At 62.9% G+C, this 57,671-nt stretch carries 47 protein-coding genes and 2 pseudogenes (1 of these 49 running past the window's edge); 23 read left to right on the top strand and 26 right to left on the bottom strand.

Going from position 1 to position 57,671, the window contains the following annotated elements; translation table 11 throughout:
* Positions 1-102: the final stretch of a metallophosphoesterase gene (locus NKI35_RS24070; protein WP_352741621.1), read on the top strand. It extends 396 nt beyond the left edge of the window; 102 of the gene's 498 nt are visible here — the last part of the coding sequence; its start codon lies beyond the left edge, outside the window; it ends in the stop codon at positions 100-102.
* Between the two features lie 223 nt (positions 103-325).
* Here the strand turns inward: NKI35_RS24070 and NKI35_RS24065 are convergent, their stop codons facing one another.
* The 3 genes from NKI35_RS24065 to cphA are packed head-to-tail and all read right to left on the bottom strand — an operon-like array spanning position 326 to position 4,721.
* Positions 326-1,150, bottom strand: a complete 825-nt coding sequence (locus NKI35_RS24065; protein WP_023710470.1) for a cyanophycinase — start codon at positions 1,148-1,150, stop codon at positions 326-328.
* The gene (locus NKI35_RS24060) at positions 1,147-2,046 is read right to left on the bottom strand and encodes an isoaspartyl peptidase/L-asparaginase family protein (RefSeq protein ID WP_023825538.1); all 900 of its coding nucleotides are present in this window, start codon (positions 2,044-2,046) and stop codon (positions 1,147-1,149) included. The genes NKI35_RS24065 and NKI35_RS24060 overlap by 4 nt, the downstream gene beginning before the upstream one ends.
* Complete coding sequence (gene cphA, locus NKI35_RS24055; RefSeq protein WP_352741647.1) at positions 2,046-4,721, bottom strand: cyanophycin synthetase; 2,676 nt, start codon at positions 4,719-4,721, stop codon at positions 2,046-2,048. Before cphA ends, NKI35_RS24060 begins: the two co-directional genes overlap by 1 nt.
* 757 nt (positions 4,722-5,478) lie before the next feature.
* Between cphA and sdhD the strand changes: the two genes are divergently transcribed.
* A complete protein-coding gene (gene sdhD / locus NKI35_RS24050) occupies positions 5,479-5,868 on the top strand; it encodes a succinate dehydrogenase, hydrophobic membrane anchor protein (protein ID WP_027050929.1) in 390 nt (129 codons plus the stop codon).
* A 103-nt stretch (positions 5,869-5,971) separates the two neighbouring features.
* Here the strand turns inward: sdhD and ctaD are convergent, their stop codons facing one another.
* Positions 5,972-7,630, bottom strand: a complete 1,659-nt coding sequence (gene ctaD / locus NKI35_RS24045; RefSeq protein WP_023693467.1) for a cytochrome c oxidase subunit I — start codon at positions 7,628-7,630, stop codon at positions 5,972-5,974.
* Positions 7,631-7,942: 312 nt separating this feature from the next.
* Between ctaD and NKI35_RS24040 the strand changes: the two genes are divergently transcribed.
* The 5 genes from NKI35_RS24040 to NKI35_RS24020 all read left to right on the top strand — a co-directional run bounded on the left by NKI35_RS24040 (position 7,943) and on the right by NKI35_RS24020 (position 13,009).
* Positions 7,943-8,770 (top strand): DUF2243 domain-containing protein, encoded by an 828-nt coding sequence (locus NKI35_RS24040; protein WP_023738736.1) that lies wholly within the window; start codon positions 7,943-7,945, stop codon positions 8,768-8,770.
* A 30-nt stretch (positions 8,771-8,800) separates the two neighbouring features.
* Positions 8,801-10,177, top strand: a complete 1,377-nt coding sequence (locus tag NKI35_RS24035; protein ID WP_352741620.1) for an NAD(P)/FAD-dependent oxidoreductase — start codon at positions 8,801-8,803, stop codon at positions 10,175-10,177.
* A gap of 243 nt (positions 10,178-10,420) precedes the next feature.
* Positions 10,421-11,935 (top strand): protein adenylyltransferase SelO, encoded by a 1,515-nt coding sequence (locus tag NKI35_RS24030; RefSeq protein ID WP_352741619.1) that lies wholly within the window; start codon positions 10,421-10,423, stop codon positions 11,933-11,935.
* 685 nt (positions 11,936-12,620) lie between these two features.
* The gene (locus NKI35_RS24025) at positions 12,621-12,806 is read left to right on the top strand and encodes a hypothetical protein (RefSeq protein ID WP_023682450.1); all 186 of its coding nucleotides are present in this window, start codon (positions 12,621-12,623) and stop codon (positions 12,804-12,806) included.
* Between the two features lie 2 nt (positions 12,807-12,808).
* Positions 12,809-13,009: a hypothetical protein gene (locus tag NKI35_RS24020; protein ID WP_352741618.1), complete on the top strand. Its 201-nt coding sequence runs from the start codon at positions 12,809-12,811 to the stop codon at positions 13,007-13,009.
* A 601-nt stretch (positions 13,010-13,610) separates the two neighbouring features.
* Here NKI35_RS24020 and NKI35_RS24015 read toward each other — a convergent pair.
* Both NKI35_RS24015 and NKI35_RS31375 read right to left on the bottom strand, forming a co-directional pair.
* On the bottom strand, positions 13,611-13,769 hold the full coding sequence (locus NKI35_RS24015; protein WP_023672685.1) for a hypothetical protein: 159 nt from the start codon (positions 13,767-13,769) through the stop codon (positions 13,611-13,613).
* 185 nt (positions 13,770-13,954) lie between these two features.
* On the bottom strand, positions 13,955-14,461 hold the full coding sequence (locus NKI35_RS31375) for a DUF982 domain-containing protein (RefSeq protein ID WP_373432840.1): 507 nt from the start codon (positions 14,459-14,461) through the stop codon (positions 13,955-13,957).
* Between NKI35_RS31375 and NKI35_RS24005 the strand changes: the two genes are divergently transcribed.
* From NKI35_RS24005 to NKI35_RS23985, 5 genes are all read left to right on the top strand, one after another.
* Complete coding sequence (locus NKI35_RS24005) at positions 14,447-15,508, top strand: glycosyltransferase family 4 protein (protein WP_023738733.1); 1,062 nt, start codon at positions 14,447-14,449, stop codon at positions 15,506-15,508. The genes NKI35_RS31375 and NKI35_RS24005 overlap by 15 nt on opposite strands.
* A 43-nt stretch (positions 15,509-15,551) precedes the next feature.
* Positions 15,552-17,714 (top strand): amylo-alpha-1,6-glucosidase, encoded by a 2,163-nt coding sequence (locus NKI35_RS24000; protein WP_023688553.1) that lies wholly within the window; start codon positions 15,552-15,554, stop codon positions 17,712-17,714.
* A gap of 144 nt (positions 17,715-17,858) precedes the next feature.
* A complete protein-coding gene (locus tag NKI35_RS23995; RefSeq protein WP_352741617.1) occupies positions 17,859-19,640 on the top strand; it encodes an alpha,alpha-trehalose-phosphate synthase (UDP-forming) in 1,782 nt (593 codons plus the stop codon).
* Positions 19,637-20,425: a trehalose-phosphatase gene (gene otsB, locus NKI35_RS23990; protein ID WP_023748419.1), complete on the top strand. Its 789-nt coding sequence runs from the start codon at positions 19,637-19,639 to the stop codon at positions 20,423-20,425. The genes NKI35_RS23995 and otsB overlap by 4 nt, the downstream gene beginning before the upstream one ends.
* Positions 20,426-20,626: 201 nt before the next feature.
* A complete protein-coding gene (locus tag NKI35_RS23985) occupies positions 20,627-22,084 on the top strand; it encodes an NCS1 family nucleobase:cation symporter-1 (RefSeq protein ID WP_352741616.1) in 1,458 nt (485 codons plus the stop codon).
* A 104-nt stretch (positions 22,085-22,188) separates the two neighbouring features.
* Here NKI35_RS23985 and NKI35_RS23980 read toward each other — a convergent pair whose 3' ends face one another.
* The 5 genes from NKI35_RS23980 to tpiA all read right to left on the bottom strand — a co-directional run bounded on the left by NKI35_RS23980 (position 22,189) and on the right by tpiA (position 27,326).
* Positions 22,189-22,734: a DUF1697 domain-containing protein gene (locus NKI35_RS23980; RefSeq protein WP_352741615.1), complete on the bottom strand. Its 546-nt coding sequence runs from the start codon at positions 22,732-22,734 to the stop codon at positions 22,189-22,191.
* A gap of 24 nt (positions 22,735-22,758) precedes the next feature.
* Complete coding sequence (gene pyrG, locus NKI35_RS23975; protein ID WP_081725397.1) at positions 22,759-24,396, bottom strand: CTP synthase; 1,638 nt, start codon at positions 24,394-24,396, stop codon at positions 22,759-22,761.
* Positions 24,397-24,550: 154 nt separating this feature from the next.
* Positions 24,551-25,669 (bottom strand): L,D-transpeptidase, encoded by a 1,119-nt coding sequence (locus tag NKI35_RS23970; protein ID WP_352741614.1) that lies wholly within the window; start codon positions 25,667-25,669, stop codon positions 24,551-24,553.
* Positions 25,670-25,870: 201 nt separating this feature from the next.
* Positions 25,871-26,374, bottom strand: coding sequence for a preprotein translocase subunit SecG (gene secG / locus NKI35_RS23965; protein ID WP_023715810.1), 504 nt, complete (start codon positions 26,372-26,374; stop codon positions 25,871-25,873).
* 181 nt (positions 26,375-26,555) lie between these two features.
* Positions 26,556-27,326, bottom strand: coding sequence for a triose-phosphate isomerase (gene tpiA, locus NKI35_RS23960; protein ID WP_023671052.1), 771 nt, complete (start codon positions 27,324-27,326; stop codon positions 26,556-26,558).
* A 147-nt stretch (positions 27,327-27,473) separates the two neighbouring features.
* Here tpiA and NKI35_RS23955 point away from each other — a divergent pair, with 147 nt between their 5' ends.
* The 5 genes from NKI35_RS23955 to NKI35_RS23935 are packed head-to-tail and all read left to right on the top strand — an operon-like array spanning position 27,474 to position 32,917.
* Positions 27,474-29,369 carry a peptidyl-prolyl cis-trans isomerase gene (locus NKI35_RS23955; protein ID WP_352670557.1) on the top strand — a complete coding sequence of 632 codons (1,896 nt, stop codon included), beginning with the start codon at positions 27,474-27,476 and terminating at the stop codon, positions 29,367-29,369.
* A 31-nt stretch (positions 29,370-29,400) separates the two neighbouring features.
* On the top strand, positions 29,401-30,411 hold the full coding sequence (gene trpD / locus NKI35_RS23950) for an anthranilate phosphoribosyltransferase (RefSeq protein ID WP_352741613.1): 1,011 nt from the start codon (positions 29,401-29,403) through the stop codon (positions 30,409-30,411).
* A 3-nt stretch (positions 30,412-30,414) separates the two neighbouring features.
* Positions 30,415-31,227: an indole-3-glycerol phosphate synthase TrpC gene (gene trpC, locus NKI35_RS23945; protein ID WP_023750454.1), complete on the top strand. Its 813-nt coding sequence runs from the start codon at positions 30,415-30,417 to the stop codon at positions 31,225-31,227.
* A gap of 2 nt (positions 31,228-31,229) precedes the next feature.
* Positions 31,230-31,712: a cyclic pyranopterin monophosphate synthase MoaC gene (gene moaC, locus NKI35_RS23940; RefSeq protein ID WP_023726639.1), complete on the top strand. Its 483-nt coding sequence runs from the start codon at positions 31,230-31,232 to the stop codon at positions 31,710-31,712.
* A complete protein-coding gene (locus tag NKI35_RS23935) occupies positions 31,712-32,917 on the top strand; it encodes a molybdopterin molybdotransferase MoeA (RefSeq protein ID WP_023726640.1) in 1,206 nt (401 codons plus the stop codon). The genes moaC and NKI35_RS23935 overlap by 1 nt, the downstream gene beginning before the upstream one ends.
* 44 nt (positions 32,918-32,961) lie before the next feature.
* Here the strand turns inward: NKI35_RS23935 and NKI35_RS23930 are convergent, their stop codons facing one another.
* Complete coding sequence (locus NKI35_RS23930; protein WP_023736581.1) at positions 32,962-33,792, bottom strand: hormone-sensitive lipase; 831 nt, start codon at positions 33,790-33,792, stop codon at positions 32,962-32,964.
* 166 nt (positions 33,793-33,958) lie between these two features.
* Here NKI35_RS23930 and NKI35_RS23925 point away from each other — a divergent pair, with 166 nt between their 5' ends.
* Both NKI35_RS23925 and kynA read left to right on the top strand, forming a co-directional pair.
* A complete protein-coding gene (locus NKI35_RS23925) occupies positions 33,959-35,584 on the top strand; it encodes an AMP-binding protein (RefSeq protein WP_023671045.1) in 1,626 nt (541 codons plus the stop codon).
* Positions 35,581-36,417 (top strand): tryptophan 2,3-dioxygenase, encoded by an 837-nt coding sequence (gene kynA / locus NKI35_RS23920; protein WP_031196583.1) that lies wholly within the window; start codon positions 35,581-35,583, stop codon positions 36,415-36,417. Before NKI35_RS23925 ends, kynA begins: the two co-directional genes overlap by 4 nt.
* Positions 36,418-36,522: 105 nt before the next feature.
* Here the strand turns inward: kynA and kynU are convergent, their stop codons facing one another.
* Positions 36,523-37,770: a kynureninase gene (gene kynU, locus NKI35_RS23915; protein ID WP_023754862.1), complete on the bottom strand. Its 1,248-nt coding sequence runs from the start codon at positions 37,768-37,770 to the stop codon at positions 36,523-36,525.
* 168 nt (positions 37,771-37,938) lie between these two features.
* On the opposite strand from kynU, the pseudogene NKI35_RS23910 reads away from it, so the two are divergent.
* Both NKI35_RS23910 and lexA read left to right on the top strand, forming a co-directional pair.
* Positions 37,939-38,699, top strand: a pseudogene (locus tag NKI35_RS23910) (GntR family transcriptional regulator).
* A 202-nt stretch (positions 38,700-38,901) separates the two neighbouring features.
* Entirely contained in the window at positions 38,902-39,684 is a 783-nt protein-coding gene (gene lexA / locus NKI35_RS23905; protein ID WP_023724387.1) for a transcriptional repressor LexA, read from the top strand.
* On the opposite strand, the pseudogene NKI35_RS23900 reads toward lexA, so the two are convergent.
* A pseudogene (locus NKI35_RS23900) lies at positions 39,678-42,130 on the bottom strand (ComEC/Rec2 family competence protein). The gene lexA and the pseudogene NKI35_RS23900 overlap by 7 nt on opposite strands.
* Positions 42,131-42,236: 106 nt before the next feature.
* Positions 42,237-42,653, bottom strand: coding sequence for an NAD(+)--rifampin ADP-ribosyltransferase (gene arr / locus NKI35_RS23895; RefSeq protein WP_023696562.1), 417 nt, complete (start codon positions 42,651-42,653; stop codon positions 42,237-42,239).
* 463 nt (positions 42,654-43,116) lie between these two features.
* Here arr and gltX point away from each other — a divergent pair, with 463 nt between their 5' ends.
* On the top strand, positions 43,117-44,541 hold the full coding sequence (gene gltX, locus NKI35_RS23890) for a glutamate--tRNA ligase (RefSeq protein WP_352741612.1): 1,425 nt from the start codon (positions 43,117-43,119) through the stop codon (positions 44,539-44,541).
* Between the two features lie 181 nt (positions 44,542-44,722).
* The gene (gene gltA / locus NKI35_RS23885; protein ID WP_023671037.1) at positions 44,723-46,054 is read left to right on the top strand and encodes a citrate synthase; all 1,332 of its coding nucleotides are present in this window, start codon (positions 44,723-44,725) and stop codon (positions 46,052-46,054) included.
* Between the two features lie 126 nt (positions 46,055-46,180).
* On the opposite strand, the gene lpxB is transcribed toward gltA, so the two are convergent.
* The 11 genes from lpxB to pyrH all read right to left on the bottom strand — a co-directional run bounded on the left by lpxB (position 46,181) and on the right by pyrH (position 57,493).
* The gene (gene lpxB / locus NKI35_RS23880; RefSeq protein WP_352741611.1) at positions 46,181-47,359 is read right to left on the bottom strand and encodes a lipid-A-disaccharide synthase; all 1,179 of its coding nucleotides are present in this window, start codon (positions 47,357-47,359) and stop codon (positions 46,181-46,183) included.
* Complete coding sequence (locus tag NKI35_RS23875) at positions 47,349-48,251, bottom strand: LpxI family protein (protein WP_023700726.1); 903 nt, start codon at positions 48,249-48,251, stop codon at positions 47,349-47,351. Before NKI35_RS23875 ends, lpxB begins: the two co-directional genes overlap by 11 nt.
* Positions 48,238-49,071 carry an acyl-ACP--UDP-N-acetylglucosamine O-acyltransferase gene (gene lpxA, locus NKI35_RS23870; RefSeq protein ID WP_023706235.1) on the bottom strand — a complete coding sequence of 278 codons (834 nt, stop codon included), beginning with the start codon at positions 49,069-49,071 and terminating at the stop codon, positions 48,238-48,240. The genes NKI35_RS23875 and lpxA overlap by 14 nt, the downstream gene beginning before the upstream one ends.
* A 15-nt stretch (positions 49,072-49,086) precedes the next feature.
* Entirely contained in the window at positions 49,087-49,539 is a 453-nt protein-coding gene (gene fabZ, locus NKI35_RS23865) for a 3-hydroxyacyl-ACP dehydratase FabZ (RefSeq protein WP_023684696.1), read from the bottom strand.
* A gap of 1 nt (position 49,540) precedes the next feature.
* A complete protein-coding gene (gene lpxD / locus NKI35_RS23860) occupies positions 49,541-50,599 on the bottom strand; it encodes a UDP-3-O-(3-hydroxymyristoyl)glucosamine N-acyltransferase (protein ID WP_023671032.1) in 1,059 nt (352 codons plus the stop codon).
* Between the two features lie 77 nt (positions 50,600-50,676).
* Positions 50,677-53,070, bottom strand: a complete 2,394-nt coding sequence (gene bamA / locus NKI35_RS23855) for an outer membrane protein assembly factor BamA (protein WP_031243392.1) — start codon at positions 53,068-53,070, stop codon at positions 50,677-50,679.
* Between the two features lie 217 nt (positions 53,071-53,287).
* Positions 53,288-54,430 (bottom strand): RIP metalloprotease RseP, encoded by a 1,143-nt coding sequence (gene rseP / locus NKI35_RS23850; protein WP_023688578.1) that lies wholly within the window; start codon positions 54,428-54,430, stop codon positions 53,288-53,290.
* A gap of 103 nt (positions 54,431-54,533) precedes the next feature.
* On the bottom strand, positions 54,534-55,349 hold the full coding sequence (locus NKI35_RS23845; RefSeq protein WP_352741610.1) for a phosphatidate cytidylyltransferase: 816 nt from the start codon (positions 55,347-55,349) through the stop codon (positions 54,534-54,536).
* A gap of 11 nt (positions 55,350-55,360) precedes the next feature.
* A complete protein-coding gene (locus tag NKI35_RS23840) occupies positions 55,361-56,083 on the bottom strand; it encodes an isoprenyl transferase (RefSeq protein WP_023748403.1) in 723 nt (240 codons plus the stop codon).
* 31 nt (positions 56,084-56,114) lie between these two features.
* Positions 56,115-56,669 carry a ribosome recycling factor gene (frr, locus tag NKI35_RS23835; protein ID WP_023671027.1) on the bottom strand — a complete coding sequence of 185 codons (555 nt, stop codon included), beginning with the start codon at positions 56,667-56,669 and terminating at the stop codon, positions 56,115-56,117.
* A gap of 101 nt (positions 56,670-56,770) precedes the next feature.
* A complete protein-coding gene (gene pyrH, locus NKI35_RS23830; protein ID WP_023671026.1) occupies positions 56,771-57,493 on the bottom strand; it encodes a UMP kinase in 723 nt (240 codons plus the stop codon).
* Positions 57,494-57,671 lie beyond the last annotated feature (178 nt).

Raw genomic sequence — 57,671 nt, 5'->3', positions numbered from 1 at the left:
CGTCTGAAGCCGATGACGCGCCAGCATGATGTCGGCGTCGACGCATGGGGGTTTCGTCCGGTAACCTTTGCTGCCATTCAGGCAAGTCGCCGCCGGGGCTAGCTCGGCAGAACGCCGGGTGAGCGAAGGTCTTCAGCTTTGCGGGATTCGAGCCGACGAGAGGCCGTCTGTAATCCTGCCGTGTTCGCAACAATGCGACCATCCTGGTGGCGGCTTCAAATGGGAGAACAGCCTCACGGATAGCGGTTTTCGCGCGTGGATCGGCACTGCTCGAGGGCCCGGCACGCGGACCGCGCCACACCATCAACTTGAGTGCGGCGAAGTCTTACGGAAGCCCCACCGGCCGTCGCAGCGCGAGATCGAACGCATCGCCTGAGCTCAGCACGTGAACCCTCAGATCATGAATCGAAAGGGCGGCATCAGGCTCACCTTCCGCGATGTTGGAATGGGTCACGCCGGCTGCGTCGACCAGATAGACAGCGCCGCTGCCAATGACCTTGAACATCTCGCCCTTCACCACGATCGCGGTGTCTTCATCAATGCCGATGCCGAGGACGCGCGGGTTCTGCGACACCGCCCCGATGAGCCGCCCAATGCGGCCACGTTCCGCAAAGTGCTGGTCGATAATGACGTTCGGCAGCAGGCCCAGTCCCGGCGCCATGCGAATGTGGCCGATCCGAAAGGACGCTGCGTTCGGCCCCTTCACCATCATTGTGTCGCTCATGACCGACGCGCCCGCGGAGGTGCCGGCAATGACGCCTCCGGCTTCATAGATTTCGTGCACCCGCTCGTCGATGGGCGTGTCGCCGATCTGGCTGGTGATCCGGAGCTGGTCGCCCCCGGAGAAGAACACCGCACTCACGTCTGCGAGCGCACTTATTTTCTTTTCATGAGCTGCCTCGAGGCGGTCGTTGACGTAGAGCTCGATGACATCCTTGATGCCCAGCTCACCGAAGGACCTCTGATACTTCTCGAGATAGCCATCCGGCTCATGAGACGCGATGGTGGCAAGCACCAGGCGGCCGTTCGGAACCAGGCTCGCCACCTCCTTCAAGATGACACGATCGCCATCATGGTCCTCGTGGCCGCCGATGATGACGAGCGTTCCGGCTTTACCGTTCGAGGATCGTTTTTTCTTCTTGTCGGTCATTTGTCCACGTCTTTCTTGCGCAGGAAAACGTGTGGGTGGTTGTCCTCGCTGGTCATGAATGCGACTGCGAACTCCCTGCTGTTATGCGCCCATCCAGACACGCCGGTCGCGGTAAGCACGATGGCTCCGGCTTCGCCGCCGATCGCCTCGACTTCCTTGAGCGCGGGATACAGCACCTGCTCCAGGCCGCCTTCAGCCTGCCCCGAGGACAATGCCTGCCGCGCCGAGAGTGCCTGCATGACACGGGCCGCGAGAGCCTTTCGCGCAATATGCTCACCGTCTCCCGAGAAGGCGACGGCTCCCAATTGGTTGTCGGCATAGTAGCCGCAACCGGGTTGCGGAGAATCCCCCACACGACCCGGAGCACTGCCGTCCAGTCCGCCGGTCGAAGTGCCGACGGCGATGTCCCCGTACTGATCCAGGGCAACCACACCGATCGTATCCTTCGCCTCCGACTTGCTGGAGGCGTCGCGCTGCTGCGGCGTGATCAAATCCGCCGGATCGCAAAGCTCCAGCTGCTTGTCGGCGGCGAAACGCCGGGCCCCCTCCGACGCCAGCAGGATCGGCTCCTCATGCAGCATGGCCTTCGCGACACTGATTGGATGGCGCACGCCCTTGATCACTGCGACGGCACCTACATTGAAGTCCCTGCCCTCCATCAGGCCAGCGCACATCTCGACCTCGCCGTCCGAATTGAGGGCACTTCCATATCCCGCATTGAACGTCGGGTCCGCCTCGAGGATGCGACCGGCCGCTTCCACGGCATCGACCGCCGTTCCGCCGCCGGCCAGGACGGCCCGACCTGCCTCGAGTGCCTCGATGCATCCGTTGCGATGCGCCTCCTCCTCTTGCGGATCGATCTCCTTGGCGCCGCCGTGCAGGATCAGCGACCACATCAGCCAGCCCTCAGATGGCGAATATGGGTCTGATCGGGCCCTCCCCTCGAAGGCGTCGCGCCTCCGAAGCCGGTTACCTGCCGCCACACGACTTCAACGTCGTCGACGGTGAGCACGACAAGGTCGTTCTCCCGAGCAAGCCGGAGACACACGTCGACGGCCTCCTTCTCGGGACAGACGGCGTGTATGCGGCCTGGGGCGCAGCCGGCGTTCAAGGCACCTTCCCGCAGCAAGCCGGCGATCGCTCCGGGGGCTCGGCCGCGCAGCTCCTGCTCATCCTCCTTGAAGACGATGACGTCGAATATCCGCGAAGCGATCGCGCCCATCTCGCGGATGTCGCAATCGCGGCGGTCGCCCGGTATGGCGACCAGGCCGATCGTGCGCTGATAGCCGCGCCTCATGTGGGAAACGAGCTTTCCGAGCGCCTTCAGCCCCTCCGGATTGTGCGCATAGTCGACGATGGTGCGGAAACCATGCCCGTCGAAGACGTTGAGGCGACCGGGAGATTGCTCGAACGAGGTGCCAAACTCGGCCAGCGCCGCCCGGATCGTTGCCGCCGGAACGTCGTGGCAATGCGCCATGGCGACGGCTGCCAGGCTGTTGGCAACGTTGAATTCGGCAGAACCCTCGAAGGTCGCGGGAATTTCGTCGACGCTCATCAGGAACATCGATTCCCCATCCTCGTGGATGAAAATGTCCCAGCCGTCGCTGCTGGGCTCCCGCGTCACGGCGCGGCCGCCTTCCGCCAGGTGGCTGCGCAAGAAATCGGGCCACTCGCTCCTGCTCGCCAGCGAGAAGTAGCAGATCCTGCCGCCGGCATCTCGCGACATTGCGGACGTATGGACGTCGTCGGCATTGAGAATGCTCCATCCCCCGCGGCGGACGGACTCGACCACGACCGATTTCACCTCCGCCAGGTCCTCGATCGTGTCGATGCCCCTCAGCCCGAGATGATCGCCGTGGACGTTCAGAACCGCGCCAACATCGCATGCATCGAAGGCAAGCCCTTCGCGCAGGATGCCGCCGCGCGCACATTCCAGCACCGCGACATCGACACCCGGCTCGCGCAGCACGATCCTGGCGCTCTGCGGACCGGAGCAGTCCCCTGTCATGATCCGCTCGCCGTTCAAGTAGACGCCGGTGGTGGAGGTGAGCCCGACGGTTGCCCCATTCGCCTGCAGGATGTGCGCCAGCATCCGGGCAGTGGTCGACTTGCCGTTGGTTCCCGTGATCGCGAAGATCGGAATCCGGCCGTCCTTGCCGCCTTTGAAGAGAAGATCGAGCACGGGCCGTGCGACGTTGCGGGCGCGCCCCGACGAGGGTTCGAGATGCATGCGAAAGCCAGGACCGGCATTCACCTCTATGATGCCGCCGCCGGTTTCGCTCACCGGCCGTGAGATGTCGGGACAGACGAAGTCGATCCCGGCAATGTCGAGGCCGACGATCTGTGCCGCCCGCCTGGCGATCAGCGCGTTTTCGGGATGGATTTCTTCCGTTCGGTCGATCGCGGTCCCACCGGTGGAGAGATTGGCGGTGGGCCGCAAGAGCACCATTTGACCCGGCGCTGGAACGCTCGCCAGGGTGAGCTGCGATTTTGACAGGAAATGCTCGACACATTCGTCGATCTCGATGCGGGTCAATACCGAGGAATGGCCCTCTCCCCTTCGTGGGTCGCGGTTCGTCTCCTCGACGAGCTCGGCGACAGAACTCCGGCCATCGCCGACCACATGGGCCGGAACCCTCTCGGCGAGCGCCACCACCTTTCCGCCGATCACCAGGATCCTGTGGTCCGAGCCGACGAAATGCTGCTCGACTATAACGCTACGGCTGTGTTCTCGCGCCTGTTCGAAGCCCCAGCGGACCTCGTCTTCTGTTGCCAGACCGATGTTGACGCCGCTTCCATGATTGCCATCGAGTGGTTTGGTGACCACGGGGTAGCCCAGCCGTGCTGCCGCCGCGACTGCGTCCTGCGCCGATCGCACCAGCTCCCCGCGTGGCACCGGCAGGCCGGCCTGTTGCAGCAGGAATTTGGTCAGGTCCTTGTCCGAGGCGATCTCGGTCGCAATCTCGGAAGTGAGGTCGCTGCAACTGGCGCGGATCCGCTTCTGATGCTTTCCGTGACCAAACAGCACGAGGCTGCTGTCGTCGATCCGCGCGGCGGGTATGCCCCGCCTCTCGGCCTCGCGCACCAAGGAAGCAGTCGTAGGCCCCAAGGCACGCTCGGCGGCCAGACGCTTGAGCTGCTGCAGCCTGGCTGCGAACTCGAATGGCCCCTGCGTTTCCGCAATGTCGCCGAGCCCCTCGACACCATGCAGATTGGCCGGCAGCAGGCTGTCCACCAGTTCGAGCGCGACGCGTCCGGCGAGCAGCCCGACAAGCTCATCCTTGTAGGCGAACATGACGTTATAAGTGCCGGGACTGCCTTTGACCGACCGTGTCTTTCCTCGTGTCACCCGGTGACCGAGCATGCTCTGCAGTTCCAGGGCGACATGCTCGACGACGTGGCCGAGCCAGGTTCCTTCCTGCATGCGGCGGACGAAGCCGCCGGCGGCGCCATAGCTGCAGCCATGGCCCGCAAGGCCGGGCAACAGTCGGACGATTTGTTCGGAAAACCCGGGCAGTTTGTCTGTCGGGAACGCCTCAAGGGCTCCGAGGTCGATCCGAATCTGGACCATTGGCGTCATACTATAGAGGTGCGGCCCGCGAAACACGCGGGCGTCCACGACGCGGATAGGGCGAAAACGCGAGGCGCCCCGATGAATTTCTTTGTCCGACATAGTCCGTTTCTCCTGACTAACTCCGCAACATCCGGAGGATCGGTTAGTTCCCGGCCTTTAAGCCCAAATATTTTTGCAGGAGAGAGAAACAAAAGTGGCCGTTAACATATGTTGTCCCAAGCACACCCTATGGTTATCTCGGCCACGTGCGGTCACTGGTCTAAGGGCTACTTATCTCCTCGGGACGAGGCGGGCCAGGCATTCGCTCCTCTTCACATGCATTTGCCGGGCACGCCGCGGCCGTCCAGCTAGTGCGCTTTATCTCATGGCGACCCATTGTGCGGGTCCAGCACTGAGGCATTAATCTTCAGCACGCCTTCGGCACCCGGGAACATTTCCAGACGCGTCAGGTTTGGAACCATCCTTGCACCGGAACTACAGCCATGCAGAGTCGAAAATCGGTGAAGGCCGCGCTTGTCAAGGAGATCGACGCGGTCCGCCTTCGTATCTCGGCGCTTGAAAGCGAGTTATGCAGAGATGGCAGACCCAGGCAAATTGGATGGCGTTCAGGATACGAACTGAACGCCCACAAAGCCCGCCTTGCTCGACTGGAGACCGTGCTTGCCCACTATCCGTCGGCACCGGCGGCCCGGGCATCGAAACAGCAACAGCTTGAGTTGCGCGCAAGGCAACCAAGTAATTTTGGGGAAACGCCATGGCTGACAGACCCTCAATCAGAACTCCGCTAGCTCGAGTGCGGGGCCTTGGATCGGCGAAACACGGAACCGAAACGTTCATGCTGGAGCGGCTGACATCTGCTGCCCTGTTGATCCTTGTCATTTACATCGTCGCGGTCGTTATAATGCTGGTCGGTGAGCCTCGAGACGCCGTCCTCAGCGTCGTAGGATCGATCTATGTCGCGCCAGCCCTTATTGGCTTCATTCTCGTAAGCTGCGTTCACATGCGGCTTGGAATGCAATCGATCATCGAAGATTACTGCCATGCCACCGTGCTCAAATCGCTTCTTCTGATCGCCAATTGGTTATTCTGCTGGGCAGTCGCGCTCGCAAGCTTGTTCGCTGTGCTGTTAATCAGCTTCAGATAGCGATCCGGTTCTCAGCTGCAGCCAACGTCTGCCACCGGCAGGCTGAAGTTCGCCTCAGCGGCGAACCGGGCTGGCTTGCGCAAAGGAGTTCGACAACCCGGCCTCATCTGATTTGCGGCAGCCTGTCCCATTGATGGAAAGGGGGTGGAGAGGTCAACTCCCACTCCAATGTGGTAGCTCCTGGCCCCCATGGGTTCATGCCGGCGGCTCTTTGCCGGTAGAAAGCTTCCAAGATGCCGAAGAGGAAAATCACGACACTCGCGGCCGACAGGTACGATCCATACGAGGACACCATGTTCCAGCCGGCGAATGCGTCGGGATAGTCGACATAGCGACGCGGCATGCCCGCCAATCCAAGGAAGTGATGGGGGAAGAAGACGAGGTTCACGCCGACGAAGGTCGTCCAGAAATGGACCCCAGCCAGAAGCGGATTGTAGAGATATCCCGTCATTTTCGGAAACCAGTAATACCAGCCCGCGAAGATGCCGAAGATCGCTCCCAGTGAAAGTATGTAGTGGAAATGCGCGACGACGAAGTATGTGTCGTGCAGTTCACGGTCGAGGCCGGCATTTGCGAGTTGAACGCCCGTCACCCCGCCTACGGTGAACAGGAATATGAAGCCGAGGGCCCAGAGCATCGGCGTCCGCAGGCTGACCGAACCGCCCCACATGGTTGCAATCCAGGAGAACACTTTTATCCCGGTCGGCACTGCGATCACCATCGTGGCGAAGGTGAAGTAGCGCTGCGTGTCGAGGCCTATCCCGCTGGTGTACATATGGTGGGCCCAGACGACGAAGCCGATCACCCCGATCGCCACGATTGCGTAGACCATCCCGAGATACCCGAAGATCGGCTTTCGCGAGAAGGTCGAGATCACCTGGCTGACGATGCCGAACGCCGGCAGGATCATGATGTAGACTTCCGGGTGGCCGAAGAACCAGAAGAGATGCTGGTACAGCAGCGGGTCGCCTCCGCCGTCCGGCGCGAAGAACGTGGTTCCGAAATTGCGATCGGTCAGGAGCATGGTGATGGCGCCGGCCAGCACCGGCAGAGCCAGCAGCAGCAGGAAGGCGGTGATGAGGATCGACCACACAAACAGGGGCATCTTGTGCAGGGTCATCCCCGGCGCGCGCATGTTGAAGATGGTGGTAATGAAATTGATGGCACCCAGGATCGAGGAGGCGCCCGCGATGTGCAGAGACAGGATGACCAGATCCACGGCGGGACCGGGGTGGCCGGAGGTCGACAGGGGCGGGTACAGGAACCAGCCGGTCCCAGGGCCATAGCCGCCGGGGACGCTGGGCATGAAGATCGACAACAAAAGCAACATCAATGCCGGCGGCAGCAGCCAGAACGAGATGTTGTTCATGCGCGGGAAGGCCATGTCGGGGGCGCCGATCATGATCGGAACCATCCAGTTGGCGAAGCCGCCGATCAGGGCGGGCATCACAGTGTAGAAGATCATGATCAGCGCGTGGGCCGTGGTGAAGACGTTGTAAAGCTGCTTGCCGGCGTCGATCGCCGCGTCGCCCTGGTAACCGTAGATCATCGACGCCAGTCCGGGGAAAAACTGGATCCCGGGTTGCTGCAGCTCGATTCGCATGCTCACCGACAAGAGCATGCCGATCACCCCCGCGATGAAAGCGAAGACCAGATAGAGTGTGCCGATGTCCTTGTGGTTGGTCGAAAACAGCCATCGGGTGATGCCGGTCGGCTGGTGGCTGTCGAGACCGTCCGGATCTGCCGCCGTATATTCGTTCATGACCTTCTCCGCTTGAGCCGTCCGTCGCCAGCATCGAACCGTGCTGGAACTTGATTGTTCCCTCCACCGAACCGACAGCCAGGAACATTCCACGGAAGCCGCTGTTAGGTTCCGCGCGGCCGACCCTGCGCGGCTGAGGATCGACGTCCATGCTGGCGATAATTGCTGCGACCCTGGTTCTGACGACGGTGGTTGGTGGGCTGATATCCGCCTTCTGGCTCGAGGCGCGTCATGGTCTCCATGACCCCACGCCGCCGGACATGTCGGTGCCCAGGCAACTGAACGCCCCGGCCTGGAGCCGGTGGTCCTGACATGGACGCGATCACCGCAACACTCGACCCGAGGACGCGAGCCGGCTGGCTGCTGCTCGGCTTCGCGCTCGGCGGTTTCTTCGACGGCATCGTCCTGCATCAGATCCTGCAATGGCATCATCTTCTCTCGGGCGTCGCCGATCCGGCGGGTTCCGACCTGCGCTTCCAGATCATGGCCGACGGCCTCTTCCATCTTTTCATGTATGTGCTCGCCGTCGCCGGCACGGTGCTGCTGGTGGCCGCGAGGGCGGCCGGCGCGCGGCCCGGGACCACCACGGAGATCCTGCGGCTCGCCTTCGCAGGGTTCGGCGTCTGGCATGTCGTCGATGCTGTCGTGTTTCACTGGCTGCTGGGTCTGCACCGGATCAAGATGAATAGCGACTTGCCGCTCGCCTGGGATATCGCGTGGCTGGTCATCTTCGGCATCGTGCCGCTTGTGTTGGTGCTGGTGCTGCCCAACCGCGGCGGACCGGCACGCGGTGCTTCGGCAGCGCTGACCAGCATCGTCCTGCTCGCGGGATTGGCAGCCGGCGCCGGCCCGTTCTTCAACGGTGCCGCCAATTCCATCATCGTCTTTCGGGCCGGGATGGAACCGGCGGCGATGATGCGGGCCGTTGAAGTCGCCGACGCCCATCTCAAATGGGTCGACGCCAGCGGCACCATCTGGGCGGTCGACCGCGTCTCATGGCGCGGGTTGGTATCCCTTCACGCGCGCGGCGCCCTTGTGGTCAGCACGACGCCTGTCATTGCCGGATGCCTCGCCTGGACCGATGCCGCCGGAATGAGCAGTAGCTCCAGCCAGCAGCGAGGCACTCCTGCCAGGCTATGACTTCCGGACAGGGATAGGGGAGTATCAAGCATGCAGTTCGCCACCGAGAGCAGCCACGGCCGGAGCCTGACACCGCGCATCGTCGTGGCCGGCGGAGGCTTTGCCGGTCTGGAGGTTGCCAAGGCGCTCGGCAAGGCGGAAATCGGGGTGACGATCATCGACCGCCACAATCACCACTTGTTCCAGCCCTTGCTCTATCAGGTTGCAACCGCCGCCTTGTCGGCGCCTGACATCGCCGAGCCAATCCGCAAGATCCTGGGCCGCTATCCCTCGGTTCAGGTTCTCTTCGGCGATGTCACCGAGATCGTCACCGAAGCCAGGATACTGGTGCTGGCCGATGGGACCACGGTCCCCTACGACATCCTGGTCTTGGCCACCGGTTCGCAGCCATTCTATTTCGGCCAGGAGAGCTGGGCTCGGGTTTGTCCCGGCTTGAAGACCATCGAGGACGCGCGCACGATCCGGTCACGGCTGCTGCTATCGTTCGAGCACGCGGAACGGACCACCGATCCAGTCGAGCAATCCCGGCTGATGACGATCGCCATTATCGGCGGCGGCCCGACCGGTGTCGAACTGGCGGGCTCGATCGCCGAACTCAGCCGGCACACACTGGCGCGCGACTTCCGCAACATCCGGCCCGAGAAGACAAGGATCATACTGGTAGAAGCCGGCGAGCGTCTGCTCGCCGGATTCGCCCCGGAGCTTTCCAGATATGCACGTCTGCGCCTTGAAAGCCTGGGCGTCGAGGTCGCGCTCGGCAACCGGGTCGAGGCGATCGAAGCGCATCAGATCACCGTCGGCGGCCAGGTGATCCCGGTGGCCTTGACGCTCTGGGCCGCCGGGGTGGCGGCTTCTCCGCTGGTCGCCCAGCTTGGTGTCGGGCTCGACCGCGGCGGTCGGGTGAAGGTCGAATCCGACCTGCAGGTCGTCGGCCATCCCGATGTCTTCGCGCTTGGCGACGTCGCACTGGTCCTCGATGGGAACGGCCAGCCATTGCCGGGTCTTGCCCAGGTCGCCAAGCAGCAGGGCGAGCACCTCGGCAAGGCACTGGCACGCCGGATAGATGCTGGCGATACGCTGCCCGCTTTTGTCTTCAGCAATCGAGGCAACACGGCCATTGTCGGCCGCCACGCTGCCGTGTTCGAATCGGGTAGGCTGAAACTGAAAGGCTGGTTCGCCTGGTCTGCCTGGGCGCTCATCCATGTCTACCTGCTCGTCGGTTTTCAGCACCGCGTTCAGGTCTCGATCCAGTGGCTCTGGCGCTACCTGACCTATGAGCGTGGCGCCCGGCTCATCGCCGAGGAGCGAGTCGAACCGGGTTCGAAATCATCGCCGGGAGCGGCCCCGAGAGAGCCGCTGCCAACCAAGGCAGACGCCGCCCCGGCATTGCACGCCCGCACTGACTAGATTGCCGGGTGCTCAGTTCGGAGACAGTGGCGATGCGGGCGTCAGCTCTGGATTCCGCCACGGCCCGTCGTCCCACGGCAGCCCGAACCTCGATAGTTGAGGCGGGTGGTTCCCAGCTTGTATCCGGTGCCGGCCTGATGGATCCGGATGGCACCAACGACGTTGCGTCCCTATATGAACAAATGAACACAGGCTCCTCGAAACGGGATCTGTTGAACCCCTCCTCTTCAGAGACAGCTCGTCATGACGTCACCTGCGACTGCTGAACAACCCCCGGTCATTCAGACGGGGCTTCCCGCCCTGAGCAACAGCTATGCGCAATTGCCGGAGCGCTTCTTCGCGCAAACAGATCCGAAGCCGGTGTCCGAACCGCGGCTGATCCGGTTCAACCGGCACCTCGCGGAGGAACTCGGGCTCGATGCCGACCAGCTTACCAGCCCGGATGGAGTGGCGATGCTTGCCGGCAACAGATTTCCGGAAGGGTTGCAAGCAATCGCCCTGGCCTATGCGGGCCACCAGTTCGGAAACTTCGTGCCTCAGCTTGGCGACGGGCGCGCCCTGCTGCTTGGCGAAGTGGTGGACGTCAACGGCGTTCGCCGTGACATCCAGCTGAAAGGATCGGGACCAACGCGGTTCTCGCGCAACGGCGACGGCCGCGCCGCACTCGGCCCTGTCCTGCGCGAATATGTCGTCAGCGAAGCGATGGGGGCGCTCGGCATTCCGACGACGCGAAGCCTTGCGGCGGTGCTCACCGGCGACCCGGTCTATCGCGAGGTCCGGCTGCCCGGCGCCGTCCTGACACGGGTGGCGGCAAGCCATATCAGGATCGGCACGTTCCAATATTTCGCCGCGCGCCACGACACCGAGGCGCTCAAGATACTGGCCGACTATGCCATTCAGCGTCACTTCCCACAGCTGGCGGGGGAAGCACGGCCGTACCGGGCTTTGCTGGAGGCCGTTGTCGCCGCACAGGCGGACCTGGTGGCGCGCTGGATGCTGGACGGCTTCATCCATGGCGTCATGAACACCGACAACATGTCGATCTCGGGCGAGACGATCGACTATGGCCCATGCGCCTTCATGGACGCTTACGACCCCAGCGCGGTGTTCAGTTCGATAGACCGCGCCGGTCGCTATGCCTATGCCAACCAGCCTCGTGTCGCCACATGGAACCTTGCGCGCTTTGCCGAGACCCTGCTGCCGCTCATGAGCACGGACGAGAATGAAGCAGTGTCTGAAGCGGAAGAGGTGCTGAGGTCGTTCCAGGCCTCCTATGAGGCTGTGTTGCAGCGCGGCTTCCGCAGAAAACTCGGACTGCTGACCGAAGCGGAAGGCGACTTGCAGCTCGCTGCCGACTTTCTGGATGTGCTGGCTCGCGGCGAAGCGGATTTTACGCTCGGCTTCCGGCGCCTGGGCGATGACCTCGACGCTGCGGACGGCCAAGGCACGGCGCGGCAGTTGTTTAAGGATCCAGGCTCATTCGATGCCTGGTCGGCGCGGTGGCGCCAGCGCATTGCAAGCGAAGCAGCCGACACGGCCACGCGCCGGGCAGCCATGCAATCCGTCAATCCCAAATTCATCCCCCGCAATCATCGCATCGAGGCGATGATCCAGGCGGCGTTGGGCGGCGACTTCACACCGTTCGAGGAGATCTTGACGGTCGTCAGCCGTCCCTTCGATGAGCAGCCGGGAATGGAACGCTATGCTGAGCCGCCACGCCCGGATGAGCGCGTCCTGCAGACATTCTGCGGTACCTGAGACATTCGTGATGGTCGCTTAACATGTGCAAATGCGGAAGACCCATTTGCAAGCTATCGTCACGGGTACTCTCGTAAGGGCTGAGCTATGACGATCATAGAATTGGCATTCGAATTGCTGGCACGGAAGCTCGTAGACCGTACCGGAATATCAGACGAAGATGCTCGAGACCTTGTCGCAGCCATGGGAGCTGACTGGTCATCGCTCGTGCGAGCAGCGAGGGCGATCAAAGAGACTTAGGTCTTTTGACGTCGTTTTAGCTGCCATCAGCTGCAGGGAGAGCGGACCTGAGGCTGCTGCCGCGATCCAGGCGCGACACCATCACCGATCATGTCAGCAACGTGGTCAAGCACTGTATTTCGGTCGCTCGAAATCGACCGGATACAACACGCTGCTCTCCTGAAAGCCACTGAAGCCCGCTACGCAAGTCGCCGGAAGCTCGCAATAAACTGCGATAGCAGCCCAGTCTTGAGGTTTATATTGCAGGCCCGCATCACTGGCGGGGCGACGCGGGCCTGCCCAGAGATTGCCTGTCCTCGACAAGCAACGCAGGCCCTGCCGTTCGTTGAAATCCGCGTTGGGAGTCAGATTCCGTCGGCACCGAAATCACAGGTGCTGACGAAGCAGACGGAACTTCCCCCCACGATCACGGTTTGGAGTCACGAGACCAACCAAGGAGATGCAGATGTCGAGCAAAATGCCGCCCGTGCCGCCTGAGAACCAGAGCCAGAAGGGTCGAGGAGAAGGGCGACAGATTAGCCACGATGATGCCCAGCACGGCACTCACGGAGCGCCGGATCCGGAGCGCCAAGGGCAGCAAGCCAACACCAAGGTCAACACCACTCATCAGGGCCGTCAGCAGGATCGGTGATCATGTCCACATCGAAGAAACACCCGAACACGATCCGGCAGGGCGGGCCAGGCGCATCGCACGAGAACGCCAGAAAACCCTTACAGATCAACAAGCCCCCGGCGGATGAAGACCGTCGATCCAAAAACCGAGTTTCAGGGGGTGGCGGTGAAAAGGACAGTCATCATTCGCACAATCCAGCCAAGAAGGGTAGCAACAGTTGAACCCACGGCTTTGTGAATGATTGTGCTAAAGCGCGCCGCGTGTGCATGTCATTGTCTCACAACCGAGCCTTTTTTTGAGTGACATGCATTAGCCGGACCAGGGTGAGGATCAGCGAGTCGAGACGCCCGGAAAAACCGGAGGCCGTGGGCCCGCACCACTGGCGGAGCGATGCGGGCCCGGCCAAGGGTTACGGCCCTCGACCAGCAGCGAGGGGCTCGCTGCCGCATGCAGAACAAGCCCCGTAATTTCAGGTTCCGCTTATATACAAAAAAGCCGGCCACCTTTCGGCAGCCGGCCAGTTCCAACAGAACAAGGGAACGTGCACTGATGGGGCAGTGCAACGCCCGAAGTGTTTCGAGGCGACGATGTTCCACCGGAAATCCACAGATTCGCCGTTTCGATCTACATTGGCCGGATTGAAAGATCTTTGACGATCTCTCCCAAGTTCTCGCGGAGCCCGGTCCGACGTGTGGCGCCCTGTCTGCGCCTTGGCTCTCTATGCGGCCAGCAAGCTCATCCTTGAAGAATGCCCGCCGCGGCTGCCGCGCGCGTCAAACACCGGCGTGCAATTGGTCGAGCGCGCGGCAGACCGGGGACGCGTCAAGTCGAGCGTCGGTCGACGTAGGTGTAGACGCCGGCCCCAATGGCGACCGCGCCGACCGTGATCACGATCGATGGCGCGCCCATCAAACTGGCAAAGACCGCCCAGATGAGGGCGATGACGATAGCGCCGAGTGTTCCCAGGATCAGTCTCGGCATTGTCTACCCCTCCACGTTCGGGCCGCCTGTGGATGGTCGTCACCCACCGGTCATGCGAAACGCCGCATGAAAGCACAGTGTGGCCCATGAGGTGAAGGTCCGCGCCGGAATACTCCGGTGCGGAAAAGATGATGCCCGCGCCGCCAAAGCCCGGGTGTTCAATAGCCAAATGGCTGGACCGGCGCCTAGCGCCTCAGCGCGTGGACTTCCGCCATGCTTTCGCCGCCCATCGGCAGGGCCATGTCATCATCGAGCAGCCGGGTGATGCGGGCAAAGCCCGTAAACGCCTTCCTGGCTGCTTCGGCCGACATTCTGCCCGACAGGGCCGCGGAGCAGCAATTCACGGCGCACTGATACACAGGCCCACGCCGTCCCAATGGCCATTTCTGCAAAAAGACCATCGCTTCGGCAACGCTATCGACTTCCTCGACGGGGTGTCCCTGCCCGCGCGCAATGCGCACGGGCGTAAAGAAATGCAAGCGGTCCATTTTGTTCTCTCCCTGGTCGGCCGCAGCGCGAACCAACCCTACTAAATTCGCGGATGGCGCGTTTGTTCCGCTTATTGCAAAAAAATCTGCGCTGGTGGGCTTGGGTTGCCGACGCCCGCTTTTGTCCGGAACGTTAGGCCGGCTGATGCATTTCGCTCTCGTGATTGCCTTGAGGGACACGTTCAAACCATGCGCATAGCCCATGTCGCCCCTTTGCACGAATCGGTGCCACCCCTTCTCTATGGCGGCACCGAGCGCATCGTTTCCTATCTGACCGAAGGGCTGGTCGAACTCGGCCATGAGGTGACGCTGTTCGCCAGCGGCGACAGCCGGACGTCGGCCAGACTGATACCAGGTCGCGAACGCGCGCTACGCCTCGATCCGCGCCCGCTGAAATCGGACACGGCGGCGCATCTTGCGATGCTTGCCGATGTGAGGAACCGAGCCCACGACTTTGATATCATTCATTTTCACCTCAGCCATCTCCTGCATTTCTCGTTCTTCGAGACCATGCCGGACAAGACGGTGACGACGCCTCATGGCCGGCTCGATTATGTCGATCTGGCGCCAGCCTATGAGCGTTTTCCGCGCTTTCCGCTGATCTCGATCTCGCATAGCCAGAAGACCGGGCTTGCGAATGCCAATTGGCTGGCCACCATCCATCACGGGCTGCCGACGGGTCTCTATCAGCCGACCTTCGAGACGGCGGCAGGCGAACCATACCTCGCCTTTCTCGGCCGGCTTTCGCGCGACAAGCGGCCGGACCGGGCCATCGACATCGCCTTGCGCTCGGGCATGAAACTCAAGCTGGCGGCCAAGATCGGCGACGATGATCGCGCCTATTTCCATGAGACGATCGAGCCGTTGATCGATGGCGACCGCATCGACTATGTCGGCGAGATCGCCGAGAGTGAGAAGACTGAATTCCTCGGCAATGCCGCTGGTCTGCTGTTTCCGATAGACTGGCCCGAGCCGTTCGGCCTTGCCGCGATCGAGGCGATGGCGTGCGGTACGCCAACCATCGGCTGGAACTGCGGTGCGTTGCCGGAAGTCATCGACCATGGCGTTACCGGATTTGTCGTCGATTCTCTCGACGCCGCGGTCGCCGCGGTGCCGGCCTTGCTGCAACTCGACCGGCGAAAGGTGCGCGCCGTCTTCGAAAGTCGGTTCTCCGCCAACAGGATGGCGCGCGACTATCTCACTGCCTATGCGCGTCTCATCGGCGCCCCGGCTGAATCGAAAGCGTCGTGAACGACGGCGGACGTTCCGAGCCCGAAACAGAGATTTGTGACTGATGACCGAACTTGACGAGCGCAAGCTCGACCCTGCCGTGGCCCTTGCCTCCCTGGACGAAACCGCGCCGCGCGAGCCGCACCGGCTGTTTGCCCTAAAGCAAGGCGACTGTTTTGCCGTGGCCGATGCCTACGGCGATATCAGGGGTGCGGGCGACGGTTTCTTCCGTGACGACACCCGGGTGCTGTCGGAGTTCAGGCTCACCGTCGGCGGCCGGCAGACATCGCTGCTCGGCGCCTCCCTCAGCCAGGACAATGTGCTGTTCACCAGCAATATGACCAATTTGCCGATGCAAAGCGTCGGTGGCCGCGACATCCCGCAGGGCGCCATCCATATCGAGCGCGTCAGGCTGTTGTGGCAGGACCGGCTGTTCGAGCGCATCACCCTTTCCAACTACAGCCAGGAGCATTCGGCAATCCGCGTCTCGCTGCATTTTGCCGCCGATTTCCGGGACATGTTCGAGGTCCGCGGTTCGACCCGGCCGAAGCGCGGAATGGCGCATGCAGCGGAGATCGAGCCTGCCTCGGTGCTGCTGCGCTATGACGGACTGGACGGGCTGGCGCGGGTGTCGGCGATCTCGTTCTCGCAGCCGCCAGACCAGTTGAGCGCCGAGCGCGCGGATTTCCTCATCGCAGTGACCAAGCGCAGCAGCAAGATGCTTTACGTCGAGGTCGGCGCGGAACTGACCGAAACGCCCGACCGCGACCGCTTCCGGGCGGCCGCGGCGCGCGCCCGTTTCGGCATGCGGGCCAAGCGCCGCCATGGCGCGACGGTGCACAGTTCGGGTCGCGTCTTCAACGATTGGGTCGAACGCGCCCGCGCGGATGTCGCCTTGCTGACCACCGAGTTGTCGACCGGCCCCTACCCCTATGCCGGCATCCCCTGGTTTTCGACGGCCTTCGGCCGTGACGGCGTCATCTCGGCGCTGCAGATGCTATGGCTCAACCCCGGCCTGGCGCGCGGCGTGCTTGCCTTCCTCGCCCAGCACCAGGCGACCGAGACATCGCCTTTCAGCGACTCGCAGCCCGGCAAGATCATGCACGAGACGCGCAAGGGCGAGATGGTGGCGCTGCAGGAACTGCCTTTCGGCCGCTACTATGGCGGCGTCGATACCACGCCGCTCTACATCCATCTCGCCTGCGCCTATGCCGAACGCACCGGCGACATGGACTTCATCGCCAGCCTGTGGCCGTCTCTCTGCGCCGCCGCCAAGTGGACGGAAGAGGCGAGCCGCGCAACCGGCTTCGTCACCTATCAGCGCGCTGCCGAATCCGGCCTTGCGAACCAGGGCTGGAAGGACAGCTTCGACTCCGTCTTCCACGCCGACGGGCGCATTCCCAAGGGGCCGATCGCGCTGGTCGAAGTGCAGGGTTATGTCTTCGCCGCCTTCAGGGGCCTTGCCGCTCTCGCCCGCCGCCGGGGCGAGTTCGCGCAGGCCGAGCACTGGGAAAATCGCGCCGAAGAGATGCGGATCGCCGTCGAGCGTGATTTCTGGCTGGACGATCTCGGCTTCTATGCGCTGGCGATCGACGGCGCCGGAGAGCCGTGCAAGGTGCGCACCTCGAATGCCGGACACCTGCTCTATGTCGGCCTGCCCGAACCGGCGCGGGCTAAGATGGTCGCCGACCAGTTGCTTTCGGCTTCCTTCCACTCCGGCTGGGGGGTGCGAACGCTTTCCGACGATGCTGTGCTGTTCAACCCGATGTCGTACCACAATGGTTCCATCTGGCCGCATGACACGGCGATGTGCGGCGCCGGCCTGGCGCGGTTCGGCGAGCGTGACAGCGTGGTGCGGCTGATGAGCGGTACGTTCGAATCGGCAGTGCATTTCAACATGCGACTGCCGGAACTGTTCTGCGGTTTCACCCGCTCGCCGGGCGAAGCGCCGATCGCCTACCCCGTCGCCTGCCTGCCGCAAGCGTGGTCGGCAGGCTCGGCCTTCATGCTGATGCAGGCGTGCCTCGGTCTGGAAATCGACGGCTGGAACGGCGAAATCCACGTCACTCGACCCCGTTTGCCGATCGGCATCGATACGCTGACGCTCAGGCATCTGGGTGTCGGCGAAAAGAGGGTCGATCTTACCTTCCAGCGCGTCGGCGACCGCGTCGTCGCCTTTCTCGCCGACCGCCATGAAGGGCTGGTTCCGCTGATCGTGCGGACATGATCTGAACGGCCTTCAACGGGAACCGAACCCAGGGTTTGTGCGTTGCGAAAAACACAGGTTCTCACGGGCGATCGTCGGCTGCGAACACTCAAATGGAACCATGAAGAAAAAGGCCCTGACGGCCAAAATTGAGTTGGAATTGGAATGACTGATTATGGCATGGCCCTGCTCTGGGTCTTGATCCTTGCAAGCCTTGGCCTTTCGATTCTAGCCGTTCTGTTATCGATCTCCAGGCAACGTCGTAGCCATAGCTTGACGGTTGCACCGACTGCCGGCGAGGACGTCGCATCGGAAGCGACGCGCAAGGTTTTGCGGGAGTTCGAGAAGAATGGACAATCTCCCGACGCGGCGCTGGTGAACTGGTCGCCCGACACCTTGCGCAAGATACTTGCCGACGACCTGCCGGACGCGCAGGTCATCGTCGTCTCGAACCGAGAACCCTATATCCACAACATCAAGGACGACGGCGTCGAGCTTCTGGTGCCGGCCAGCGGCCTGGTGTCGGCGCTTGAGCCTATCACCCGCGCCTGCAGCGGCACCTGGATCGCCTATGGCGGCGGAACGGCGGATCGTCTGACGGTCGATAGCAACGATCGGGTTCAGGTGCCGCCGGACAATCCGTCGTATACGCTGCGCCGCGTGTGGCTGAGCGACGACGAATATCAGGGCTACTATCTCGGCTTTGCCAATGAAGGGCTTTGGCCGCTCTGCCATATCGCCTTCACCCGGCCGGTCTTCCGTGCCTCGGACTGGGAGGCCTATGAGGCCGTCAACCGCAAATTCGCCGATATGGTGGTTGCCGAGGCGCGCAATGAGCGGCCGATCGTGCTGGTTCAGGATTACCATTTCGCGCTCCTGCCGCGCATGATCCGCGAGCGCCTGCCGGAGGCGATCATCATCACCTTCTGGCACATCCCGTGGCCGAACTCCGAAGTGTTCAGCATCTGCCCATGGCGCGAACGCGTTCTTGATGGACTGCTCGGGAGCTCGATCATCGGCTTTCACACCCAGTTTCATGCCAATAATTTCACTGAAAGCGTAGACAGGTTCCTGGAAAGCCGCATCGAGCGCGCCGACGCCGCGATCTCGTATGGCGGGCGGACGACCCTGGTGCACGCCTATCCCATCTCCATCGAATGGCCGGCCGAACTCCTGGCCAAACTGCCACCGGTCGAGGAAAGCCGCGCCCGCCTGCGTGAGCGGTTCGGCCTGTCGGCGGACGTCAAGCTGTGCGTCGGCGTCGAGCGCCTGGACTACACCAAGGGCATCCTCGATCGCTTCCATGCGCTGGACGAATTGTTTACGCGCCACCCCGAGTGGATCGGCAAGGTAGTGTTCCTGCAGATTGCTGCCCCAAGCCGCGGCACGCTGCCGGCCTACCAGCAATTGCACGATGAATGCCTGCGTTATGCCAACGAGCTCAACCGGCGCTACGGTCATGACGGCTACAAGCCCGTGGTCATGGTGGCTGAGCACCATTCGCAGCAACAGGTCTATGAGATCTATCGCGCCGCCGACATCTGCATGGTCACCAGCCTGCATGACGGTATGAACCTCGTAGCCAAGGAATTCGTCGCCGCGCGTGACGACGAACAGGGCGTGCTGTTGCTCAGCACGTTTGCCGGCGCGTCGCGCGAACTGCTGGAAGCACTGATCGTCAATCCTTACGACGCGGCGATGATGAGCCAGGTGCTGCTGCAGGCGCTGACCATGTCACCGGACGAACAACGCGAGCGCATGCGCCCGATGCGCGAAATAGTGCGCGACAACAATGTCTTTCGCTGGGCCGGCAGCATGCTGCTCGATGCGGCGCGCCTGCGCAAACGCGGCGACCTCGAAAGAGCGACAAGTGTCGCCGAGCGGCCCGCAAACACCGGCAGCAACATCGTCTCACTGTTCGACCGCATGCGGAAGGTGGCGTCATGAATAGCCTGTCGAAAGCACCGGGCCTGCCAACCGCACCCGACCTGCCGGAAGGACAATGGGCGCTTTTCCTCGACATCGACGGCACGTTGCTGGAGCACGCCGCGCACCCCGACGCCGTGTCCGTGAGCGACGAACTGCGCAACCTCCTCGGCGCCGTCGACAAACGGCTGGACGGCGCCGTCGCCTTTATCACCGGCCGCTCGGTCGAGGGCGCCGACCGCCTGTTTCATCCGTTGAAGCTGCGTGTTGCCGGTCTCTATGGGCTGGAACACCGGCTGACGCCGGACGGCCCGGTCGTTACCGCGGATGCTCCCGCCGATATCGCTGCCCTTGCCGACGCCATCGAGGCCGAACTCGATGACGGCCTTGTTCATATCGAGCGCAAGGGTCCGATCCTCGCCATCCATACGCGTGCGGCGCCGCATCTGCTGGCCAGGGCAACGCATCTTGCCGAACAGGCATTGACCGAGCTTCCCAAGGGCTATCGGGTTATCCCGGGCAACGCCGGCGTCGAACTCATGCCGCTCGAAGCGGCCAAGGGCGCTGCCGTGCGGCGTTTCATGGCAATCCCGCCCTTTGCCGGACGGCGGCCGGTCTTTCTCGGCGACGACACCGCCGACGAAAACGGTTTCGAGGCGATCAACGAGGCCGGCGGCATCTCGATCCGGGTCAAGCCGCGTGGGCCGACCGTGGCCCAATACAGGCTCGATGATGTCACCTGCGCGATAGCTTGGCTTGCCGCCAATTTCGACGCATCACCGGCCCTCAACCGCAAAGCGTCCTGATCGCTGCCGCCTGCGGATCGAATCAAGATACGCCGCGTTTGCGCCGACCTTCGCCAAAAGCCGATCGATAAGCGCTGTTCTCATTGAATATCTTTAAGGCCAAAGCCGGCAAATGGATTGCTTGCCGGTTCCCCTGCGTCAGGCATAACCTGCGCAGTCGACGCGTGAGGGCGCGCGCGGCATCAAGGGGAGGACATCGCAGTGACCATACAAGGCGCATCACCTGATCTATACAATGAGGATCTGGCTCCGGCCAAAGTCCGAAACTGGGGGCCGTTCTCGATCTTCAACGTCTGGACGTCGGACGTCCACAGCCTCTGGGGCTATTATCTCGCCGCAAGCCTGTTCCTGTTTTGCGGCGGCTTCGTCAATTTCATCATCGCCATCGGCATCGGTTCGCTGATCATCTACGCGCTGATGAACATGGTCGGCTATGCCGGCGTGAAGACCGGCGTGCCCTACCCCGTGCTGGCGCGCGCCTCCTTCGGCATCTGGGGCGCCAACATTCCGGCCCTGGTGCGCGCCATCGTCGCCTGCTTCTGGTACGGCGCGCAGACGGCGGCGGCATCGGGCGCGATCGTGGCGTTGCTGATCCGCTCGCAATGGTTCGCCGATTTCAACGCCAACACGCATTTCCTCGGCCACACGGGTCTGGAAGTGATCTGTTTTGTGGTCATCTGGGCACTGCAATTGCTGATCATCCAGAACGGCATGGAAACGGTGCGCCGCTTCCAGGATTGGGCCGGACCGGCGGTGTGGGTGATGATGTTGATCCTGGCGATCTATCTCTGTGTAAAATCCGGGAGATTTGCCTTCACCAGCGACATCCCGATGGATGTGCTGCTCGACAAGACAAAGGATGCCGGCGTACCCGGAACCCCTGGCTCCTGGACGTCGCTGTTTGCGGTGGCGGCGATCTGGGTCACCTATTTCTCGGCGCTCTATCTCAATTTCTGCGATTTCGCCCGCTATGCCCCAGACAAGGCATCGCTGCGGAAGGGCAACATCTGGGGCCTGCCGATCAATCTCATCCTGTTCTCGCTGGTCGCCGGCGTGACCACCATCGCTGCCTTCGACGTGTATGGCGAAGTGCTTCTGCATCCCGACCAGATCTCGGCGAAATTCGACAGCTGGTTCCTGGCAGCGCTTGCAGCCCTGACTTTTGCCGTGGCGACGCTCGGCATCAATGTGGTGGCAAACTTCGTCTCGCCGGCCTTCGACTTCTCCAATGTCTTTCCCCGGCAGATCGACTTCAAGAAGGGCGGCTATATCGCAGCTGTGATCGCGCTGGTGCTCTATCCCTTCGCGCCGTGGGAAGGCAGTGCCGCATCTTTCGTCAACGTCATCGGCGCGACGATGGGGCCGATCTTCGGGGTGATGATGGTCGACTACTATCTGATCCGGAAGGGCGAGGTCGACGTCGAGGCACTGTACCGCGAAGATGGCGAGTTCCGCTTCCAGGGCGGCTGGCACGTCAACGCCTTCATAGCAGCCGGCATCGGCGCCATCTTCTCCTCAATCCTGCCGAACTTCACGAACCTGCTACCGGCATGGTGGGGCGTTTATGGCTGGTTCTTCGGCGTCGGCATTGCAGGGGTCATCTACTACGTCCTTCGCACCGCCGCCCTTGGCGCAGGGGCCAGGACGGCGAAGGCGTGAAATGAGAGATAGGGAGTAGTCAGTAGTCAGTAGTCAGTAGTCAGTAGTCAGTAGTCAGTAGGGAATAGTATAACCCCTACTCCCTACTCCCTACTCCCTACTCCCTACTCCCTACTCCCTACTATCTCAGCCAACCTCCGCACCGTGTTCCAGTTGCGTGCGGTGCCGATGCCCATGCGCTTGTGGTTCATGGCAGCGAGCAGCCGCGAGCTTGGCCGCTCGCGCGAAAAGACGACCCAGATGTCGCCATCGACCGAAGCCACCTTCTCGTCCTCGGCGGCATAGGCCTGGAGCGCGGCCACACCATCCGCTGGCGCTGGCTTGCGCATCACCCGCACAGCCACCTGATCGCCTGCCTCGGCAGAGTCGGCCGGGAATGGGTTGCCGGCGGCAAGTTTCAGCCAATCCTCGGCAGTGCGCACGATGATGACGACGTTGCGGCCGAAGGTTTTTTCGAAGGCCGTTTCCAGCCGCTGTTCCAGCTTGGCGATGCCGGTCGCCCGTGTCTCGAAGACCAGATTGCCGGTCGCCACCAGGGTGCGCGGGTTCTTCAGCCCAAGCTGTTCAGCCATCGCCTTGAGGTCGGCCATGACGACCCGGCGGCCTTCGCCGAGGATAATGCTGTAGAGCAGCGCAACATAGGTCTGCATCAGCTGCGAAACCTCACCGTGGCCCTAGACCAGTCGCGACTGGTCCACCGCGGCCGAGATGAAGCTGGCGAACAGGGGATGCGGCTCAAGCGGCCGGCTCTTCAGCTCCGGATGGTACTGGACGCCGATGAACCAGGGATGGTCGGGGTATTCGACCGTTTCCGGCAGCACGCCGTCGGGCGACATGCCGGCAAACACCAGGCCGCAATCTTCCAGCCGCTCCTTGTAGTCGATATTGACCTCGTAGCGGTGGCGATGGCGCTCGGAAATCTGGGTGTCGCCATAGATGTCGGCGATCTTCGAACCCTTGGCGAGTTCAGCCTGATAGGCGCCAAGCCGCATGGTGCCGCCGAGATCGCCCGTTTCGCGGCGCTTCTCCAGCATGTTGCCTTTCAGCCATTCGGTCATCAGGCCGACGACCGGCTCGTCGGTCGGACCGAATTCGGTCGACGAGGCGTGTTCGACGCCGGCCAGCGAGCGCGCCGCCTCGATGCAGGCCATCTGCATGCCGAAGCAGATGCCGAAATACGGCACCTTGCGCTCGCGGGCGAATTTCGCCGCCAGGATCTTGCCTTCCGAGCCGCGCTCGCCGAAGCCGCCGGGCACCAGGATGCCGTGCACCTTTTCCAGCCACGGCGTGGGGTCTTCCTTCTCGAAAATCTCGCTCTCGATCCAGTCGAGCTTGACCTTGACGCGGTTGGCCATGCCGCCATGCGACAAAGCCTCGATCAGCGATTTGTAGGCATCCTTGAGGCCGGTGTATTTGCCGACAATGGCAATCGTCACCTCGCCTTCCGGATTGTGGATGCGGTTGGACACGGCCTGCCAGGGCTCCATACGTGGCTTCGGCGCCGGATCGATACCGAAGGCGGCCAGCACTTCCGAATCGAGCCCTTCCTTGTGGTAAGCCATCGGCACGTCATAGATGTGGGGCACGTCGAGCGCCTGGATGACGGCACTTTCGCGCACATTGCAGAACAGCGACAGTTTTCTGCGCTCTTCCTTGGGGATGGCGCGGTCGGCGCGGACCAGCAGGATATCGGGCGCGATGCCGATGCCGCGCAGTTCCTTGACCGAATGCTGGGTCGGCTTGGTCTTCAACTCGCCGGCCGTGGGGATGTAAGGCATCAAGGTCAGGTGGACATAGACGGCGTTGTTGCGCGGCAGATCGTTGCCGAGCTGGCGGATAGCCTCGAGAAACGGCATCGCCTCGATATCGCCAACCGTACCGCCGATCTCGCACAGCACGAAATCATAGTCGTCATTGCCGTCGAGCACGAAATTCTTGATCTCATCGGTGACATGCGGAATGACCTGCACGGTGGCGCCGAGATAGTCGCCGCGCCGTTCGCGCTCGATGATGTTCTTGTAGATGCGGCCGGTGGTGATGTTGTCCTGCTGGTTGGCCGAGCGGCCGGTGAAGCGCTCGTAATGGCCAAGATCGAGATCGGTCTCGGCGCCGTCATCGGTGACGAAAACCTCGCCATGCTGGTAAGGCGACATCGTTCCGGGATCGACATTGAGATAGGGATCGAGCTTTTTGATGCGTGCGCGATAGCCTCGCGCCTGCAAGAGAGCCCCAAGGGCCGCTGCAGCGATGCCTTTTCCAAGTGAGGAAACCACGCCGCCTGTGATGAATACATATCGCGCCATGGGAGTCATCGCTTAACGCGGCCGAATTGATTCCGCCAGAGAAAAAACCGCCGCTGAGGCTTTTTCCAGAGAAGGCGCGATAGTCCCGAGGTTCGAGACTGGTGTTTTGGTCAAAACAAAAGGGCCGGCAAAAGCCGGCCCTTTCGGCAGGTTTGTGAAAGCGTCAGATGATGACGACCTTGGTGCCGACCTTGACGCGGCTGTAGAGGTCCATGACGTGCTCGTTGATCATGCGGAAGCAGCCATTGGAGGCGCTGGTTCCGATCGACTGCGGCGCGATGGTGCCGTGGATGCGCAGATGCGTGTCCTTCTTGCCGTCGTAGAGATAGATGGCGCGGGCGCCTAGCGGGTTCTGGCCGCCGCCGGGCATGCCGTCCTTGTACTGGCCATAATGCTTGGGTTCTCGCTTCTGCATGTCGAGCGTCGGGATCCAGCGCGGCCATTCCTGCTTGTCGCCAACGGCAACCTTGCCCTTGAACTGCAGGCCTTCGCGGCCGACCGCGATCGCATAGCGGCGGGCGGTGAAAGCCGATTCGACGAGGTAGAGGCGGCGCGCGCTGGTATCGATGACGATCGTACCCGGCTCATAGCCGCTGAATTCGACGTCCTGCGGCACGAATTCCGGCTTCACCTTGAACTGCTTCTTGGCTTGCCGCTTGGCGAGAGCCTGGTCGAGCGCGCGCGTTTCGGGGAGATAGGCAACCGACGAGGCAGAGGACGTGCCGCCGAACAGGCCGGCGAACAGTCCGCCACTCGTCGGCTTCTGGCCCGGGGCCTCGCTGCGCAATTCGCCATTGTTGCCGGTCAGCGCGATATTCATCGCTTCGGCCGGAAGCGGTTCAGCCGATTCGATCGGCTCGATCGGCGCGATCGGGTCAACCGGAGCGATGATCTTGGTGGTCTTCTTGCCTGGCTTGGCGTCGGCAACCACGACCGGCTTGCCCTTGCTGGCCAGGAACGCCTGGCGCTGGGCATCGGCCCTGGCTTTCGCCGCATCGCGCATCGCCAGCTTGCGGGCCTCGAGCGCCTTGACGCGGGCGAGATCCCTGTCGGCGGCGATCTTGTCTTCGAGCTTGCTGATCTGAGCCAGATCATCCGGGCTCGGGTTTTTCTTCTTCTTGAGAAGCTTCAGCTGCGTCGCATCGCTCTTGGCGGCGACGTTGATGACAGCGGTTTTGCCAACCGCCTGCGGTGAGGTCATTGCCGGAGTGCCGGCGAAGGCCGCGGAGCTCATGCCGAATACGGCACAAAACCCCATGAAAATGAAGCTGCGAAGCTGCATGGCGAAGATCCGATCGTTCAATGCTTGTTGCCCACGGCGTCGCCCGGCGCCCCCCAAGGGCGCAGAAAGTGCCGCCGGCAATCTATAATCGAAGTGGCGTACGGGCCTCAAGCACGGGGTGCGGTCGAATCTTCGTGATCGTGTGCCATTTGCCGCGACTGTGTTGAAACAACAACAGATCGCGGCATCTGACCGTACCGACTACTGGTTCGGAACCTGCGGCGTGACCGGCAAGGTAACGCCATTGGTAGCCGGCGGCGCAGCCGAATCGTCGGTTGCAGGTGGCGTCGCCGGAGATGGAGCCGTCGCCGGGGCTGTGGTGGCGGGAGCCGTCGCGGGCGGCGTCGTGGCGGCGCCGTTGGCCGCGGGCGCGGCCGGTGCGGTGTTGCCCGAAGGCGGCGTCGGCGCCGTCGTGCCGGGCAACTGATTGAGCACGCCGTTGCCGCTGTCGGCCGGCACGCGGTCGAGAATGTCGATCGGTTTTTCGCCATAGCGGGCAACGATCGAGAGTGTCAGCGACGTCACGAAGAAGGCCGCGGCCAGGATCGCCGTCGCCCGCGTCAGCGCATTGGCGGCGCCACGCGCGGTCATGAAACCGGAACCGCCGCCAATGCCGAGACCACCGCCTTCGGAGCGTTGCAGCAGCACGACGCCGACAAGGGCGAGCACGACCATGAGGTGGATGACGATCAGTACGGTTTCCATATTTTATCCTGGCAAGCCCTGCCGCTCCCTGGCGATCAGGGCCGGTGATTTGGAGGCGGCTCCATACAATGCTTTAACGGCATTTCCAAGCCCGTGGCCGGAATATGGGAAGCAATGCGCCCTTTGCAACGATTTCCGCCGAACTGCTGCGTTCATAAGTCGATGACCGAAATTCCGGGGCCTACGCGATATTCTGGTATGCCTCGGCGATGGCGAGAAAGTCGGACGCCTTCAGGCTGGCGCCGCCAACCAGCGCGCCATCGACGTTTTTGACGCCCAGCAGTTCGACAGCGTTGGACGCCTTGACCGAGCCGCCATAGAGGATGCGCATCTTGCCGGCCACGGCTGCGCCGAGCGCTTCCGCCAGTTTTTGGCGGATATGTGCGTGCGCCTCCGCCACGTCTTCGGCGGTCGGCGTCAGGCCGGTGCCGATAGCCCATACCGGCTCGTAGGCGATAACGGTGTTGGCGGGCGTTGCGCTCGGTGGCACCGAGCCGGCGACCTGCCGCGATAATACGTCGAGTGCTGTGCCCGCTTCGCGCTCGGCCTTGGTCTCGCCGATGCAGATGATGGCGACGAGCCCTGCCCGCCACGCCGCCGAGGCCTTGGCGAGGACGATGGCATCGTCCTCGCTGCGCTGTTCGCGGCACTCGGAATGGCCGACAATGACGTGGCTGGCGCCCGCATCCTTCAGCATCTCGGCTGAGACACAGCCGGTGAAGGCGCCGCTTTCCTTGATGTGGCAGTCCTCGCCACCGGCCCGCACCGGCGTGCGCGACAGGATTTCGACGGCGCGCGACAGCAAGGTCGCCGGCACGCAGACCAATGCTTCGGTCTCTGCGTCGAGCCCGCTCATGAAGCCGTTGCCGATCATCCTGAGCTCGTTCAGCGAAGCGCTGGTGCCGTTCATTTTCCAGTTGCCGGCAACGAGCGGTCGAATTCCTGGCGTCATGGGGATCTGGTTCTCCGGGCGACATTGGGGTCTCGCCCTCCCTATCAAAATCAGGCCACAAAGCAATCGACAGTGAGCCGGAAGGGCGCTATTGCGCTTGTTTCAGACTCGGGCGCACGCAAAACTGCGCAAAAATCGGAAGTAACAATGCTTGGTATATTGAGAAGCGCGGCAGGGACCTGGGTCGCGAAAGCCCTGCTGTCGCTGCTGGTGTTGAGTTTCCTTGCCTGGGGCGTCACCACGCGGATGACGGGCGGCTTCCTGGCTGGCCATCATGCGGTGATCACCGCCGGCAGTACCACCGTCTCGATCACCGAGTACCGCCTCGCCTATGATCGCCAGATCGCTATGCTGCAGCAGCAGATCGGCCAACGCATCAGCCGCGACCAGGCCAAGGCCTATGGCATCGACAACCAGGTGCTGGCTCAGTTGGTGTCCGGCGCCGTCCTCGACGAACAGGCGCGCAAGCTCGGGCTTGGCTTCTCCAAGGACAGGCTGGCCGAACTGACGCGGCAGGAACCCGCCTTCCAGGGCCCGAATGGCCAGTTCGACCGCCGGCTGTTCGAATCCCGGCTGCGCGAACTGGGAATGCGGCCGGAGGATTATCTGAAGAACCGGGCTCAGGTGGCGGTGCGCCAGCAGATCGTCGAAGCGGTTTCGGACGGGCTCAAGGCTCCGGATACCTTCTTCAAGGCAGTTGCGCTCTATCGCGGCGAAGACCGCACCATCGACTATCTGATCTTGCCAAAGGCGTTGGTGGAGCCGATCGAGGCGCCATCCGACAGCGTGCTTCAGGCTTATTTCGAGGCCAACAAGAAAACCTACGCGGCGCCAGAATACCGCAAATTCTCCTATGTCCGGCTCGAGCCCGAAGACATCATGGATGTCAGCGCCGTGACCGACCAGCAGGTCAGCGACGACTACAACAAGAACAAGGGCCGCTACACCACGCCGGAAATGCGCACCATCGAACAGCTGGTGTTCCCTTCCGCGGACGCCGCCAAGGCGGCATCCGATTCGCTGAAGACGGGCGCCACTTTCGACAAGATCGTCACCGCGCAGGGCAAGACCCCGGCCGACACGCTGCTCGGCACGCTCTCCAAGGATAAGATCACCGACAAGGCGGTCGCCGATGCCGCATTCGCGCTTGCCGTCAACGAAGTCAGCCCGGTCGTCCAGGGCGCGTTCGGTCCGGTGCTTTTGCGCGTCACCGAGATCAAACCGGAAACGGTGAAGCCGCTGGCGGAAGTGTCAGACCAGATCCGAAAGGATCTGGCGCTCGGCGAAGCAAGCCGCATCCTGCTCGACGTGCACGACAATTACGAAGACACCCGCGCCGCCGGCAGCACGCTGGCCGAAGCCGCCGCCAAACTGAAGCTCAAGGACGTCACCGTCGAGGCCATAGACCGCACCGGCCTCAAGCCGGACGGCACCATCATCAAGGACCTGCCGGCATCGGCGGACCTGATCAAGGCGGTGTTCGAAGCCGAGCCCAACACCGAGAATCAAGCCCTGACCACGCCTAACAACGGCTTCGTGTTCTATGAACTGACATCGATCACGCCGGCTCGCGACCGCACGCTGGACGAAGTCCGCCAGCGCGTGGTGGCGGACTGGACGACAGAGGAAACGACCAAGCGGCTGACCGCGAAAGCAGACGAACTCGACAAGCGCCTCAAGGCTGGCACCACACTCGACGTCATCGCCGGCGAACTGAAGCTTGAAAAGCAGACCAAGCGCGGCGTGAAGCGCGAGGCCGACGATGTCGATTTCGGCAAGGAGGGTGCTGCTGCGATGTTCGGCGTCGGCGAAGGCGGCACCGGGCTGATCCCCTCGCCCACCGGCGACGGCCAGATCCTGTTCAAGGTCGCCGAAGTGTTCGAGCCGGCCGGAGCCGACGCCAGCTCGGTACCCGACGATGCGCAAAAATCCTTCACGCAAGGCATGTCCGACGATCTGCTCGACCAGTTGGTGGCGCAGTTGCAGACGCAGTACGCCGTCAGCGTCGACCAGGCCGCCGTTGCCCAAGCCCTCGCCCAATGAATGGCCCTAGCCCAATGAACGTCTTGGCCCAATGAGCGCCCTAAAGACCCATATCGCCAAGGTCGCCACGGGAACCGGGCTTACCTTCGACGAAGCGCGCGAAGCTTTCGACATCATCATGTCTGGCGACGCGACGCCGGGCCAGATCGGCGGCTTCCTGATGGCCTTGCGTGTGCGCGGTGAGACGGTGAGCGAGATTTCCGGCGCCGTCGCCACCATGCGTGCCAAGATGCTGCGCGTCGAAGCTCCTGAGGGCGCCATCGACATTGTCGGCACGGGCGGCGACAATTCGCATTCAGTCAACATCTCGACCGCTTCGGCCTTCGTCATTGCCGGCTGCGGCGTGCCGGTCGCCAAGCACGGCAATCGCGGCCTGTCGTCGCTGACGGGCGCTGCCGATGTGCTGGTCGCGCTCGGCGTCAAGATCGATATCCTGCCAGAGGTGATCGGCCGCTGCATCCAGGAGGCCGGCGTCGGCTTCATGTTCGCGCCGGCGCACCACCCTGCGATGAAGCATGTCGGCCCGACCCGCGTCGAGCTCGGCACGCGCACCATCTTCAACCTGCTCGGACCGCTGTCCAATCCGGCCGGCGTCAGCAGGCAGATGGTCGGCGTGTTCCTGCCTGAATGGATCGTGCCGGTGGCCGAGACATTGAAGGCGCTGGGCACCGAGCATGCCTGGGTCGTCCATGGCGACGGCTATGACGAAATCACCACCACCGGCGAAACGCAGGTGGCGGAACTGGCCGGCGGCGAGATCCGCCATTTCACGCTCACCCCGGAAGCCGTCGGCCTGCAGCGCCACACCAAGGACGAGTTGCGCGGCGGCGACGCCGCCTACAACGCCAAGGCGTTGCGCGACATGCTGGGCGGTGCTGCCGGCGCCTATCGCGATACGGTGCTGATGAATGCCGGCGCCGGCATGGTGGTAGCCGGCAAGGCGACGACGCTTGCCGACGGCATGGCCGCGGCCACACAGGCCATCGACAGCGGCCGGGCGCTGGGCGTGCTCGACAGGCTGGTCGAGATTTCGAACGGATGAGCCGTGGCTGACATTCTGCGCAAGATCGAGGCCTACAAACGCGACGAGATCGCGGCGGCGAAGGCGCGGATACCGTTGGCCGAGATCAAGGCGCGAGCCAAGGATGCCGACGCACCGCGTGGCTTTCTGAGGGCGCTTGAGGCGAAGCGCAGATCGGGCAGCTTCGGCCTGATCGCCGAGATCAAAAAGGCTAGCCCTTCCAAAGGCTTGATCCGTGCCGATTTCGACCCGCCCGCACTGGCGCAGGCCTATGAGAAAGGCGGTGCCGCCTGTCTTTCGGTGCTGACCGATGCGCCATCCTTCCAGGGCGCGCCGGAATTTCTCACCAATGCGCGCAACGCCGTCGCCCTGCCCGCGCTGCGCAAGGATTTCCTGTTCGACCCTTACCAGGTTTACGAGGCTCGCGCCTGGGGCGCTGATGCCATCCTGATCATCATGGCCAGCGTCGATGATGCCTTGGCCAGCGAATTGGAAGCGACCGCATTCGAACTCGGCATGGATGCGCTGATCGAGGTGCATGACGAGGCCGAGACGCAGCGCGCGGTAAAACTGTCGTCGCAGCTGATCGGCATCAACAACCGCAATCTCAGAACATTCGAGACCAGCCTCGAAACCTCGGAACGGCTGGCGTCGATGGTGCCGGGCGGCCGATTGCTGGTCAGCGAGAGCGGCATTTTCACCCACGACGATTGCTTCAGGATGCAAAAGACCGGCATCAGCACCTTCCTCGTCGGCGAGAGCCTGATGCGGCAAGAGGATGTCGCTGCGGCAACGCGGCTGCTTTTGACAGGCAAGGCGAAGGCAGAGGTAGCCTGACAATGGCAGCCGCCCTCACCCATCTCGGCGCCAAGGGCGAGGCCAACATGGTCGATGTCGGCGACAAGGCGGAGACGACGCGCACGGCGGTCGCCGAGGGCTTTGTGTCGATGCGGGCCGAAACCCTGAAGATGATCCTCGACGGCGACGCCAAGAAGGGCGATGTGCTGGGTACCGCGCGCATTGCCGGCATCATGGCGGCCAAGAAGACGCATGAGCTGATCCCGCTCTGCCATCCGCTGCTTTTGACCAAGGTGTCGGTCGACATCGAACCGGACACCACGCTGCCCGGCCTCAGGGTCACCGCGCTTGCCCGCGTCACCGGCAAGACCGGGGTCGAGATGGAGGCGCTGACCGCGGCGTCGGTGGCGTGCCTGACCATCTACGACATGGCCAAGGCGGTCGACCGTGCCATGGTGATTTCCGGCATCAGGCTGGTGGAAAAGACCGGCGGCAAGTCCGGCGACTACAGGGCGGGTTCGTAATGGCGCTGGTTCCGGTCGCCGAGGCGCTTCAACGCCTCCTCGACGGCGCTGTGGCGTTGCCCGGTGAAAGCGTCGCGCTGGCGGATGCGGCCGGCCGGGTGCTGGCGGAGCCGGTCGTGGCGCTGCGTACCCAGCCGCCTTTCAATGCATCTGCCATGGACGGCTATGCCGCACGGGCGCAGGATGTGGCGACCCTCCCCGCGAGGCTTTCGGTGATCGGCACGGCGCCTGCAGGGCGCGGCTTTGACGGCGCTGTCGGCAAGGCGGAAGCCGTGCGCATCTTCACCGGCGCGCCGCTGCCTGAAGGCGCAGACACCATCGTCATCCAGGAAAATGTTCGCGATCTCGGCGGTGGCCGGATCGAGGTCACCGAACCGACGGCGAAGAACCGCAACATCCGCCGCCTTGGACTGGATTTTGCCCAAGGCGACGTGCTGCTGGAGAAAGGCCGCGTGCTCGATCCGGCTGCATTGTCGCTGGCGGCGTCGGCCAATCATCCCCGGTTGAACGTGGTGCAACGGCCGCTGGTCGCCATCATCGCCACCGGCGACGAATTGCTGCCACCGGGCAGCGAACCTGGCCCCGCCCAGATCATCTCGTCCAACGCCTATGGCGTCGCTGCTGTGGCGCAGTCGGTCGGCGCTCGCGCGCTCGATCTCGGTATAGCGGCCGATCGCAAGGAAGCGATCGCGGCGCTGGTGAAAAAGGCGGTCGATGCGAAAGCCGACGTCATCGTCACGCTCGGCGGCGCCTCGGTCGGCGACCATGATCTCGTTCATGACGTGCTGACCGGCGAAGGCATGAACCTCGACTTCTGGAAGCTCGCCATGCGCCCGGGCAAGCCGCTGATGTTCGGGCGGCTGGGCGATATCAGGTGCATCGGCCTGCCCGGCAATCCGGTGGCGAGCCTGGTCTGCTCGCAATTGTTCCTGAAGCCGCTATTGGCGCAGCTCGGCGGCCGTCCCCACCGGCAGGACATCCGCCAGGCTCAGCTTGGCGCCTCGATGCCGGCCAATGATCTAAGGCAAGACTATGTGCGCGCCGTGGTCCGGGAAGAAGCCGGCGCATTGGTGGCGACGCCGTTTGGCATCCAGGATTCCTCGATGCTGAGAATGCTGGCCGACGCCAACGGCCTGATCGTGCGCGAGCCCTTCGCTCCGGCGGCAGAAGCAGGCGCTGCTTGCAGCATTCTGATGTTGCGCTGAGGTCGCGGATCCAAACCGTTAATTCCAAGAGACAAGACTGGTTGTTACTCCGCCAGCAATGTCCGCGTCAGCGGATGTGTCGGATCGGCAAGCCCGTCGACGATGCTGAAATGATGCCGGTCCGGCTCGACCACTGTGCTGGTCGTGGCGCCGAGGCCGATCCAGATGTTGGCAAGCAGCGCATTCTGGCGCAGGAACTCCGCCCGCTCACCGCCGCCGGCCCAGCAGGTGATGCGTGCGCCATCCATCGGGCGCAGCAGCGCCGGGCTTTCGGCCAGTGCTTCCGCTTCATCGATGGCCAGTGTCCCATTCATCCCGGTGCGCATGATTGGCCGCAGGTCATGGACGCCGGAGATCGAGACGACATTGCGAACGCGGCCCGCCACATCGGCGGCCAGGGGTGTCGTTGTCGTCACCATCCTGGAGGCGAGATGGCCGCCGGCGGAATGCCCGGTCAGCATCACCGGCCCGCCGACCATCGTCGCCGCCTTGCCGATCGCCGCCGCGATTTCCCTGACGATGCCGGAAATGCGTATGTCGGGACAAAGCGTGTAAGTCGGCATTGCCACGGCAAAGCCATTGGCAACCGCGCCGTTGGCCAGATGCGACCATGGCTTGTTGTCGAACGCCTTCCAGTAACCGCCATGGATGAAGACGACGAGCCCTTTGGGCATGACATCGGGAAGGAACAGATCGAGCCTGTTGCGCGGGCTGTCGCCATAGGCGATGTCGAGCTTGGCCCGACCGGACGCCGACATTGTGTCGCGAAAAGCCTGTGCCGGTGTGTCCCACGCGGCCGGCCAGCGATTGCTGCCGGCAATGTTGTCGCCGTTGGCGTAGGCATTGTCCCAATCGGCAACACGATGTTGGAGCATCTGCATCCCTCCCGGATGGCTTCAGTTCAGTCGACAGGAATGGCCGCCGAACAGGGCGGCGTCAATCCTGCGACCTAAAAACATTTTAGGCTTGAAACAAATTTCGACTGGTGCGATCCTGCGCCTTGTTCAGCCATGGGCGCGAGGCAGACAGGGGCAGCCGAAAATGCTTGGGCCATCAGCGCATATCGACACATTCACGCGCGACAACCTGCCGCCGCCGGAGCAATGGCCGGAGTTTTTGCTCGACGGCTTCGACTATCCCGACCACATAAATGCCGGCGTCGAATTGACCGACAGGCTGGTCGAAAAAGGGTTCGGCGACCACACCGCGCTGATCGGCAATGGCCGCCGCCGCACCTACAAGGAACTGTCCGACTGGACCAACAGGCTCGCCCATGCCCTGGTCGAGAATTATGGCGTCAAGCCGGGCAACCGGGTGCTGATCCGCTCGGCCAACAACCCGGCCATGGTCGCCTGTTGGCTGGCCGCCACCAAGGTTGGCGCGGTGGTCGTCAACACCATGCCGATGCTGCGCGCCGGCGAACTCGCCAAGATCGTCGACAAGGCGGAAATCACGGTTGCGCTTTGCGATACAAGGCTGATGGACGAGATGACCGCCTGCGCCAAGGGCAGTGCGTATCTCAAGCAGGTCATTGGCTTCGACGGCACGGCCAACCATGACGCGGAACTCGACCGCGCCGCCCTCGACAAGCCGGTCACCTTCACTGCCGTCAACACCGGCCGCGACGATGTCGCCCTGCTCGGCTTCACCTCCGGCACCACCGGCGTGCCGAAGGCGACGATGCATTTCCACCGCGACCTGCTGATCGTCGCCGACGCCTATGCCCGCGAAATCCTGGAGGTGACGCCCGACGACATCTTCGTCGGCTCCCCGCCCCTTGCCTTTACCTTCGGTCTTGGCGGGCTCGCCATCTTCCCGCTGCGTTTCGGCGCCGCGGCGACGCTGCTGGAACAGGCGACGCCACCCAACATGATCCACATCATCGAGACCTACAAAGCGACCATTTCCTTCACCGCTCCAACCGCCTATCGGGCCATGCTCAAGGCCATGGATCAAGGCGCTGACTTGTCCTCGCTGCGCGTCGCGGTTTCGGCGGGCGAGACGCTGCCGGCGCCTGTCTTCGAGGAATGGACTGAGAAGACCGGCAAGCCGATCCTCGATGGGATCGGCGCCACCGAGATGCTGCATATCTTCATCTCCAACCGCTTCGACGACATGAAGCCGGCCTCCACCGGCAAACCCGTCGGCGGCTATCAGGCACGCATCGTCGATGACGAGATGCGGGAGTTGCCGCGCGGCTCTACTGGCCGGCTGGCGGTGCGCGGCCCGACCGGCTGCCGCTACATGGCCGATGCCAGGCAAAAGGACTATGTCCGCGACGGCTGGAATCTCACCGGCGATACGTTCACGCAGGACGAGGATGGCTTCTTCCACTTCGCCGCGCGTTCCGACGACATGATCGTCAGCGCCGGCTACAACATCGCCGGCCCCGAGGTCGAAGCGGCGCTGCTCTCGCATCCCGACGTCGCCGAATGCGCGGTGACCGGCGCCGAGGACGGTGAACGCGGCCAGATCGTCGAGGCGCATATCGTGCTTGTGCAAGGTGTTTCGCCGGACGCATTGACCGTCAAACGCCTGCAGGACCACGTCAAGGCAACGATCGCGCCCTACAAATATCCGCGTTCGGTGAAGTTCATCGACGCCTTGCCCAAAACCCAGACCGGCAAGATCCAGCGCTTCCGGTTGCGCGCGGAGAAGAGCAATTGATTAAGCCGCACGATCCGGCGTCCGATGGCGCGCAGATGTCGTTCAAGGAGCGGATGTCCTACAGCGACTATCTGCAGCTGGACAAGGTGCTCGATGCGCAGGCGCCGCTGTCTTCGGCCCATGACGAGATGCTGTTCATCATCCAGCATCAGACATCGGAATTGTGGATGAAGCTCGCTTTACACGAGATCGGCGCCGCGATCCGCTCTATCCGCGCCGACCGCCTCGAACCGAGCTTCAAGATGCTGTCTCGCGTCGCGCGCATCTTCGAGCAGCTCAACAATGCCTGGGACGTGCTGCGCACGATGACGCCAAGCGAATACACCGAGTTTCGCGACGCGCTCGGCCAATCCTCGGGCTTCCAGTCGTGGCAGTACCGCGCCATCGAGTTCATGGCCGGCAACCGCAACCTAGCCATGCTCGGGCCGCACAAGCACCGGCGCGATCTTACGGACAGGCTGGAAGCGATCCTGGCCACGCCGTCGCTGTACGACGAGGCGCTTCTGCTTTTGGCGCGCAATGGCTTCGACATCGGCGCCGATGCCGGGCGCACGGACTGGCGCGAGACGCGCGGTGAGAACGAAGACGTGCTGGCTGCCTGGCAAACCGTCTACCGCGACCCGCAGCGCTACTGGATGCTCTACGAACTGGCCGAGAAGCTGGTCGACTTCGAGGATTACTTCCGCCGCTGGCGCTTCAACCACGTCACAACGGTCGAGCGCATCATCGGCTTGAAGCGCGGCACCGGCGGCACCTCAGGCGCCTCCTATCTGAAGAAGATGCTGGAGGTCGTGCTGTTTCCGGAGCTCTGGACGGTCCGCACCCGGCTCTAGAGCATTTCACCGTTTAACGGAAACGGCGAAATGCTCTAGCTCTTTGATTGACGCAATTTCGGACGGAAAACCGCTTCACACTTTTCCTGAAATTGCTCTGGTTTCTCACGTAACCGCGGTCTTCACCGCGAAGCGGGCGTCCTGCCAGGCGCCGGTGCGCAGAATATCCTCCAGGACTTCGACCGCCTGCCAGACATCGCCATATCCGACATAGAGCGGCGTGAAGCCGAAACGGATGGTCGACGGCGCCCGGAAATCGCCGATCACGCCGCGCTCGATCAGCGCCCGCATCACCTGATAGCCATGCGGGTGGAGGAACGACACCTGGCTGCCGCGCTGGCTGCCGTCGCGAGGACTTTCCAGTTCAAGCCGGTAGGCGCCGCATCTGGCTTCGACGAGCTGGATAAACAGGTTGGTCAGCGCGATGCTTTTTCTGCGCACCGCCGCCATGTCGACGTCGTTCCAGATATCGAGCGCGCCCTTGAGCGCCCGCATCGACAGCACCGGCTGCGTTCCGCACAGGAAGCGGCGGATGCCGCTGCCGACGGCAAAGCCCTGCTCGAAGGCAAAGGGCCGCGCATGGCCCCACCAGCCGCTGAGCGGCTGGCTGATATCACCATGGTGGCGCTCGGCCGCGTAGATGAAGGCCGGCGAGCCCGGGCCGCCATTGAGGTATTTGTAGGTGCAGCCGACGGCGAAATCGGCATTGGCACGGTCAAGTTCGACCGGCAAGGCGCCGGCCGTGTGGCAGAGATCCCAGATGATCAGCGCGCCGGCGTCATGTGCCTTGCGCGTCAGCGCCGCCATGTCGCGCAACTGGCCGGATTTGTAGTTGACGTGGTTGACCAGGATGACGGCAACGCTGTCGTCGATCAGCTCCTCGATTGCGGCCGCGTCGACGCCCTCCAGCCGCAGCCGCGTTCCCGGCCGGGTCGAGGCGACGCCTTCGGCCATGTAGAGGTCGGTCGGGAAACTGTCGCCCTCGGCAACGATGACCGACCGATCCGGCCGCATGCCGAGCGCTGCGTGCAGCAGCTTGTAGATGTTGATCGAGGTTGTGTCGCAGACCACCGTCTGCCCATCAGCCGCGCCGATCAGTCGCCCGAGCTGATCTCCGAGTTCCACCGGCATGTTGAACCAGCCGGCGGTGTTCCAGGCGCGAATGAGGTCGTGCGCCCATTCCTGCGTGGCGGCCTGCTGCAGTTCGCTGAAGACGACCGCTGACGCGGCGCCCAGGGAATTGCCGTCGAGATAAATCACGCCTTGCGGCAAGACAAAGCGTTCACGCATGGAGCGCAGCGGATCGGCGGCATCCATTGCTTCGATTGTAGCGAGATCGGGTGTCGTGCTCATGATCCGGCGCCCCTCCATGGACAAACGCGCGCGGCGGAGCCTGCCGCCCAAACATGCCGGCGATCTTGAGTGGTCGCCCTTGAACTGTCAAACATTATATATAATTCACCCACTGAAAGGCTTTGATATATAATGATCCGCCCGAGCGTTTATGTCTGATGGATCACGATGCTGGATGACGAGCAGACCTCGAAGACGGAAGTGGCCTATCGCCTGCTCAGGCGCGATATTCTTGCGACCCGGCTGGCGCCTGCCGCGCCGTTGAAGCTGAGCACGCTGCGCAACACCTACGGCATCGGCTGGACGCCGTTGCGCGAGGCGCTGTCGCGGCTGGAGGCGGAACGGCTTGTGACCGCCATCAGCAACCGCGGGTTTGCGGTCGCTCCCGTCTCTCGGGCGGAGCTCGAGGATTTGGCGCGTGCGCGGCTGGTGGTCGAACTGCCCCTGCTGGTGGAATCGATCGAGAAGGGCGACCGTGAGTGGGAAGACGCGGTCGTTGCCGCCCACTATCGTCTCTCACGGTGCGGGTCTGTTCTCGACGATCGGATGATGCGGTCGACGCGTGGTACGAAAAACACGATGCCTTCCATGCGGCGCTGCTCAGTGCCGCGACATCCAGCTGGCTGCTGCGCTTCAATGCAACGATTTCCGACCAATTGCATCGCCATCACCGCTTTCTGGGTCTGGCCCCGACGCTGCGCGCCGCCGCCGGCCGCACGGACGGACACCGGAAGGCCGTGGCGGCCCTGCGCGACGCCGTGGCGATCGAACACCATACCGCCCTGATGGAAGCGGCCCTCGGTCGCGACGTCGAACGTGCGAAAACTCTGATGACCGCTCACATCGGCTACACGCTGCAGGTCTATGCCCAGAGCGAACCCGGCGCGGATGCTGCGCAGCCCCGTCCGAAAAGGAAGCGGCGATCGTAGCCGACGACGCAGGCACTTTGTCTTCGTTTCACCCCGTTGCCGGCAGTTGGGCAGGCGGCGCTCGCAGCGCCGAACGTTACGCTGAACAAAACGTCAACACATTCATTAAACTTTAAAAGGTTGCGGAACACAACTGGAACAGATAGTGTTTGTTCTGGGTTTGTTTTTTCCGATTCTGGTTTCAGAACCCTTGGGGGCCGCGATGCTGACGCGCAAACAACATGAGCTTCTGATGTTCATCCATGAACGCCTGAAGGAGAGCGGAATCCCGCCGTCCTTCGATGAGATGAAGGAAGCGCTTGACCTCGCCTCCAAGTCCGGCATCCACCGCCTGATCACGGCGCTTGAGGAGCGCGGTTTCATTCGCCGGCTGCCGAACCGGGCGCGCGCGCTGGAAGTGCTGCGGCTGCCCGACTCGATCGCACCAGGCCTCAATGCGGCGAGGAAGTTTTCGCCGAGCGTCATTCAGGGCAGTCTTGGTCAAACCGGCCAAGGGCAAGGCGGCCAAGGACAAGGCGCGATGGGCCAAGGCGGTCTCGGCCGCCAGATCAAGCCGGGCTCGCCGTCGCGTTCGATGTCGGCCGGCAATGACGATGCCGTTTCCGCGATTTCAATCCCGGTTATGGGACGCATCGCCGCCGGCGTGCCGATCGACGCCATCCAGCATCAGACCCATTCGATCTCGGTGCCGCCCGATATGATCATGGGCGGCGAACACTACGCGCTCGAGGTCAAGGGCGATTCGATGATCGAGGCCGGCATTTTCGATGGCGACACGGTCATCATCCGCAATGCCGACACAGCCAGCCCCGGCGAGATCGTGGTGGCGTTGGTCGACGATGAGGAAGCGACCCTGAAACGCTTCCGCCGCAAGGGCGCCTCGATCGCCCTGGAAGCCGCCAACCCGGCCTACGAGACCCGCATTTTTGGACCGGACAGGGTGAAGGTGCAGGGCAAGCTTGTCGGATTGATCCGGCGCTACTGAGCCGGCTTGGGTTTGTACTTTTCACGCTGGTTGTAAGGCGGCAGGCCGCGCGCGTCGCGGGAGAAGCGGCGTTGCTCGTGCCAGGGGCGATACGGCTTGTCGACGGCGAACCGGATGGTTGGCGCTGCCGCTGCCGATTGCGGATCGAAGAAGACGGCGGCGCTGCCGTCGCGGGCCAGCTGCTTCTTCGTCACGACCAGGACCAGCGGGTCGCGGCACGGATTGTAGGCGGTGGCGTCATCGATGACGATCAGGCTCGCGAAGGCACAGGCCGGCCGCGCCGTCTTGCGGTCTTTCGCAAGGGCTACAATGGCTCCGGAAGGGTGTCGAGCGATACAGAGATCGCCGGTGCAATAGAAGGGCGAGCCGGGCGGCAGATCGAGCGGATCGAGATCGAACCGCGTATCTGTTGCCTCGAAAATCTCGGGCGGGACAATGGTTTCGGCCCGCAGCGCCCGTTTCCAATTGTCCGTGGTGAATTCGTTGGAGCGTTCGCGGTTGAGGGCGAGTTCGCCGCCACCGATCGGCATGGCCACCAAATGTGCGTCCTCGGATATGAGCACGTCGGGCGTAAGCACCTGCGGCACCGTCAACAGGCCGGCCAGCGCGAAAGGCACGGCCGCCAGCCTGAGCCAGGTGGTGGCCATGGTGGCGATGACGAGGGCGACCGCCACCAACAGCACCGAGCGGATGGAGATCAGCCCGACGGCGTCGACCGGCGAGCGCTCGGAAATCCAGGCCGATATAGCGATCATCGCCATCAGACCCTTGCCCATCACATAGAGGAACGGCCCGTCGGCGCCGAACGGCATCGCCAGTGCGCTGAGCACGGCAAAGGGCATGACGATCACCGAAACAATCGGCATCACGGCCAGATTGGCGATCAGGCTGAGCGGCGACACACGCTGAAAATGCCAAATGGCGAACAGCAAGGTTGCACTGCCGGCGATGATCGAGGTCATGGCGAGGCCGCCCATGGCCAGCGCGAATTTTCGCGACAGGAAGCCGACGAAGGAGCGCTTTGCCGACGGCGTTCTCACCTTGTCGGCGCGGTAATCGGCCCAGCCGGCATAGGCGCCGACAAGGGCGGCGGTGGCGGCAAACGACATCTGGAAGCTGGGACCGACCACCTCGTGCGGCGACACCAGGATGACGGCAATGGCGGAGATCGCCAGATTGCGCATGGTGAGTGCGGCGCGATCAAACAGCACGGCGACAAGCATGACCGCCAGCATGATGAAGCTGCGCTCGGCGGCAACCACGACGCCTGAAATAACGAGGCGGCGATCGAGACAAGCGCTGCCGCGGCCGCATATTTCTTCACCGGCCGGCGCGATGAGAAATCGGGAAACAGCGCAAAGGCGCCACGCAGCAACGCCATGATGGTGCCGGCAACCAGCGCCATGTGCAGGCCGGAGATGGAGATGATGTGGTAGATGCCGGTGCGCCGCATCGCTTCGTTGACCTCGTCCGGGATGCCGGCGCGCACCCCGACAATCAACGCCGCGGCAATCTCGCCTTCGGCGCCGCCGATCTTGCCCCTGATATGGTCGGCAATGTTTTCGCGCGCGTTCTCGATTGCCGAGGAGAGCCGCGCGGCCAGCGGCGGCGGTCCCTGCGTAGCAATGGTTTTCGGATTGCCGAGAAAGAAGCCGCTGCCGCCGATACCGGTGAAATAGCTGTCGAAGGAGAAATCGTAGCTCTCCGGCCGCACCGGACCGGTCGGCGGCAACAGCCTAGCATAGCCGGTGATCAGGGAGCCGGCGGTCATATCGGCGGGAACGGTCCGCGCCGAGAGCCTGACCCGCTCCGGGGCGTAGCGCAGCTTGGGGTAAGCGGTCGAAACCACGTCGAGCGTCAGCCTGATGCGCCCGCTCTCCATCTGTTCGAGACTGACGACGCGGCCGGTCAGCCGTGTCTGGATCTCGGAGCCGAGCATCTGCGTTCCGGCGCGCCAGGTCTCGACTTTGGCGGCGACGACGCCGAGCGCGCACAGCATCGCGGCCATGCAGAACAGATGCGTCCTCGGCCGCGATCGCGTGGCGACAGCGCAACATGTCGCCAGCACCACAATGGCGATTGGCTGCGCAAAGCCGGGCTCGCCGGCCAGCGAGAAATAAATGATGACGCCGGCCGCCAGGAAAACTGGCACCAGCAGGAAGGCGACGCCCCGGTCGAGCTCCGTGTTGGCGGCCACGGCAAGGCTGCGGCGGAGCGCGGGCCATGACGGACGGCGAAGCCGTCTGCGCAGAAGGGCGATAGATCCGGGCGCTGTGACTTGCGCCGGCAACGCGTGACCGGGCAGCGCAGGCGCTATGCCGGGATGCGGCTCAGGCAGCGCGAGGGGCAGCGGCTCGGCATAGGGACTATCGGCAAACAGCGAGCGTTCGCTGACGCTTGCCTCGGCGCCTTCGCCTTCCTTCGTGCCCCGGCCACGTCCAGCCATCGGGTCTGCCCCTTGCGCCCCAGACCTCCTATGCTACATGAACGCGCAAAGCGCGAAAGTCCGTGCGGTCGCGTCCACCGCGCCGGAATTGACCCGCCAAGGACGCTCAATCCTCAATCATATCCCGGCCCTCCGCCCTCAGGCGAGCAAGCCCATCGTGCATTGCCTTCAATTGTTCGGGTGTATGACCCTGCCATTCAGCGAGCTCCCCCAGGATGAGCAACGGATCACGGGAGCGGTAGGATTTCGTCGGATTACCGGGAAATTTTTTATCGGTCAGGTTAGGGTCATCCATAAAAAAACCCGTCGGCTTTACGATGTAAATCCTTTGACGACCGTCACCCGTTGCAAGCTCTGCTCCCCAGATGGCGGCTTCCAGTGTCTGGGTGAAATAGATCCATGACAGTGGTTTACCTCTGAAATTGGAAGGGTGGCCGACGCTCAGCAGATCCCCAGGTTTCAAATCCGCCCGGGTACCATGGTAGAACGGATCACCCTCCGTATGGTCGGCGTTTCTGGTCATCGGTAGTCCTTCTTTCAATCATTCCTCCTTCGTGGCGAGGCCGGACCGCACACCGTTGCCGTGTTCACGATAATGATTGCAGAAAGGTCAATATGCGTGACCAAGCCAACGCTGTCACGGCGGCGTTGTGTCGGGCAGTGCCGCATCCGTGAAGAAATGTCCGCTCGTCAGAGGGGGCTACCACCGTCGCAGCGATGTTCCAGGCACTGTGACGGGCGCTGCAGCCGAATGAAACCCAGACATTGACGCTGCTGCCAAATGAGGTTGCGCGGAGGTGCGAACAGATTTTTGTGCTACAAGGCTCCACCGCCAGTTGACGCAACCGATAATTGCCGACGTGCCCCCGGTCTCATCCAGCCATCGGGTCTGCCCCTTGCGCCCCAGACCTCCTATGCTACATGAACGCGCAAAGCGCGAAAGTCCGCGCGATCACGCCCCGTTTCCAAGGCTTCCCGAGAGTTCCATGTCCGACACGGTCGTCACCCGTTTTGCCCCCTCGCCCACCGGTTATCTGCATATCGGCGGCGCGCGCACGGCGCTGTTCAACTGGCTGTACGCCAAGCACAACGGCGGCACGATGGTGCTGCGCATCGAGGACACCGACCGCGAACGCTTCAACGAGGCGGCGACACAGGCCATTCTGGATGGGCTGACCTGGCTCGGCCTTTCCTGGGACGGTGATGCCATATCGCAGTTCGAGCGCGCGCCGCGCCACCGTGAGGTGGCCGAGGAGCTGGTGCGCCTGGGCAAGGCCTATTACAGCTACGAGACGCCTGCCGAGCTCGAGGCGATGCGCGAGGCCGCACGCGCCAAGGGTTTGCCGCCGCGCTACAACGGCCAGTGGCGCGATCGTGCCCCCTCGGAGGCGCCTCCCGGCGTCAAGGGCGCCATCCGCATCAAGGCGCCGACCGAGGGCGAAACCGTGGTGCACGACCGTGTGCAGGGCGAGGTGCGCTTCCCCAACAAGGACCTCGACGATTTCATCATTCTGCGCTCGGACGGCAATCCGACCTACATGCATGCCGTCGTCGTCGACGACCATGACATGGGCGTCACCCACATCATCCGTGGCGACGACCATCTGACCAACGCCGCGCGCCAGACGGTGATCTACAACGCCATGGGCTGGGACGTCCCGTCGATGTCGCATATCCCGCTGATCCACGGCGCCGACGGCGCCAAGCTGTCGAAGCGGCACGGCGCACTCGGTGTCGAGGCTTATCGCGCCATGGGCTATCTGCCCGAGGCACTGCTCAACTATCTGGCAAGGCTCGGCTGGAGCCATGGCGACGACGAGATCATGTCGATCAAGGACATGATTTCGTGGTTCGACATCGGCGATGTCAACAAGGGTGCGGCGCGCTTCGACTTCGCCAAGCTCGAGTCGATCAACGGCGCGCATATGCGCAAGATGGCCGATGCCGAGCTGTTCGACATTTTCGTCGCCACTCTGCCATACCTGGAAAGCGGACCGGCTATCGCCGCCCGTCTCGACGACCCCAGGAAGGCGCAGCTGCTGGCTGCCTTGCCGGGCCTGAAAGAGCGCGCCAAGACGCTGGTGGAACTGGCCGATGGCGCGGCCTTCCTGTTCGTCGAGCGGCCGCTGCCGATCGACGAGAAGGCGGCAGCACTGCTCAGTGCCGACGCGCGCGCGATCCTGCGCGGCGCACATGCCGCTTTGCAGACTGTTTCGGGCGATTGGTCGGCTGCCGCGGCTGAAGCCGCGGTGCGCGAGTTCGCAGCGGCCGGCGGCCACAAGCTCGGCGCCGTGGCCCAACCGCTCCGGGCGGCCCTTACCGGCCGTAGCACCTCGCCCGGCGTGTTCGACGTGCTTGCCGTGCTTGGCCGCGAGGAAAGCCTGGCGCGGATTGCGGATCAAATCGATTAGGAGCGAGCTGGCCCAAAAAGATTGGCATTGAAAGGCGGGTTTCGCAGTGCAACATTAGGCCTTGGCCCAATCAGGCACGCACCTCCCAAAATGCGGTGGCGAGTTCGCGCATTCCGGTGATTTCGACGTGTCGTTTGCAGGAATTGCCTTGCCGGCATGAGGAACATGAAGGAGTTTGAGAATGAGCGAAGCTGCGACAAGACTGGAAACCGGCAGCAAGACGACGCACCCGTCGACTGCCACGCTCGAACTGGCCGGCAAGACGCATGAATTCAAGGTGCGAAGCGGGTCGGTCGGGCCCGACGTCATCGACATCGGTGCGCTCTACAACACCACCGGCGCCTTCACCTACGATCCAGGCTTCACTTCGACGGCGAGCTGCGAGTCGGCGATAACCTTCATCGACGGCGATGCCGGCATCCTGCTTCACCGCGGCTATCCCATCGACCAGCTGGCCGAGCATGGCGACTTCCTCGAAGTCTGCTACCTCCTGCTCTACGGCGAACTGCCGACCAAGGCACAGAAGGACGATTTCGACTACCGGGTGACGCGCCACACCATGGTGCACGAGCAGATGTCGCGCTTCTTCACCGGCTTCCGCCGCGACGCGCATCCGATGGCTGTGATGTGCGGCGTGGTCGGCGCGCTGTCGGCCTTCTATCACGACTCCACCGACATTTCGGACCCGTATCAGCGCATGGTCGCCTCGATGCGGCTGATTGCCAAGATGCCGACGATTGCGGCCATGGCCTACAAATACCATATCGGCCAGCCCTTCATTTACCCGAAGAACGAGCTGAACTTCGCCGCCAACTTCCTGCATATGTGCTTTGCGGTTCCGTGCGAGGAATACAAGATCAATCCGGTGCTGGCGCGCGCCATGGAGCGCATCTTCATCCTGCATGCCGACCACGAGCAGAACGCCTCGACCTCGACCGTGCGGCTTGCAGGCTCGTCGGGCGCCAATCCGTTCGCCTGCATCGCCGCCGGCATCGCCTGCCTGTGGGGCCCGGCGCATGGCGGCGCCAATGAGGCGGCGCTCAACATGCTGGGAGAAATCGGCCATGTCGACCACATCCCGGAATTCATCGCCCGCGCCAAGGACAAGAACGATCCGTTCCGGCTGATGGGCTTCGGCCATCGCGTCTACAAGAACTACGATCCTCGTGCGAAAATCATGCAGAAGACGGCGCATGAGGTGCTCGGCGAACTCGGCATCAAGGACGATCCGCTGCTCGACATCGCCATGGAGCTGGAAAAGATCGCGCTGACCGATTCCTACTTCATCGAAAAGAAGCTCTATCCGAACGTCGATTTCTATTCCGGCATCACGCTGAAGGCGCTGGGCTTCCCCACCACCATGTTCACCGTGCTGTTCGCGGTCGCCCGCACCGTCGGCTGGATCGCGCAGTGGAAGGAAATGATCGAGGACCCGCACCAGAAGATCGGCCGCCCGCGCCAGCTCTATACCGGCGCCCCGGAACGCGACTACGTGCCGATTGCGAAAAGGTGAAAGAGAGTGAATGGTGAATGGTAAGTAGTGAATAGCAGGTAGTAAGTAGCAGGTAGTAAGTAGCACCTTGATTATAGTCGAGAGTGCGTTAATCCTATTCACTATTCACTATTCACTATTCACTCGCTAAGCCCTATTCGCTCTCCCGATGTGGCGAAGAACGACATCGGCGGCGATGTCGCCGGAGGGCCTGTCGGTGGCCATGCGTCTGGCAACCTCGCCAAAGCCGTCCTTTTGCCAAGCGCGGTAGGCGGTGTCTGAAAACAGTGCCTCGAGCTGCCGCGCCAGATAGTGCGGCCGCACATACTGGTTGTAGCTTTCCGGCACGACCGGCCGGTCGGTAATAAGGTTGGGCAAAGCAGCGCTCCACACCGTGATTAGGCTCTGCGCCATCAGCATGATCGGATCGAACTTGTAGCAAGAGATCATCGGTACACCCGACAACGCCAGTTCCAGCGACACCGTTCCTGACGCGATCAGCGCCGCATCGGCCTTGCCGAAGGCCTGCCACTTGCGCTCGGGATCGAGGATGACTTCCGGCTCCTGATCCCAGCGCGCCACCGATGTTTTGACCGGTTCGGCGACATGCGGCACCGTCGGCAGCAACAGCCGCAGCCGGTGGCCACGCGCGCGCAGCGCCGACACCGTCTCGCCGAACGGACCGATAAGCCGGCTCACCTCGCCGCGCCGCGACCCTGGCAGGATGAGCAGCGTCTTGACGTGATCGGCCGAGAGATCGCGTGGCTGGGCTTGCGCCCTGGCCGCGCCCAGCACGCCTGGATCATGCGTGAGGCGATGTCCGACGTAAGTGCCGGGCGGGCCGCCGAGACGGCTGAGCTCCTTTACCTCGAAAGGCAGGATGCACAGTATGTGGTCGACATAGGGCTTCATCGCGGCCGCCCTACCCGGCCGCCACGCCCAGACGCTCGGGCAGACATAATGGACGATCGGGATCGACGGATCGGCGGCGCGGATCTTTTTGGCGACGCGCAGCGAGAAATCGGGGCTGTCGATGGTGATCAGACAGTCGGGTTTTTCGGCGGCGACAGCACTTGCCGTCTGGCTGATCCGCCGCATCAGGCGCGGCAAGTCACGCAGGATGGCGCTGAGCCCCATCAGCGCGATCTCGGCGCCGTCGAACAGCGGCGCCAGTCCGAGCGCCTGCAGGTGCCGCCCGCCAGTGCCGACGAGTTGCACCTCGCGCCCGGTCATGCGCTTCAGCGCCTGCACGATGTCGGCGCCCAGCAGGTCGCCGGATTCTTCGCCGGCGACGATGGCAATCTTCAGCGGCTTCTCAGCTGCCATGGACAGACTCCGCAGCCGGCAGGCCGAACACGAACAGGCCGAGCGCATTGGCGCGCGCGACAACGGCGGGGCCTTCGAGGATGAGCGAACGGCCGGCTTCGACGGCGATGCCGGCGAGCCCCGCGGCATGCGCCGCCTCGACGGTCCGGGGGCCGATAGATGGCAGATCGGCACGCAATTCCTGGCCAGGCTTGGCGCATTTGACCAGGACACCGCGCGTCTTGCCGGCCAGCCTGCCATGGCCGCGCAACTGCTGCGTCCGCTCGAGCAGTCCGTGGGTGCCCTCGACGCCTTCCAGGGCAACAGTGCGGCCACCGATGGCAATTGCCGCCTGACCAATGTCGAGCGCGCCGATGGCCTTTGCCGCCGCGTGTGCCGCCTCGATATCGCGCCAGTCGGACTTTCGCGGCACTGCTTTGGTCAGCGGCCCTTCGGCCGCGACGAGCCGGGGCACGACTTCATGCGCACCGACAACCTTGACGCCCCGTGCCTCCAGGCCGCGGGTCAATATCTTCAACAGCCCGTCATCGCCGCGGGCAAGCGCCATGGCGAGCGAGGGTATAAGTGCCAGTAGCCCAAGGTTCGGACGCATGTCGACCAACCGCGGCCTGCGCCTGATCTCGCCGGCAAGCACAAGATGGGTGATCCGCCGGCGCCTCAGCAACGCAACCAGCGAGCCGATGTCTTCCAGCGCAAGGCTTTCATGCTCATAGATTGTGAGGTCGGACTGACGGTCGGCCTGACCTTCGACCAGGATGATGACGGGCGGATGTCCGGCCTCCGCCAGGCCGGCGGCAACTTCGACCGGCAAGCTACCGCCGCCGGCAATGATGCCGACCCTGGCGTCCGGCGCAAGATCGAGGCCCGTTGAAGTGGCCTCAGCCTTCGTCATCGGCATCGTCGCCGTCGCCACCCTTAAGCGACGGGACGGCAAAATGCCGCTTGCCGCGACTGGTGATGAAATCGATGATTTTCATGGCCGTCGGCGACGACGCAAACTCGGCCTTGGCGAATTCGATGTTCTCGCCGACAGTGCGGGAGCGGTCGAAGATGGTCTTGTAAGCCTTGCGCAGCAGGTAGATTTCGGCGCGCGGCAACCCGGCGCGCTTCAGGCCGATGATGTTGAGTCCACGCAGGCTGGCGCGATTGCCCACCGCAATGGCGTAGGGAATGACATCGCCGACAAAAGCCGAGCAGCCGCCGAGAAAGGCGTTGTCACCAACACGCACGAACTGATGAACGGCGCTGAGGCCGCCAATATAGACGCTGTCACCGACCTCGCAATGGCCGCCCAGGGTCGCGCCATTGGCGAAGGTGGCGTTTTTGCCCACGACGCAATCGTGAGCGATGTGGGCATAGGCAAGGAAATTGCCGTTGTCGCCGACGGTCGTCTCGCCGCGGCTGGAATCGGTGCCGAGATGCATGGTCACGCCTTCGCGGATCGTGCAGTTCTGGCCGATGACCAAAGTGGTGCGGCCGCCCTTGTGCTTGGTGTTCTGCGGCGGTCCGCCCAGTGTCGCCATTGGATAGACCTTGGTCGCGGCGCCAATGGTTGTCGCGCCCAGCACCGAGACATGGCTGACCAGTTCGACGCGGTCACCGATCACGGCGTCAGCGCCGACATAGCAGAAAGGTCCTATTGCGGCGCCTTCGCCGATCTGCGCGCCGGCCTCGATGACGGCCGAGGGGTGGATTGAAGTCTGTATTTTCATGAGCATTTCGAACCGTCAGCCGGTAACCATCATTGCCGAGATCTCGGCTTCGGCGGCCTTTGTGCCCTCCACCATGGCCTCGCAGGCGAATTTGAGCAGGTTGCCGCGCATCTTGATTTTCTTGACGTGGATCTTCAACTGGTCGCCTGGGACGACCGGTTTGCGGAATTTCGCGTTGTCGATGGTCAGGAAATAGACCAGCGACGGCTTTTCCGTGTTGAGGTTACGGATGCAGATCGCGCCGGCGGTCTGCGCCATGGCCTCGACGATGAGCACGCCCGGCATCACCGGCTGGTCCGGGAAATGGCCCTGGAAATGCGGCTCATTGATGGTCACGTTCTTGATGCCGATGGCAGAATCATTGCCGTCGATTTCGATGATGCGGTCGATCATCAGGAAGGGATAGCGATGCGGCAAAAGCTTCATCAACCCCAATATATCGACCGCTTCGAGCGTCGCCGGCACCATCTCAGCTACTTCCCCCTTCGCCCTGCTTGCGCGTCCTGGCGAGCTTCCTCAGCATGGCGATCTCGCGCATGGCTTCCGCCATCGGCTGCGCCGGATAGCCTCCCCAGATCTCGCCCGCCGGCACGTTGCTCATGAACCCGCTTCTTGCAGCAAGCTTGGCCCCTGATCCGATGGTCAAATGATCGGCAAGGCCAACGCCGCCGCCCATGGTGACACCGTCGCCGACGGTGACGGAGCCGGAAATACCAGAGAGCCCGGCAATAATGCAATTGCGGCCGATGCGAACGTTATGGGCGATCTGCACCAGATTGTCGATCTTGGTCCCCTGACCGATGACCGTATCCGACATGGCGCCGCGATCGACGGTCGTGTTCGAGCCGATTTCGACATCGTCCTGAATGATGACGCGGCCGACCTGCGGCACACGCTCAGGGCCTTTGGCGCCGCCGACAAAGCCGAAGCCGTCCTGGCCGATCCTGGCGCCGCCATGAATGATGACGCGGTTGCCGATCAGCGCGTACTGGACGCTGACACCTGGTCCGATATAGCCGTCGCGGCCGATCTGGCATGACGGACCGATAACGGCGTGGGGGGCAATGACCGTTCCGCTGCCGATGGAAGCACGCGGGCCGACGACGGCTCCGGCCTCGATGATCGCGCCTGCCTCGATATGCGCCGTGGTATCGACATGAGCTTGCGGCGAGACCCCGGTTTCGCTGGTCATCGGTCCCGGCGTAGCCGCTGTCGGGAACAGCAGCCGGCCGATCATGGCGAAGGCCTGCTGCGGGCGCGGATGCACCAGAACCGCAATGCCGGCCGGCGCCTTGCCGGCGAACTCGGCGGGACAAAACACGGCCGCCGCCTTCAGCGACTGCATCAGCGCGAAATTGCGCTTGCCGTCGACGAAGACGAGCGCACCCTCGCCGCCTTCGTTGGCTGGCGCCAACGCATCGATCGATATGTGGGCAAGATCGGAATCGACAAGCGATGCGCCGGTCAGATTCGCGACTTCGCCGGCCGTATACCGGCGTGATGGCGCGAAGAACACCGGATCGGTCATTCCAGAAGCAATATCCAGCTAGGTCGGATCAATTCTCTTCCGGACCCCAACGGCCCGGAAGCATCGTTACCGCAAGATCAGAAGCGGCTCGACATGCCGAAGTTGAATTCCTGCACGTCGTCGGTCTTTTCCTTCTTGATGGGCATCGCGTAGTCAATGCGGATCGGGCCAAAAGGCGATGACCACAGCAAGCCGACACCAACCGAAGCGCGCAACTCTAGATCAGTTGAAGCTTGAGTAACCCCGGCGACGTTTATCTTGCTGCCGTACAGTGTGGCGGCATCAGCAAACACAGCGCCGCGCACACCAAAGCTTTCCGGAATGACCGGTATCGGGAATTGAGCTTCGGCCGACGCATTGAAATAGGTGGTGCCGCCGAGGTGGTCACCCGTTGCAATATCCGCGGGGCCGATACCACCATACTCGAAGCCGCGGATCATGCGGTCGCTGCTCTGGAACTGATCGAAGATACGCAGGCCGTTGTCGCCATAGCCCGCGATATGGCCAGCACCGCCTGAGATCAGGCCGACCAGATCCAGTTGTTCGGACAACGTCTGGTAGACAGTGCCACGACCGGTAACCTTTACGAATTTGGCATCGCCACCAAGGCCGGCCACTTCCATGGTCGTGGTGGCGTAGATGCCTTCATGCGGGCTCTTCATGTCGTCGATGGTGTTGTAGACCAGCCCAAGGCTGACCGACGACTTGATCCAAGGGCTCTCATCAATTCCCTGGACGATTGCCGCAGATACGTTGCAGTCCGCGTCGGGAATCCCGTCGCCAGGGGCGTTGCCCGGGATGGCAGGATTGTTATCGCAACCGTCGTCGAGCTTGTACTTCTCCTGGGCGATATTGTACGCCAACTGCGTCGAGATGTTGTCGGTGATCGGCAGGCCGAAGCGCACCGTCGCACCCAGCGTCTCGCTGTCATAGTGGTCGTAGTTGCGCGTCTGCTGGAAGATATCGAAGCCGGCGGCGATACGGCGCCCGAGGAAATAGGGTTCGGTGAAGGACAGGCTGTAGTCCCGCGAATTCTTGCCACCACCCGCCGAAACCTTGATGTACTGGCCGCGACCGAGGAAGTTGCGCTCCGCGACCGAACCTTCGACGGACGGACCGGCAGTGTCGCCACCTGTCGAATAACCTGCGCCAACCGAGAACTCGCCGGTCGATTTCTCGACCACGTCGACCACGAGCACGACCTGGTCTGGCTCGGAACCCGGGACAGTCGAAACGTCGACTTTCTCAAAGTAGTCTAGCTTTTCCAGCCGCTTCTTCGCGCGCTGGATGAGTACCTGGTTGAAGGCGTCGCCTTCGCTGACATCGAACTCACGACGAATGACATAGTCGCGTGTGCGGTCGTTGCCGCGGATTTCGATGCGCTCGATATAGGCCTTGGTGCCCTGGTCGATCGTATACACGACCGAAATGGTGTGGTTCTCGAAGTTGCGATCACCGCGCGGCGTCACCTGAGCGAAGGCATAGCCCGAACCCGCGACCTTTTCGGTCAGCGCGATGATGGTGTCCTCGACATCCTTGGCGTTGTAGACGTCGCCCTTGTGGGTCTGAACCACCGATTCCAGCGCCTTCGAGTCGACTTCGGGAATGGTGCTCTCGACGCTGACGTCGCCGAACGTATAGCGGTCGCCTTCCTGGACGGTGATGGTAACGGTGTACTGGTTGGTCGTGTCGTCGAGCTCGCCGACAGCTGAGACCACCTGGAAGTCGGCATAGCCGTGATTGTAATAGAAGCGGCGCAGCGATTCCTGGTCGGCGCGGAGCTTGTCCTCGTCATAGACGTCGTCACGCAGCACGAAGGACAGGAAGCTCGAGCGCTTGGTGGCGATGACGTCAGACAGGCGGCGGCTCGAATAGGCGCTGTTGCCGACGAAATTGACAGCGGCGATCTTGGTGCGGCCGCCTTCGTTGATGTTGAAGACCACGTTCACGCGGTTGTCGCCGAGATCCATGATCTGCGTCGTGACAGCGGCGTCATCGCGGCCAATTCGCCTGTAGGCAGCCTTCACCGCCTCGACATCGGAGTCCAGCGTTGCCTGCGAAAACGTCCCGCGCGGCTTCAACTGCACGGCGACTGCCAGCGCATTGTCCTTGAGCTTCTTGTTGCCCTGGAACAGAACCTGGTTGACGACCTGATATTCGGCAACCTTGACCACCAGCGTCGAACCGACCTGATTGATCTGCACGTCCGAGAACAGCCCGGTACCGAACAGCGCCTTGACCGCATCGTCGATATCGGCGCTGGAAAACGCCTTGCCCGGCTTGATCGTGATGTAGTTGCGGATGGTGTCGGCGTCGACACGCTGGTTGCCGCTGACCTCGACTCTCGAGACAACGGCTGCCTGCGCCGCAGATGTGGCAACGAACTGCACGGCGAGCGCACCTGGTACAACCAGAGCGGCGGACATAGCCACCGCGGACGCGGCGCTCAAAAATTTGGATGCTGCCTTCATCGGGCTTTTGTACCTTTTCTCGAAGTCCCCACGGCGAGAAAACCGGACGTGCGGTAATTTCTCCTACCGTATTAACCGGATTTTCCCTACACGCAAGGCTTCTGGTTAATTTGTAATTACTTAACCCTGATGCGTGGCTTTCGCGTCACGCATACCCCCGTGCATGGTAAACGGCGTCTCAACATTGCCGGTGCTGAAGCCAAATTTCTTCATGATTTCAGCACCCAAACAGATCGTTCCAGAAGACGAAGCCCATAAATCCCAGCACCAGAAAGAGGCCGGCCCGGTATCCCATTTCCATCATCCGCTCCGATACCGGACGCCGGAAAACGGCTTCGAGTGCGTAGAACAGGAGGTGGCCGCCGTCGAGGGGGGGAATCGGCAAAAGGTTCAGAATTCCGATCCCGACCGACAGTCCGGCGACGAGCTGCACCAGCCACAGGAAGCCCAGCTTTGCCGCCTGCCCCGACATCTTGGCGATCTTGATGGGGCCGCCCAGCTGGCATTTGTCTTCGCGGCCGACAACGAATCGCTGCAGGAACTGGCCGGTGCGCTGAATGACGTGCCCCGTCTCCTCGACCGCGGCGCCGACTGCTCCGACAGGGCTGTAGGTGATCAGCCTGGGCTGGCCGACATCCTTGTTGTTGACGACGCCGATGACGGCCACCTTGACCTTGTTGCCCAGCGCGTCCAGCTGCTCCATCGGCTCCGGCGTCGCGACGACGGTGACCTCCTTGCCGTCGCGCAACATGGTGAAGGTGATGGCGTCGCCGCCGCGGCCTGAGACCAGGCGTTGGACGTCGGCGAAGGTCTCAACCTTGCTGCCGTCGACGGCGACGAATCGGTCGCCTGGCAAAATGCCGGCCCTTTCGGCTGGACTGCCGGCGGTGACCGCCGCCACCATCGGCTCAAACACAGGGCGGCCATAGAGGGAAAACAGCACGGCAAAGACGGCAATGGTCAAAAGGAAGTTGAACAACGGTCCGGCCACCACCGTGGCGGCGCGTTTCCAGATGGGTTGCGTGTGGAAGGCGACCTTGCGTTCAGCGTCAGTCAGCGTTTCCAGATCTTCCGAACTCGGCTGGCTCGACGTGGCGCTCATGTCGCCGACGAATTTGACATAACCGCCGAGCGGTATGGCGCAGAGCTTCCAGCGCGTGCCGTGGCTGTCGTTGAAGCCGAGAAGTTCGGGGCCGAAGCCGATCGAAAAGGCCTTCACGCCAATGCCGCACCAGCGGCCGACGAGGTAATGTCCCATTTCGTGAATGAAGACGACCACGGTCAGCACGAACAGAAACGGCACCAGCGTGCCGAGGACAAAGCCTTCCGTGCTGAAAAACGCGTGAAGAATTTCGTTCAAGTCATGCCCTCAAATTCACCCGCGGCGAAAGGTGTCGCCGCGACTGTGACATCAATCCAGGCGAATCCGTGGCGTGCGCCATTTCTTCGCCGTGAAATATCACTCAAGCCGGAAACAGTCCCCGCGCCGGATGATCGGCGCCCGCCGAAATCCAGCCGATCACGTATAGGGCAAAAGCCGCCGCGACAAGCCCGTCCACCCTGTCCATGACACCGCCATGCCCGGGTATCAACGCGCTTGAATCCTTGCGGCCGTGGCGGCGCTTGACCCAGGATTCGAAGAGATCGCCAACCTGGGCAACAATCGACAGCACCAGCGCAACCAAGGCGAGGACGCCAAGATTGCCGGCCCCGACGGCGGCAGCCAGAAGCGCGCCGGCGGCCACGCCGCCGACAGCACCGCCAAGCGCGCCGCTCTGCGTCTTGCCGGGGGATATAGATGGGGCGAGCTTGGGCCCGCCGACAGCACGGCCGACGAAATAGGCAAAGATGTCGGTCGCCCAGACCACGGCGAACAGAAACAGGATTGCGACCAGGCCGGGATGGTCGCCGCCGCGCAGCAGCGCCAGCGATAAGCCGGACAAAGCCGCGTAGGCAAGACCGGCTGCATCCCATTGCGCCGCTCCACGCATAAGGGCGCCGACAGCAGCGACCACAACCATGGCCAGGACAAGAGACAGAAGCCACGATGCCGGCACGCCTGCAACCAGGGCGACGAAGAAAACCAGAAGCAGCGCTTCGGGAATGAAGCCGAGGGTCGCACCGGCCAAGGGGCGCGACATGCGCGCCCATTCATAGAAGATGACCGCCGATATCCCGGCGCAAAGCAGGCGGAACCACAGCCCTCCCAACCAGGTCAGGCCAAGCGCTATTGCGGCCAGCACCAGCGCCGAGACGATGCGAAGCTGAAGATTGTTCATCCCGCCGCCGATCACGAGGCAGCGACATCTTGAGCGGCAAGCCCGCCAAAACGGCGCTCGCGGCCAGCAAAATCGCGCAATGCGTCGGCCAGGTGTTCGCGGCTGAAGTCAGGCCAGTAGCAAGGCAGAAAAACCAGTTCGCTGTAGGCTGCCTGCCACAGAAGGAAGTTCGACAGCCGAAGCTCGCCACTGGTGCGGATGACCAGCTCCGGATCGGGAATGCCTGCGGTGTCGAGGGCGCCGGCAAAAGTGTCTGCCGTGATCGCCTCTGCGTCGATCTCGCCGCGCGCCACTGCGGCTGCGAGCTTGCGTGCCGTGCGCACGATCTCGTCGCGCCCGCCATAGTTGAAGGCGATGACCAAGGTCAGCGATTCATTGCGCGCAGTCAGCGATTCGGCCTCTTCGAGCAGGCCCCTGATGTCCGGCTGCAGCCCCGCCCTGTCACCGATGATCCTGACGCGCACGCCGTTCTGGTGCAGTTCGGCCAGATCGCGGCGGATGAACAGCTTCAAAAGCCCCATCAGGTCGCTGACTTCGGCCTTGGGCCGCGACCAGTTTTCCGACGAAAAGGCGTAGACGGTCAGGAAGGAAATGCCGAGACCGGGCGCGGCGCGCACCGTCTTGCGCAGCGCTTCGACGCCGGCGCGATGGCCGGCAAGCCGCGGCATGCCGCGCGCCTTGGCCCAGCGTCCGTTTCCATCCATGATGATCGCGACATGCGCGGGCGTTGCCATTGTCTCGCTTTCGGGCCGGTGTGGGCCGACCCTAGACCTGCATGATTTCAGCTTCCTTATCGGAAAGCAGGTGATCGATGGTGCTGATCGTTTCGTCGGTCAGCTTCTGGACCTGATCGGAGCGCTTGCGCTGGTCGTCCTCGCTGATGTCGCCGTCCTTTTCCGCCTTCTTCAAGAAGTCCATGCCGTCGCGACGGACATGGCGCACCGCAACGCGGGCGTTCTCGGCGTAGCCATGCGAAATCTTGACCAGTTCCTTGCGGCGCTGCTCGTTGAGCTCGGGCAGCGGAATTCTGAGATTGGTGCCGTCGACGATCGGATTGAAGCCGAGATTGGATTCTCTGATGGCACGGTCGACCGCGCCGACCATCGACTTGTCCCATACCGAAACCGAGATCATGCGCGGCTCCGGCACCGACACGTTCGCCACCTGGTTGATGGGCATGGTGGTGCCGTAGGCCTGGACCTGGATGGCGTCGAGCAGATTGCTGGAGGCACGGCCGGTGCGCAGCGAAGCCAGATCGTGCTTGAAGGCGGCGATCGCGCCATCCATGCGCCGCTTGAGGTCGTCGAACTCACCACTCATCTTAGTCTCCTCGACCCGTTTGATCCGGGTTCAGTGCTTAGGGCCTATATTCGGACCCGCTTTCGAAAACTGATCCCCTTTTTAGGAGAGTATACTCCGGGTCACTCGTCGGCGACGATCGTGCAACGGCCGCCGCCCCGCAGAATATCGCCGAAACCACCTTTTTCGTGGATCGAATAGACGATTATCGGGATGTTGTTTTCGCGCGCAAGTGCAATTGCGGCGGTATCCATGATCGATAAGCCCTTGTTGATGACTTCGGCATGGCTGATGCGCTCGAAGCGGGTCGCATTCGGATCCTTCTTGGGATCGGCCGAATAGACGCCGTCGACCTGGGTGCCCTTGAACAGCGCGTCGGCGCCGATCTCGGCGGCGCGCAAGGCCGCGGCCGAATCGGTGGTGAAGAACGGATTGCCGGTGCCGCCGGCGAAAATGACGACCTTGCCCTGGTTCATATAGGCGGTGGCCTGGCGCTGGGAAAAACTCTCGCAAAGTTCGGGCATGGCTATGGCCGATAGCACGACGGCGTCGACGCCGATCTTGTTCAGCGAGGTGCGCAGCGCCAGCGAGTTGATGACGGTGGCCAGCATGCCCATGTGGTCGCCGGTGACGCGGTCGCCGCCCTTGGATGCCACCGCCACGCCGCGAAAGATATTGCCGCCGCCAATGACGACGCCGACCTCGATACCAAGTGCGCGGGCTTCGGCGATGTCGGCGGCGATTCGGTCGACCACCGAGACATCGATGCCGAAATGCTGCTCGCCCATCAACGCTTCGCCCGACGCTTTCAGCAGGACACGTCGATAGAGGGGCTTTGCCGTCATCTGGACCTCGTCATTGTTGCGTGTGGCAGCCTGGGCAGGCCGCCCTCGCGCGGGCGCCGCCGCTGGCGCGATGCCGAGTTCCGATACACGAAGGGGGCCCCGCAGGAACCCGGCGCCCCGCGCCCCCATACCCCCTACCCCCGCGGCCCCGGAGTTGCTGGGGGTGCGAGCGGCGTGG

This window comes from Mesorhizobium sp. M0676 (assembly GCF_040320535.1).
Taxonomy (GTDB): domain Bacteria; phylum Pseudomonadota; class Alphaproteobacteria; order Rhizobiales; family Rhizobiaceae; genus Mesorhizobium.
This window is presented reverse-complemented; position numbering and strand designations above follow the sequence as displayed.

Excerpts from the sequence above, each read along its gene's own strand:
- NKI35_RS24065 (WP_023710470.1), bottom strand. The coding sequence starts at position 1,150 with ATGACCGACAAGAAGAAAAAACGATCCTCGAACGGTAAAGCCGGAACG.
- NKI35_RS24060 (WP_023825538.1), bottom strand. The coding sequence starts at position 2,046 with ATGTGGTCGCTGATCCTGCACGGCGGCGCCAAGGAGATCGATCCGCAA.
- cphA (WP_352741647.1), bottom strand. The coding sequence starts at position 4,721 with ATGGTCCAGATTCGGATCGACCTCGGAGCCCTTGAGGCGTTCCCGACA.
- sdhD (WP_027050929.1), top strand. The coding sequence starts at position 5,479 with ATGGCTGACAGACCCTCAATCAGAACTCCGCTAGCTCGAGTGCGGGGC.
- ctaD (WP_023693467.1), bottom strand. The coding sequence starts at position 7,630 with ATGAACGAATATACGGCGGCAGATCCGGACGGTCTCGACAGCCACCAG.
- NKI35_RS24040 (WP_023738736.1), top strand. The coding sequence starts at position 7,943 with ATGGACGCGATCACCGCAACACTCGACCCGAGGACGCGAGCCGGCTGG.
- NKI35_RS24035 (WP_352741620.1), top strand. The coding sequence starts at position 8,801 with ATGCAGTTCGCCACCGAGAGCAGCCACGGCCGGAGCCTGACACCGCGC.
- NKI35_RS24030 (WP_352741619.1), top strand. The coding sequence starts at position 10,421 with ATGACGTCACCTGCGACTGCTGAACAACCCCCGGTCATTCAGACGGGG.
- NKI35_RS24025 (WP_023682450.1), top strand. The coding sequence starts at position 12,621 with ATGTCGAGCAAAATGCCGCCCGTGCCGCCTGAGAACCAGAGCCAGAAG.
- NKI35_RS24020 (WP_352741618.1), top strand. The coding sequence starts at position 12,809 with ATGTCCACATCGAAGAAACACCCGAACACGATCCGGCAGGGCGGGCCA.
- NKI35_RS24015 (WP_023672685.1), bottom strand. The coding sequence starts at position 13,769 with ATGCCGAGACTGATCCTGGGAACACTCGGCGCTATCGTCATCGCCCTC.
- NKI35_RS24005 (WP_023738733.1), top strand. The coding sequence starts at position 14,447 with ATGCGCATAGCCCATGTCGCCCCTTTGCACGAATCGGTGCCACCCCTT.
- NKI35_RS31375 (WP_373432840.1), bottom strand. The coding sequence starts at position 14,461 with ATGGGCTATGCGCATGGTTTGAACGTGTCCCTCAAGGCAATCACGAGA.
- NKI35_RS24000 (WP_023688553.1), top strand. The coding sequence starts at position 15,552 with ATGACCGAACTTGACGAGCGCAAGCTCGACCCTGCCGTGGCCCTTGCC.
- NKI35_RS23995 (WP_352741617.1), top strand. The coding sequence starts at position 17,859 with ATGACTGATTATGGCATGGCCCTGCTCTGGGTCTTGATCCTTGCAAGC.
- otsB (WP_023748419.1), top strand. The coding sequence starts at position 19,637 with ATGAATAGCCTGTCGAAAGCACCGGGCCTGCCAACCGCACCCGACCTG.
- NKI35_RS23980 (WP_352741615.1), bottom strand. The coding sequence starts at position 22,734 with ATGCAGACCTATGTTGCGCTGCTCTACAGCATTATCCTCGGCGAAGGC.
- pyrG (WP_081725397.1), bottom strand. The coding sequence starts at position 24,396 with ATGACTCCCATGGCGCGATATGTATTCATCACAGGCGGCGTGGTTTCC.
- NKI35_RS23970 (WP_352741614.1), bottom strand. The coding sequence starts at position 25,669 with ATGCAGCTTCGCAGCTTCATTTTCATGGGGTTTTGTGCCGTATTCGGC.
- secG (WP_023715810.1), bottom strand. The coding sequence starts at position 26,374 with ATGGAAACCGTACTGATCGTCATCCACCTCATGGTCGTGCTCGCCCTT.
- tpiA (WP_023671052.1), bottom strand. The coding sequence starts at position 27,326 with ATGACGCCAGGAATTCGACCGCTCGTTGCCGGCAACTGGAAAATGAAC.
- NKI35_RS23955 (WP_352670557.1), top strand. The coding sequence starts at position 27,474 with ATGCTTGGTATATTGAGAAGCGCGGCAGGGACCTGGGTCGCGAAAGCC.
- trpD (WP_352741613.1), top strand. The coding sequence starts at position 29,401 with ATGAGCGCCCTAAAGACCCATATCGCCAAGGTCGCCACGGGAACCGGG.
- moaC (WP_023726639.1), top strand. The coding sequence starts at position 31,230 with ATGGCAGCCGCCCTCACCCATCTCGGCGCCAAGGGCGAGGCCAACATG.
- NKI35_RS23935 (WP_023726640.1), top strand. The coding sequence starts at position 31,712 with ATGGCGCTGGTTCCGGTCGCCGAGGCGCTTCAACGCCTCCTCGACGGC.
- NKI35_RS23930 (WP_023736581.1), bottom strand. The coding sequence starts at position 33,792 with ATGCTCCAACATCGTGTTGCCGATTGGGACAATGCCTACGCCAACGGC.
- NKI35_RS23925 (WP_023671045.1), top strand. The coding sequence starts at position 33,959 with ATGCTTGGGCCATCAGCGCATATCGACACATTCACGCGCGACAACCTG.
- kynU (WP_023754862.1), bottom strand. The coding sequence starts at position 37,770 with ATGAGCACGACACCCGATCTCGCTACAATCGAAGCAATGGATGCCGCC.
- lexA (WP_023724387.1), top strand. The coding sequence starts at position 38,902 with ATGCTGACGCGCAAACAACATGAGCTTCTGATGTTCATCCATGAACGC.
- arr (WP_023696562.1), bottom strand. The coding sequence starts at position 42,653 with ATGACCAGAAACGCCGACCATACGGAGGGTGATCCGTTCTACCATGGT.
- gltX (WP_352741612.1), top strand. The coding sequence starts at position 43,117 with ATGTCCGACACGGTCGTCACCCGTTTTGCCCCCTCGCCCACCGGTTAT.
- gltA (WP_023671037.1), top strand. The coding sequence starts at position 44,723 with ATGAGCGAAGCTGCGACAAGACTGGAAACCGGCAGCAAGACGACGCAC.
- lpxB (WP_352741611.1), bottom strand. The coding sequence starts at position 47,359 with ATGGCAGCTGAGAAGCCGCTGAAGATTGCCATCGTCGCCGGCGAAGAA.
- NKI35_RS23875 (WP_023700726.1), bottom strand. The coding sequence starts at position 48,251 with ATGACGAAGGCTGAGGCCACTTCAACGGGCCTCGATCTTGCGCCGGAC.
- lpxA (WP_023706235.1), bottom strand. The coding sequence starts at position 49,071 with ATGAAAATACAGACTTCAATCCACCCCTCGGCCGTCATCGAGGCCGGC.
- fabZ (WP_023684696.1), bottom strand. The coding sequence starts at position 49,539 with ATGGTGCCGGCGACGCTCGAAGCGGTCGATATATTGGGGTTGATGAAG.
- lpxD (WP_023671032.1), bottom strand. The coding sequence starts at position 50,599 with ATGACCGATCCGGTGTTCTTCGCGCCATCACGCCGGTATACGGCCGGC.
- bamA (WP_031243392.1), bottom strand. The coding sequence starts at position 53,070 with ATGAAGGCAGCATCCAAATTTTTGAGCGCCGCGTCCGCGGTGGCTATG.
- NKI35_RS23845 (WP_352741610.1), bottom strand. The coding sequence starts at position 55,349 with ATGAACAATCTTCAGCTTCGCATCGTCTCGGCGCTGGTGCTGGCCGCA.
- NKI35_RS23840 (WP_023748403.1), bottom strand. The coding sequence starts at position 56,083 with ATGGCAACGCCCGCGCATGTCGCGATCATCATGGATGGAAACGGACGC.
- frr (WP_023671027.1), bottom strand. The coding sequence starts at position 56,669 with ATGAGTGGTGAGTTCGACGACCTCAAGCGGCGCATGGATGGCGCGATC.
- pyrH (WP_023671026.1), bottom strand. The coding sequence starts at position 57,493 with ATGACGGCAAAGCCCCTCTATCGACGTGTCCTGCTGAAAGCGTCGGGC.